We start from the raw sequence: 47500 nt of genomic DNA, 5'->3' as shown, positions 1-47500 counted from the left end.
GGAACTTGGCGACTTCGGCAGGTTTTTCAAGAACTTGCGTTCCCTTCGAACCCGTCGTCGTCGGCCCCGCCCCGAGCGGAGGCGGCTATCTAGTGGCCGGCCTCCGTGCTGTCAACCGGCTCTTTTCAGAACTTTCAGCCGATCCCCGGAAGCTCCGGTTCTTCGGGCTGAAACCCGGCTCGGGCGACGGAAGAGCGAACTCTCCAGAAGCCTGCGGCCGGGCGGCCAACCTCTCGGGGTAGAAACGGCTTCGTCAGAATTTTCAAAGGCTTGCGCCTCTTCAGATCCCTTCGTCGCCGCCCCGTTCCGAGCGGAGGCGGCTATCTATTTGGGGCCCGGCCCCGCGTCAACAGGCTGTCGCAAAGAATCTCACAGACCGCCGTCATGTCGCATGGGTCGCACCCCGCCCGCCGCCAACTGGGAAATGAAATCCCCCGTACGCGCGCGTACGGGGGAGGAGCTTGCGCGAAGCGAGGGCGCCTCAGCGACGCCGTCGAGAATGCCGCACTCCCGCGACGCGTGCGCCGCCTTGCGCGGCTGTCATGCGCCCGCCACAACTCCACGGGGGAGACGCTCATGCTGTCGCAGAAGGCCAAGTACGGACTGAGGGCGCTGGTCGAACTGGCCCGAGCGGAGGGCGCTCAGGTGAGCGCAGGCGAACTTTCGCTGCGCGCCGGCGCGCCGCGGAAGTTCCTGGAAGCGATTCTGCTTGAGCTCTCGCGGAACCAGGTCGTGCTCAGCCGCCGCGGCAAGTTCGGCGGCTATGTCCTGGCCCGACCCGCCGACGCGATCACCTTCGCCGAGGTGATCCGCATAATCGACGGTCCCCTGGCGCTGGCCCCCTGCGTCAGCCCGCGCCTCGGGTTCCGCAAGTGCGCCGACTGCCCTGATCTCGCCACCTGCACCCTGCGGGAGGCCCTGCTGAAGGCCCGCGACGCCACCGCGGACGTGCTGGAGGCCTACACCCTCGCCGACGCCGCGATATCCGGCGCGCCCGCTCCGCTCACGGCGGCGGTGTAGTGAGGAAGAGCTTCCGCGATCGGCCGAGGCCGAAGCCCCAGGCGCCAGAGGAACACTTGCGGCGCAACTGAATCGGGCGGGGAAGGATCCGTCCCCTTCCCCGCCCTTTACGCCGACGCACCGCCGGCTTTCAGCCCTCCTCGCGGAGGGGGGTCTCCTCGCCCGCTAGCTTGCCGCGATATACGCCTTGAGGCCGTCGGCCTCGGCTTCAACCTCTGAGATCTTCGACTTCACCAGGTCGCCGATCGAGACGATGCCGATGAGGCGTTCGTTCTTGCAGACCGGAAGATGGCGGATCCGCCGGTCGGTCATCCGCGACAGCAGCGAATCGATCGTCTCGCCAGGATCGGCGAACAGAACATTGACGGTCATGAAGTCCGACACCGGGCGCTTCAGCGCGCTTTCGCCATGCGCGGCCAGGGCCCGCACGATGTCGCGCTCTGAAACGATGCCCGCCACCCGCTCGGCGTCCAGCACCACCAGGGCGCCCACGCCGCGACTGTGCAGAAGCTCGGCCACCGCGCTCACCGTGTCCGCCGGGCGGATGGTGAAGACGGTATCTCCCTTCGTGCGGAGAATCTGCGAGACCAGCATTGGGCCTCCTGTTCCCGTTCTCTTCAGGGAACAGGGTTGTTCAATTTCAGCCGCGACACAATGAGGGACAGGTCACGCGTGCGTGACCGCGCGCGGGCTCAGCTCCGGCCCGCAAGCCAGCCGAACGGGCCGATCAGCAGCACACCCGCGGCAAAGCCCGCCAGGTGCGCCTCCCAGCCGACACCGGCGCTACCCGCTCCGGGGATGAGCGCCCCGCCCGTGAACGCCATGATGACGTTCACGATGATCCAGGCCGTGCCCATGCCGGTCACCGCCTTGGAGAACATGGGTCCCGGCCGCCCCTGGCCGCCGATAAGCCGCGCCGCGCCGCCCATCAGGCCCGAAGCCGCACCCGAAGCGCCCACCAGCGCCGCCTCCTGGCCCCAGTGCACCGCCGCGAACCCCAGACAGGCCAGCACGCCGCAGACGAGGTAGAAGAGGAAGAACGCCACGACGCCGCCCAGCCGAGGGCCGTAGTACCGCGCCACCGGCGCACCGAAGGCCAGGATGAAGGCCGCGTTCATCAGCGCGTGGGCCCAGTTGCCGTGCACGAAGAGCGAGCTGACCAGTCGCTCGGCGTGGCCCTGCAGAAGCAGCGCCGGCGAGAACGCGAAAGCCTCGCTCACCAGCGGCAGCGGGAAGCGGCTCTGCACCAGATAGGCCGCGACGATGCTCAGCGTCAGCACCACCACCGGCCAGGGCGCATTGACGATCGGTTCGGGCGCGGGCCGGAAGTCGGGCTCGCCCTGGTGAGGCGGTCGCGATCCGCCCGGCGCGGGCGCTTCGAAATAGGCGGTGCTCATCGGTCCCCTATTTAGGCTGTGTCGCGCCCGTACGCGAGCCGGACGCGAACCGTCCCTTTGGCGCCTTGCCGCCGCCATCCGGCTTCGCGATGTTGCCGCCTTCGTGTCGATCTCTCCAGGCAGTTTGATGATCCGTCTTCTGGGCGCTGGCCCTGCTCTCGCCGCCGCGCTCGCCCTCGCCTTCGCCCAGCCTGCCGCCGCCTGGGCTCCCGCCGCCCCGTCCGCCCAGCCCCGCCTCGCGCCCGGCCAATGGCCGCAGGCGATCTCCGACCTGCGGGCCGATCCCGCCATCCGCTTCGGCGCGCTGCCCAACGGCATGCGCTATGCGATCCGCAAGCAGTCCGTGCCCGCCGGCCAGGCCGCCTTCCGCCTTTGGTTCGGCGCGGGCTCAATGATGGAGACCGACCAGCAGCAGGGTCTCGCTCACTTCCTGGAGCACATGGCCTTCAACGGCTCGAAGGACGTCAAGGAGGGCGAGATGGTGAAGATCCTCGAGCGCCTCGGCCTGGCCTTCGGCGCCGACACCAACGCCTCCACCGGCTTCTCCGAGACCGTCTACAAGCTGGACCTGCCGCGCACCGACGCCGAGACGGTGGACACCTCGCTCAGGCTGCTGCGGGAAGCTGCGTTCGACCTCACCATCGATCCCGCCGCCGTGGACCGCGAGCGGGGCATCGTGCTTTCCGAGGAACGCGCACGCGACACGCCCGGCTACCGCGCCCTGGTCGAGCGCATGAAGTTCCAGCTCAAGGGCCAGCGGCTGCCCACGCGCCTGCCGATCGGCAAGATCGAGGTGCTGAAGACAGCCCCCGCCAGCGCCATCACCGACTACTACGACCACTGGTACCGACCGGAGCGAGCGGTCTTCGTGGCGGTAGGCGACTTCGACCTCGATGCGATGGAGGCCAAGATCCGGACGGCCTTCGGCGCTTGGCAGGCCAGGACTCCCGCCCTGCCCGAGCCCGACCAGGGCGTCGTCGCTCCCCGCGGCGCAGAGGCCCGCCTGGTCGTCGATCCGGGCGTCACCCAGTCGCTCCAGATCGCGTGGATGAGCCCGCCCGATCTGTCGCTGGACACCGCGGCGAAGCGCCGGCGCGACCTCATCGAGAACCTCGGCCTGTCGGTCCTGAACCGCCGCTATTCGGCCATCGCGCGCGACGCGAACCCGCCGTTCCTCGGCGCAGGCGCGGGCAAGGGCGAGCAGGACGACGCCGCGGAAGTCGCTACCATCGCCGTAAACGCCGAGACCGGCCGCTGGCGGGAGGCCCTCGCGGCGGCGGAGCAGGAGGCTCGGCGCCTCGTCCAATTCGGCGTTCGCCAGGACGAGCTGGACCGCGAGGTTGAGGAGATCCGGGCCACGCTGAAGGCCCAGGCCGCCGGCGCCGCCACCCGCCGCCCCGCCGACCTCGCGCAGGAGATCGTCAGCTCGCTGGCCGATCACACCGTCGTCACCTCTCCCGCCGACGACCTCGCCCTCTTCGAAGCCGACGTGAAGGGCCTCAAGGCCGCGAGCGTCGACGCCGCGCTGAAGTCCGTCTTCCAGGGCCAGGGGCCGCTGGTGTTCATGGCCTCCCCCACGCCCATCGAAGGCGGCGAGACGGCGCTGCTAGCGGCCCTGACGGCCTCGCAGAAGGTCGCAGTCACGCCGCCGGCGGCGAACGCCCAGCTCGCGTGGCCGTACGAGAGCTTCGGGACGCCCGGCAAGGTGGTCGAGCGGCGCGAGGTCGCGGACCTCGGCGTCACCTTCGTCACCTTCGCGAACGGCGTCCGCCTGACCGTGAAGCCGACCACCTTCCGCGACGACGAGGTGCTGGTCCGTGTCAACGCTGGCCGCGGCATGCTCGGCCTGCCCGGCGACCGCCAGAGCCCCTACTGGGCCTCCAGCGCCGTGATGGAAGGCGGCCTGCGCAAGATCGACGTCGAAGGCATGGAGCGGGTGCTGGCCTCTAAGGTCTACGGCGGCCGCTTCAGCGTCAGCGACGACGCCTACGTCCTCAGCGGCGAGACCCGCACCGGCGACCTGCCGACCCAGCTACAGGTGCTGGCCGCCTATCTGACCGACGCCGCCTGGCGCGAAGCCGCCCTGGCGCGGGTGAAGGCCGCCGCCCGCACGATCCACGATCAGTACGAGGCCACCGACAACGGCGTCATGGCGCGCGACCTGCCCGGTCTCGTGCATTCCGGCGACGGTCGCTGGACCTTCCCCAGCCGCGACGACATGGCCAACGCGCGCATCGACCAGATCCGCGCCGCGATCCAGCCGGGCCTGGCGAGCGGCCCGCTGGAGGTGGTCATCGTGGGCGACGTCACGCTCGATCAGGCGATCGCCAACACGGCCGCCACCTTCGGCGCCCTGCCGCCGCGGCCCGACGCGCCCCTGCCACCGGCGGCGGCCGACGGCGTCAGGTTCCCGGGCCCCACGGCCCGGACCGTGACTCTGACCCACAAGGGCCGCGCCGACCAGGCGATCGGCTACATCGCCTGGCCCACCACCGACTACTGGGCCAATCCGCAGCGGGCGCGCGACACGGCCGTCCTGAGGGAAATCATGAAGCTGCGCCTCACCGACCAGCTCCGTGAGGCTCAGGGCGCGACCTATTCGCCCGACGTGAACTCCCAGCACAGCCTGGTTTGGACCGGCTGGGGCTACATCGCCGCGACGGTCGAGGTGCCGCCCGAAAAACTGGCCGGCTTCTTTGCCGACGCCGAGAAGATCGCCGCGGACCTTCGGACCAACGAGGTGGCGCCCGACGAGCTCGCCCGCGCCAGGAAGCCCCGCATCGAGGGCATCCAGCGCGCCCGCGTCACCAACGGCTACTGGCTGGGCGAACTGTCGGGCGCCCAGGCCGATCCACGCCGGCTCGAGGTGATCCGCGACATCATCCCAGGCACCGAGAAGGTCACCGCGGCCGATGTGAAGCGCGCCGCCCAGCAGTGGCTGAAGCCCGGTGGGGCCTACAAGCTGACTATCGTCCCGGCCCCGGGCGCGGCAGCCGCGCCCTGAGCGCCGCCGTCTCAGGCCGCCTGGGCGCCGTCCTCGTAGACCGGCGCATCGTCCGCCGGCAGGAACGCCCGGCCGCGGATCGCATCCGAGATCTTCTCGGCGATCATCATGGTCGGGGCGTTGGTGTTGCCGCCCACCAGCGTCGGCATGACGGAGGCGTCGACCACGCGCAGGCCCGCAAGGCCCTGCACCCGGCAGTCGCCGTCCACCACCGCCATGGCGTCACCCGCCACGCCCATGCGGCACGTGCCGACCGGATGGTAGATCGTCTCGGCCGAACGCCGGATCCAGGCGTCGATCTCGGCGTCGGTCTGCACGCCCGCGCCCGGTGAGAACTCTTCCTTGATGTAGGGCTTGAGGGCGGCCTGCTTCGCCACTTCGCGCATCATCTTCACGCCCTCGCGGATCGCGCGGCGATCCTCCTCGGTCGAGAGATAGTTGGCGAAGATCGCGGGATCCGCCATCGGGTCAGCGCTGCGCAGCCCGACGCTGCCGCGACTCTCGGGCCGCAGTTGGCAGACGTGGAAGGTGAAGCCGTCCTTGGGGATCGCGACCTTGCCATGGTCCTGCATGATCGCGAGCACCGTGTGCACCTGCAGGTCCGGGCGGTCCAGGTCGGGACGCGAGCGTAGGAAGGCGCCCGATTCCAGCATGTTCTGCCGGCCCAGACCCTGGCGGCGGAACATATAGTCGAGGCCCACGAACAGCGTCTTGATACCCTTGCGCATCGAATAGACCGTGATCGGCTCGGGACATTCCCACGACATGCAGACGTCGAGGTGGTCCTGAAGGTTCTGGCCGACCCCCTTCAGCTCGTGGACGGTCTTGATCCCGTGTCGGGCCAGCGCCTCGCCATCGCCGATGCCCGAGAGCTGCAGGATGTGCGGCGACTGCACCGCGCCCGCCGACAGGATCACCTCGGCGTCAGCGTAGACGGTCTTGGCCCCGCCCTTCTCCTGCACGATCTCGACGCCGACAGCCCGGCCCTTCTCGATGACGATGCGGGTGGTCCGCGCGCCGGTCAGGCAGGTCAAGTTCGGCCTGTCCAGCGCCGGGTAGAGATAGGCGCGCGCCGCGCTCCAGCGCTCGCCGTTGTGGATGGTCAACTGGTAGGGGCCCCAGCCCTCCTGCTGGTAGCCGTTGAAGTCCTTGGTGCGCGGGAAGCCGGCCTCGACGCCGGCCTCGATCGCGGCCTTGTAGATCGGGTTGGGCGAACTGGCCTTGGAGACGTGCAGCGGCCCCTCGCCGCCGTGCCAGGCGTCGCCGCCGCCCTCCAGGCTCTCCGAGCGCTTGAAGTAGGGCAGCACGTCCTTGTAGCCCCAGCCGGCCAGGCCCATCTGCCGCCACTGGTCGTAGTCGCGGGCGTGGCCGCGGATATAGATCATGCCGTTGATCGACGATGAGCCGCCCCAGCCCTTTCCGCGCGGCCACCAGAGCTTGCGATTGTCGAGGTTGGGCTCCGCCTCGGTCCAGAAGCCCCAGTTGAAGGCGTTCTGCTTGCTGATCAGCCCGCCGACGCCGGCCGGCATGGTCACCATCAGCGACTTGTCCTTGCCGCCGGCCTCCAGCAACAGGACCTTCGTCTTGCCGTCCTCGGTCAGCCGGTTGGCGAGCACGCAGCCGGCCGAGCCGGCGCCGATGATGATGTAGTCGTAGCGGTCCACGGCGACCGTCCTCCCTGAACGGTGTTTAGTTGGCCGGCACCGTGGCAAAGGCCGTCCGGCGAGACAAGGCCGCCCGACGCAAAAAGTGACGCTGGCGTCACCTTACCCTAGGCGAGGTTCAGCCACAGGATCGCCAGCAGGAAGAATGTCGCGGCGATCGAGCAGAACACCAGCAGGAACCAGGTCCGCCACAGAGCCGAGAAGGTCTTCAGGCCATAGGCGCCCTGCAGTTGGTAGTACATGTGCATTGGCACGATGAACGGCGTCAGGGCGAAGGCCGTGGTCCCGACGATCCCGCCGATCCGTCCGCAAATCGCCACGGCCATGATCAGCAGCGACATGAAGGTGAGCGAATAGAGGACGAATACCCCGTGGTCGTAGAGCGTGAATCCCCGCTTCCATAGAAACAGCAGGGCGACGAACGGGATCGAGATAGGGATCAGCAGGAACGAGAATTTGTAGAAGGTCTGCTGCAGCTTGTAGAGCGCCAGCTCCGGATTCTCGATCTTGTGGTTCAGCTTCTCGTCCAGCTTGGCGTTGCCGGTGTTGGCGTGCCACCGCTCGTTCTTCACTTCCTGCTGAAGCTCAGCCTTCCAATCGTCGACCTCGGCCGCCTTGGGCGTGTTGCCGATCCGCAGCTTGGCCTCGGCCTGCTTCTTCTCAGCGGCGTGCAGGGCCAATTCCGCAGCGGCGCGCGCCTCGGGCGGCGCGTTGCTGAGGGCGGCCCGGGCATTGGCCACGTCGGTGTTGCGTCGCGCCAGCTCGGCCGTCGCCACTGCTTGCCGGCCCACGGTCGTGCCCTCCTTGGGCTCCGGGGCATAGCTCAGCAGCATGAACATGACGAAGACGGTGAACAGGAAGATTGCCAGCGGAGAGACGTAGCGGGTGCGCTTGCCCAGGCACCATTCCCGCGTCAGCCGGCCGGGGCGGAACATCAACAGGGGCAGGGTGCGCCAAGTACGGCTGTCGAAATGCATGACCCCGTGCAGCAGCTCTTCGCCCAAATGCAGCAGGGTGCGGTGAACATGACTTGCGTTGCCGCAGGCGTGGCAGAACTTCCCCACCGTCTGCGTCCCACAGTCGGCGCACAGGGGATGGTGCTCGCCCTTCTCCCCGGTCGGCTTCTCGAACGTCGAGGCGAACAGGCCGCCCGTCGCCGCTCCGCCCACCGCTTCGAGATCAACCATCACGCGCCCCTGTAACCCGCGCTGGAATGTGACGGGATTGGTGCGGTGCGGCAATATTGGGGGCCGATAACAAACGGCCGTTGCGGGCGGTCAGGTGAAGACCTCGGCAGGGGTTGGGTTCAAGGGGTCGTCGCCGTACCGATTCCGCCCGACCGTCCCGCGCAGGACACCGAGCTCGACGAAGCCCCACGAGGCGAGGCCGATCGCCATCACCATCAGCAGCAGCTTGACGTAGGGAGCGCCCTCGAAGCCGCCGAGATCGCGCGCGAACGACCAGAGCTGCTGCGGGCCGACGATCAGCACGACAAAGAAGAGTGGCGAGCGATTGCGGTCGCGGAAGCGCCGCATGGCCGTCGCGGCCCACGCGAACGATCCGACTGCCATGGGGATCACGGCGGCGATGACACCGCCGACCACCCAGTCCGTCGTCACCATGACCGCGAGAGCCAGACCCATGCCGACGAGCCAAGCCGCGACGCCAAGCGCCAAGGCCTCCCAATATTCACGCCGCGTCGCGCGTCCGCGCCAGACGAAGAGGCGCCTCAGCCGCTGCAATCAACGTCCCTTCCACTGCGGCGGACGCTTCTGCGCGAAGGCCAGCGGGCCTTCCTTGAAATCTTCCGACGTGTAGAGCGCGGCCACGGCCGGATACTTGTTCTGGCCCTTCAGCGCCGCCTCCAGACTGGGTTCGTCCAGGCCCTGGTAGACCGCCTGCTTGGAGGCGCGGATCGACATCGGCCCCAGTTCGCAGATCGCCTTGGCGAGGTCCTTGGCCGCGCGCATCAGGTCCTGTGGGGCCGTCACCTCATGCACGAAGCCCAGTTCCTTGCCCTCGGCCGCCGAGACGCGACGCGCCGTCAGGATCATGCCCATGGCCCGCTTCACGCCGATGGCGCGCGGCAGCCGGTGCAGGCCGCCGGCCAGCGCCGCCAGCCCCACCCTCGGCTCAGGCAGCGAGAACACCGCCGCCTCCGACGCCAGGATGATGTCGCAGGCGAGCGCGATCTCGAAGCCGCCGCCCATGGCCACGCCATTCACCGCCGCGATCAGCGGCTTGGTCAGGTCGAAGCGCGCGGTCAGACCCGCGAAGCCCGACGGCGGGCTCTTCAGCGCCCCGCCGCCCGCCTGATACTTGAGGTCGTTCCCGGCCGAGAACGCCCGGTCGCCCGCGCCGGTGACGATGCCCACCCACTGGTCCGGATCGGCCGCGAAGGCGTCCAGCGCCTCGTGCATCTCGAAGTGCGCTGGCGAGTGCATGGCGTTCATCACCTCGGGCCGGTTCAGCGTGAAGGTGGTGATCGGCCCGTCGCGCTCGACCTTGATGAATTCGTAAGCCATGTCGTCCTCCCGGTTTGCGCGGAGCCTCGGGGGGCGCCGTCGCGTCCGTCAAGAGACCAGCGAAAGCTCACGCTTGTAGCGTTTCCAGTTCTCCACGTAGTGCACGGCGCCCAGCGCCACGCGCTGCGCGTGCTCGGGGCTCAGTTCGCGAACGACCTTGCCGGGCGCTCCCATCACCAGCGAGTTGTCCGGGATTTCCTTGCCCTCGGTGATCAGGCAGTTGGCGCCGATCAGGCAGTTCTTCCCGATCTTCGCCCCGTTCAGGACGATCGAGCCGATCCCCACCAGCGAGCCGTCGCCGATGGTGCAGCCGTGCAGCATCACCATGTGGCCGACCGTCACGTTGGCGCCCAGCGTCAGGGGCGAGCCGTGGTCGGTGTGCAGCACGCTGCCGTCCTGCACGTTCGAGCCCTCGCCGATGATGATGGGGTCGTTGTCGCCACGAAGCGTCGCACCCCACCACACCGAGGCGTTCTTCTTCAGAATCACGTTGCCCATAACGGCGGCCGTGGGCGCGATCCAGTATTCGTCATCGTTCGGTAGCTCTGGTGTCACATTGCCCAAGTTGTAGACGCTCACTGCCTCATCCCATTTCTTGCCACGAAGGGCTGTTTAACGACTCGGAAAGGACGTTAGGATCATTCTAGTCGGGCGATTCGAGAGGGCGAAAGCCTTCGAGGAAGCCGCCGCGGAGGTTTCCGCCTCCGTGTTCTCGCGCTGGACGGGGTGGATGGCGCCGAGTCTGTCGTATCGCCGGGCAGTTGTCCCCGGCTCCGCAGAACCCGCAGGGCCGCCTGGCCCCGCACGACGCCGCCGCATCGTCATCTCCCAATCATTCGAAGGGCGCTCCCACGCGGGACGCCCTTTTTTCTTGCCCCCTGAGGAGGCCTTATGAGCAAGCGGGCTCTGAAGCGACAAGTGCGCGAAGGCGCGTTCGACGCCGGTCAATTTCAGGGAGACGATAAAATCCGCAGGCTCCCGGTGGACAGGGGCTGGTCGCCACTGCAGCACCACAACGACGACCGCGAGCAGGGCTACCTCAAGACCATCAAGGCCAAGTCCGAGGGCCAGCAGGCGCTGCTGAACGCCATCGACGCCAAGAACCTGGTCCTCGCCCTCGGCCCGGCCGGCACGGGCAAGACCTACCTCGCCATCGCCAAGGCGGTGGAGGCGCTGGAAAGCGGCCGGGTCGGCCGGATCGTGCTGTCCCGCCCGGCCGTCGAGGCCGGCGAGAGCATCGGCTTCCTGCCCGGCGACGCCGAGGACAAGCTGGCCCCTTACCTGCGCCCGCTCTACGACGCGCTGTCCGACCGCCTCTCGATGAAGCGGGTCCGGGCGTTGATGGCCGAGGGCGCCATTGAGATCGCGCCGGTCGGCTTCATGCGCGGCCGCACGCTGAACAACGCTTTTGTGGTAATCGACGAGGCTCAGAACTGCACCTACGTGCAGATCAAAATGCTGCTGACCCGCCTGGGCTGGCACTCGACCATGGTGGTCACCGGCGACCCGGACCAGTCGGACCTGCTGCCGGAATTCTCCGGCCTCGGCCCGGTGGCGAAGAAGCTGGAGGACGTCTCCAACATCGCTGTCGTCCGCCTCGGCGACCGCGACATCGTCCGTCACCCCCTCGTCGCCGAGATGCTTGGGGTTCTTTAGGCGCCAAGACCGTTCGGCCCTTCTCCCCTTGCGGGAGAAGGTGTCGGCGCAGCCGACGGATGAGGGGTCGTGCAGGCCTTTCGGCCACGGTGGCGAGGCAGCGCCAAAAGACGCAACAGACAGCGCCTGCGGTGCTCGGTGAACTGGGTAGGGAAACGCCCCCCTCATCCGCCTCGCTTCGCGCGCCGCCTTCTCCCGTGGGGCAGAAGGACGCTAGCGCCCTAAGCCGCCTCGGTCTGGAAGCTCAGCATCTGGTCGTTCAGCGCCCGCTCGAACGCCGGCCTCGCCTCGCAGCGCTCGAGATACGGCCCCAGCACCGGATGCGCCGTCACGAGATCGGTGTCGCGCAAGATGCGCAGCACGGTGGCCATCATCAGGTCGCCGGCGGTGAACTCGCCTTCGAGGTAGGCCTTGTCGCCGAGCCAGGCGGCGAGCTCGTCCAGCCGTTTGCGCGTCCAGGCCTCCGCCTGCGGCCGGCGCTCGGCGGCCCAGGCCTCTTCCGCATGGAACAGGTCCAGGCCGGCCAGTTCTTGTGCCGCGGGCTCGATGGTGTTGAGCGCGGAGAACAGCCAGCAGATGGCCCTCGCCCGCGCCTTCGGGTCGGCCGGCAGCAGCGCCTCGCTCTGCTGGCCGATGTGCAGGACGATCGCGCCGGACTCGAACAGGATCAGGTCGTCCTCGGCATAGACCGGCACCTGCCCGTAGGGCTGGCACGCCCGGTAGGCCGGCGTGTTCTGGTCGTCGCCCAGACCAATCAGCCATTCCTGATAGTCGAGCCCAGCTTCCTCCAGCGCCCAGCGCACCCGCAGGTCGCGAACCACGCCCTGGGCGAAATCGGGAACCCACTTGTACGAATAGACTGTGATCATTGGACCGGCTCCTGGACCTGGGTTTCAAGATAGGCCCGCTCGCTGTCGAACGCCTCGCTCCAGCCGCCGACGTGGCTGTCGCGGCGCGGGACGTTCTCGAAAGGGGTCTGGTGGAAGGACTGCAGCGTCCCGCCGTCGACGGGCGTGAACGTCAGGGTGACCACCGTCTCCGGGTCAGGCTCGCCATTCAGCCACCGGAAAGTCATGACGATGCGCCGGTCCGGCTCGATCTCCAGGTAGCGGCCGCCCATCCGCGCCTCGCCGTGCTGGGCCGAGACCATGGTCGCGCTCCAGTCGCCGCCCTCGCGGAAGTCGAGGTCCGCCTGGGTGCAGGTGAAGCCCACCGGGCCCAGCCAGGCCTTGAAGTGCCGGGCGCTCGCCCACATCGCGAAGACCAGGTCGGGTGGCGCGGCGAACACCCGGTCGATCAGCAGCTCGTCGTCGGCCACGGCTCTACTCGCCATCGTGGTCCTCCTTCTGAATCTCGGCCAGGTACTGGTCCATGCCGTCGAACGCGCCCTGCCAGAACCGGCGGTAGCGCCCCATCCAATCGTCGGCCGCGCGCAACGTCCGCAACTCCAACCTGCAAGGCCGGCGCTGTGCCTCACGCCCCTGGGAAATCAGGCCCGCGGCCTGCAGCACCTTCAGGTGGCGCGAGATCGCCGGCAGGCTGATCTCGAAGGGTTGGGCCAGTTCGCCGACCGTAGCCTCTCCCTCGCTTAGCCGCGCCAGGATCGCGCGGCGGGTGGGATCGGCCAGGGCGGCGAAGGTGGCGCTGAGCGGATCGAGCTGCGACATCATTAGCTATTTCGTTAAATAACACACTCGTTAAATAGAAACGTCTCGCCTGCGTCAACCCCGCCCTTGCGCGAGTCTATCTCCCACAGTAGATAGTTTGGCGACCTAACTAATATGCCCGACACGCCGCCCGACATCATTGCTCTCGCCGAAGCCCTCCGGCCCGCCCTGCTGCGTGTCTCGCGGCGGCTGCGGCTGGAGGCGCAGAAGGTTGGACTGTCGGCCCAGGACGCCCTGCTTCTGGGCCACATCACCAAGCACCCGGGAATCGGGGTCAGCGCCCTGGCCGAGGCGGAGAAGATCACCCGCCCCACCATGAGCGCCCACATCAAGCGCCTGGAAGCCGAGGGCCTGGTAGCGCGCAGCGACGACGCTGAGGACGGCCGCCGCTCGGGATTGACGATCACCGACGCCGGCACGCGCAAGCTGGACGTCATACGCCGCGAGCGGAACGACTGGCTGGCGGCACGCCTCGCCCGCCTCGCCCCCGAGGAGCGCGCGCTGATCGAGGCCGCGACCGGCCCCCTCCTCCGACTGGTGGATGCATGAGCCCGACGGACGAGCCGCTGCAGGGCGCCGCGCCGGAGGCCGCCGCGCCGAAGGACGCCGGCGAAGCGGTCCGCGGCTGGCTGATCCCGGCCATCATCGGCTCGGCCATGCTGATGCAGACGCTGAACGCCACGGTGATCACCAACGCCTTGCCGGCGATGGCCCGCACATTCGGCGTCGAGCCGCTGCGACTCAACATCGCCATCACCGTCTACCTGCTCTCGTCCGCGATCTTCCTGCCGCTGTCGGGCTGGCTAGCCGACCGCTTCGGGGCGCGGCGGGTCTTCATGATCTCGATCGTGCTCTACGCCGCCGGCTCCGCGGCTTGCGGCTTCACCGGCGCGCTGTGGCAGTTGATCCTGTTCCGCTTCATCCAGGGCGCGGCAGGCGCAACGCTGATGCCGGTCGGCCGGCTCGTGTTGCTGCGCACCACGCCGAAGAGCGAGTTGGTGGGCGCGCTCTCGGTGGTGACCATGCCGGCGCTACTGGGCCCTGTTGTCGGTCCCGTCATCGGCGGCGCGATCGTCACCTTCGCGGACTGGCGCTGGATCTTCTTCATGAACCTGCCGATCGCTGCGGTCGGCCTCTTCCTGGTGAATCGCCACGTGCCCGAGGTGCGCGAGCAGGATCCGCCGCCCGTCGATGTTCCCGGCATCGTCCTCACCGGCCTCGGTCTCGCCGCGCTCATCTTCGGCTTCGAGAACCTCGGTCGCGACGCGCTGAGTTCACTCGCGGTGGCCGGCCTCTTCGTCGTTGGCGCCCTCAGCTTGGCGATCTACGGCTGGCACGCCGGGCACACCCCGCACGCCGTGGTCCACCTCGAGATCTTCCGTAAGAAGACCTTCGCCGCGTCGGTCATCGGCGGCGGCTTCATGCGTGTCGCCATGGGGGCGAATCCCTTCCTGCTCGCCATGCTGCTCCAGGTCGCGTTCGGCATGAGCGCGTTCGCCGCCGGGACCATGACCTTCATCTCGGCCGTCGGCGCCCTGGTGATGAAGACCACCGCCCCACCCATCCTGCGCCGCTTCGGCTTCCGTTCCGTGCTGCTGGTGAACGCCGTGATCGTCGGCCTGAGTTTCATCGCCTACGCCTTCTTCCGGCCCGACTGGCCACACTGGGCCATCATGCTGGTGCTGGGCGTCGGGGGCTTCTTCCGCTCGCTTCAGTTCACCTCGCTGAACGGCCTCGCCTACGCGGACATAGAATCGGACGAGATGAGCCGCGCCGCCACCACCTCCTCGATGGTGCAGCAGCTGGTGCAATCCATCGGCATCGGGCTGTCGGCCAGCCTCCTGCACATCCTCATGGTCTGGCGCGGCGCCGACCGACTGACGGCCGAGGTGGTGTCGCCCGCCTTCGTAATCATCGGCCTGGTGACCATGATCTCGATGATCTGGTTCGCCCGTCTGCCGGCGGACGCGGGGGATGAGATGAACGGTCGGAAACCCGCCTAGGAATGGCCTTCCCGGCCGCCTAAGTTGCGCGCTTCGTTTCTTGCCGCCCGAGTCCCTGAAGATGAAATTTCTTGCCGCCGCCGCCGCCCTCGCCGTGGCGACCGCCGCCCCTGCCCTCGCCGTCGCGGCGCCGGCGAAGCCCGCGGCGTCCAAGCGGATCGTCCTGCCGGCCGATGTGCGGCCAGACCGCTACGACATCACCATCCGTCCCGACGCGGCCAACCTGAAGTTCTCGGGCGTGGCCAAGATCGACGTCACCGTCCTCAAGCCCACCGACCGGATCGTGCTCAACGCCGCCGACCTGGCGTTCGGCAAGGTCGGCCTCGCGGGCCGCGACGCCGCGCCGAAGATCGTGCTGGACGACCAGCAGCAGACCGCCGCCTTCGTCTTCGACAAGCCCTTGACCCCGGGCAAGTACACGCTGTCCATCGATTACACGGGCAAGATCTACCAGCAGGCCTCGGGCCTGTTCGCCCTGGACTACGAGGACGCCGACGGCACGAAGCATCGGGCGCTTTTCACCCAGTTCGAGAACTCGGACGCCCGCCGCTTCGCCCCCATGTGGGACGAGCCGGGCGTGAAGTCGGTCTTCTCCCTGAGCGTCGAGGCGCCCGCCGGCCAGATGGCCGTCTCGAACATGCCGGGAACCGAACAGGACGCCGGCGGCCGCCACCTCGTCCGCTTCGCCGACAGCCCGAAGATGAGCTCCTACCTGCTGTTCCTGGCGCTCGGGGATTTCGAGCGTATCCACAAGCAGGTCGGCAAGACCGACGTGGGAGTTATCGTGCGCAAGGGCGACGCGGCTCGGGGCGAGTTCGCCCTCGATGCCGCCGTCAAGCTGCTGCCCTACTACGAGGACTGGTTCGGCACGCCCTACCCCCTGCCCAAGCTCGACCTCGTCGCCGGCCCCGGCAACAGCCAGTTCTTCGCGGCCATGGAGAACTGGGGCGCCATCTTCTACTTCGACTACGCGCTGCTGATCGATCCGAAGCTCTCCACCGAGGCCGACAAGCAGAACGTCTTCATCGTCGTGGCCCACGAGATGGCCCACCAGTGGTTCGGCGACCTGGTCACCATGGCCTGGTGGGACGACCTCTGGCTGAACGAGGGCTTCGCCTCGTGGATGGAGAACAAGGCCACCGATCACTTCCACCCCGAGTGGAAGGTCTGGCTCTCCACCCAGGCCGGCCAGCAGAGCGCCATGCGCCTGGACAGCCGCGCGGGCACCCATCCGGTGATCGCCGACATCCCCGACGTGTTCGCCGCCGCCAACGCCTTCGACGCCATCACCTACCAGAAGGGCCAGGCGGTCATCCGCATGCTGGAGACCTACGTCGGCGAGGACGCCTTCCGGGCGGGCGTGCAGGCGTACATCAAGGACCACGCCTACCGGAACGCGGTCAGCGGGGACCTCTGGAACGCGCTCGGCAAGGTCGCCCCGTCGAAGAAGGTCGTCGATGTCGCGCATGACTTTCTGCTGCAGCCCGGCGTGCCGCTCATCCGCGCGAAGGAAGTCGGCTCCGGGGTCGTGCTGACCCAGGAGCGCTTCGGCGTCGACGCCAGCCAGCGCAAGCCGCAGACTTGGCGCACACCGGTGGCCGTCCAGGCCGCCAACGGCCAGTGGCAGGAGCTTGTCAGCGCCACCGCGCCGAAGACCGTGCCGGCCCAGGCCCCCGTCGTGATCAACGCCGGCCAGACCGGCTACCTCCGCAGCGCCTATTCGCCCGACCTCTGGGCGAAGCTGACGCCGGACTTCCCGAAGCTGTCCGCCGCGGACCAGCTTGGCCTGCTCTACGACAGCCGCGCCCTGGGCGAAGCGGGCCTGGCGCCCATGAGCGACTTCCTGGCCTTGGCGAAGAACACGCCGGCCGACGCCGACCCGGTCGTCGTCGACGCCCTCTCCGGCCAGCTTGGCGCCCTCGACTGGCTGTACGACGGTCGCAGCGGTCAGGCCGCCTACCGGACGTTCGCCCGCGCCCGCCTGGCGCCGGTCGCCGCTCGCCTGGGCTGGGACTCAAAGGCGGGGGAAAGCGACAACGCCGCCGTCACGCGCCGCACCGTCCTCAGCCAACTGGGCGAGCTGGGCGACGCCGCGACCGTAGCGGAGGCCCGCCGCCGCTTCGACGCTTGGCTCAACGATCCGTCCACGCTCACCGGCGCCCAGCGGCGCACCGTCCTCTCCATCGTCGCCGCCAACGCCGACCCGGCGACCTGGGAAGCGATCCACGAAAAGGCCAAGGCGTCGAAGGACGCCACCGACCGCGCCCGCCTCTACGCCTACCTGGGCTCGAGCGCCGATCCGGCGCTCGCCGATCGCACCCTGGCCCTGGCCCTGAGCGGCGAACCGCAACCGACCGAAGTGCCCGGCCTCATCGCGGCGGTCTCCGGGATGTTCCCCGACAAGGCCTACGACTTCGCCATCGCGAACCGGGCCAAGCTGGAAGAATTCCTCGAACCCACCAGCCGCATCACCTACTTCGCCGGACTCGGCGACGGCTCGCGCGATCCGGCGATGCTGGACAAGCTTGCGAGGCTGAAGGCCACGGTGCCGGCGTCCACCCGCGGCGAAGTCGAGAAGGCCGAAGCGGCCGTCCGTTATCGTTTGGGCGTCATCAAGGACCGCGTGCCGGAGATGGACCGCTGGCTATCGGCGAACGGCGGGTAAGCCGTCCGCTTACTCGCAGGGCGCCGTCTCGCCTGTGTCGGGGTCGATACGGAAGCACTGGCGCTCGCCGGTTTCCAGGTCCTCGACATAGAGGCTCACGTCGTCTTCGAACCCGGCCACGGGATGGTGTTCGCCGAGGAAGTGCAAGGCGGCGTCCTCGAAACTGACGCCTTCGACGACATGCGCGCGAGAGGCCATCTCGGCGACGCCGTGGACACAGAAGCGGCGCGGAAGGGGCTCGGTCATGCGCCCTCAACGCGCGACCCGGCCCTTTGGATTCAACCCGCGGCGTAAACCTGTGGACGGAGCGGCTTGATCCGCACCGAAAGCCCGGGCGTCACGCCCGGCGGCAGCGTCGGCCCGTGGCCGACCAGCTCCATAGGCGCGCCTTCCACCAGGCAGTCGATCCGCACGTCCGGTCCGCGCTGCGCCACGCCCTTCACCTCGGCCGCCAGCCCGGCGCCGTCGGCCGGCGCGAAGGCCACCTCGTCCGGACGGAAGAACACCTCGACGGCGCCCTGCGGCGCGCCGGTCGGCGCGGCCGATTCCCAGTCGGCCACCCGCAACCGCGCGCCCTCGACCACGCCGCGGAGCCGGCAGGCCTGGCCCAGGAAGTCGAAGACGAACGGATTGGCCGGATGCTCGTACACCTCGTTCGGCGCCCCCAACTGGACCAGCTCGCCGTCCTTCAGGATCGCCACGCGGTCGGCCAGGTCCAACGCCTCCTCCTGGTCGTGGGTCACGAAGACGGTGGTCACACCAGCGCGGTCGTGCAGCTCGCGCAGCCAGCGGCGCAGCTCACGGCGCACCTGGGCGTCCAACGCGCCGAACGGCTCGTCCAGCAGCAGCATCTTGGGCTCGATGGCCAGCGCCCGGGCCAGGGCCACGCGCTGCCGCTGGCCGCCCGAGAGCTGCGAGGGAAAGCGCTTGTCGAGCCCTTCGAGCTGCACGAGTTGCAGCAGGTGGTTCACCCGGTCGGCGATCTCGGACTTGCTGGGCTTTTCCGACCGCTTCCGTACCGTGAGGCCGAAGGCGATATTCTGGGCCACGGTCATGTGGCGGAACAGGGCGTAGTGCTGGAACACCATGCCCACCTTCCGCCGGCGCACGGGCAGCGCCAGAAAGTCCTCGTCGCCGAAGCGCACCTCGCCCGCGTCGGGCTTCTCCAGCCCGGCCAGCACGCGCAGCAGCGTGGTCTTGCCCGAGCCCGACGGGCCGAGCAGCGCCAGGAACTCCTTGTCCTTGGCCTGGAGCGAGACGTTCTTCAGCGCCGGGAAGCGGCCGAAGGCCTTCGAGACCCCTTTGATCTCGAGCGCGGTCGCGGAGCTAGTGTCGTCGGCCTGCCGAAAGTTCACCGGAATGACGCCATTCGAGGACGGTCTTGAGGACCAGGGTGACGAGCCCGAGGCCGGCCAGGATCGAGGCTGCCGCGAATGCGCCGACGAATTCGTAGTCATTGTAGAGCACCTCGACGTGGAGCGGCAAAGTGGTGGTCACACCCCTCACGCTGCCGGAGACGACGGAGACCGCGCCAAACTCACCCATGGCGCGGGCGTTGCACAGGAGGACGCCGTACAGCAGCGCCCACTTGATGTTGGGTAGCGTCACCCGCCGGAAAGTGGTCCAGCCGCCGGCGCCGAGCGTCAGCGCCGCGGCCTCCTCGTCGGCGCCCTGGTCCTGCATGAGCGGGATCAGCTCGCGCGCAACGAACGGCAGGGTCACAAGCACCGTGGCCAAGACCAGGCCGCTCGTGGCGAAGATGATCTTGATGTCGTGGTCGCGCAGCCACTCGCCGAACCAGCCTTGGGCGCCGAACAGCAGGACCCAGACCAGGCCCGAGACCACGGGCGACATCGAGAACGGCAGGTCGATGAAGGTGACCAGCAGGCTCTTGCCCTTGAACTCGAACCTGGCGATCGCCCAGGCGGCCGCCACGCCGAAGACGGCGTTCAGCGGCACCGAGATCGCGGCCACGGTCAGGGTGAGGCGGATGGCGTGCAGTGCGTCTGGGTGGGTCAGCGGTTCGATGTAGGCGCCGAGGCCCTTGGCGAGGGCTTGGTGGAACACCACGCCCAGCGGCAGGACGATCAGCACGCCCAGCACCGCCAGCGTGGCGGCCAGCATCAGGGGCGCAAGGCCCGGCAGGCGGAGGGTCGGGTTCATGCGCGGCCCCGGCGAGCCAGGAAGATCTGCAGGAAGTTTACGCCCAGCAGCGCGCCGAACGAGATGACCAGCATCGCCAGCCCCACGGTCGCGGCCCCGGCGTAGTCGTACTGTTCCAGCTTGATCACGATCAGCAGCGGGGCGATCTCCGACTTCAGCGGCATGTTGCCGGCGATGAAGATCACGCTGCCGTACTCGCCGACCGCGCGGGCGAAAGCCAGGCTGAAGCCGGAGATCAGCGCCGGCAGCACGGCCGGCAGCACCACCATCCGGAAGCGCTGGAACGTCGTGGCGCCCAGCGTCTGGGCGGCTTCCTCGACCTCGCGGTCCAGGTCCTGCAGCACGGGCTGCACCGTCCGCACCACGAAAGGCAACCCGATGAACAGCAGCGCAATGTAGATCCCGATCGGGTTGTAGGCCGTCTTGAGGCCGAACTGCGCGAACTGCTCGCCCAGCACGCCCGTCGGGCCGTAGATGGCGGTCAGCGCGATGCCCGCCACCGCCGTCGGCAGGGCGAAGGGCAGGTCCACGAAGGCGTCGACGATCCGCCGGCCGGGAAATTCGTAGCGGGTTAGGGTCCAGGCCACCATCAGGCCCAGCGGCACATTGGTGAGCGCCGCCAGCAGCGACGTCCCGAAGCTGAGCCGCAGAGCCGCCAGCACCCGGTCCTCGGTCAGCGTCGCCCACACCCCGTGCAGGCCCGCCTCCCACGGCCGCAGCACGAGCGCGGCCAGCGGCAGGACAACGATCAAGCCGAGGTAGGTGAGCGTCCAGCCCATCGCGAGCGGGAAGCCCGGCAGGATGCTGGGCTCCTTCCAACGCGTGCGAGGCTTGCCCGCGACGGGCGCCAGGGCGGCGACGGTCATGCGGGGGCTATCGCTTGTAGATGCGGTCGAAGACGCCGCCGTCGGCAAAGTGCGTCGCCTGGGCCTTCTGCCAGCCGCCGAACTGCTGGTCGACCGTCACCAACGGGATTTTCTTGAACTTGGCCCCGTACTTGGCGAGCGCCTTGGCATCGCGCGGCCGGAAGTGGTTCTTGCCGATGAGGTCCTGGGCCCTCGGGCTGTAGAGGAAGCGCAGGTACTGCTGCGCCGCAGCGCGCGTCCCGTGCCGGTCGACGTTCTTGTCGACCAGCGCCACCGTCGGCTCGGCCAGGATCGACAGGCTGGGGTAGACGATGTCGAACTTCGGGCCGAACTCCTCGATCGAGAGGTAGGCCTCGTTCTCCCAGGCCAGGAGCACGTCGCCCAGACCCCGCTCGGCAAACGTCGTGGTCGAGCCGCGGGCGCCGGTGTCCAGCACGGGCACGTTCTTGAACAGCGCCGACAGATAGGCCTCGGCCTTGGCTGGCGAACCGCCGGGCTGCTTGAGCGCCCAGGCGTAGGCCGCCAAATAGTTCCAGCGCGCGCCGCCCGACGTCTTCGGATTGGGCGTGATCACCTGGACGCCCGGCCTGATCAGGTCGCCCCAGTCCTTGATCCCCTTGGGATTGCCCTTCCGGACCAGGAACACGATGGTCGAATTGTAGGGGCAGGAGTTGTTCGGCAGGCGGCTCTGCCAATTGGCCGGCAGCAGCTTCCCGCGCGCGGCGATCTCGTCGATGTCGTAGGCCAGCGCCAGGGTGACAACGTCGGCCTCGAGGCCATCGATCACCGCCCGAGCCTGCTTGCCCGATCCGCCGTGGCTCTGCTGGATTGTGGGCGCGCCTTTGCCGCCGTTGGCCTTCCACCATTCGACGAAGGCCGCGTTGACGTCCTTGTAGAGTTCGCGCGTCGGATCGTAGCTGACGTTCAGCAGCTTGGGGCCGGACGCCTGCGCCAGCGCGGCGTCCGGCAAGGCGGCTGCGGCCATCGCGGCGCCCACGGCGAGAAGCCGGCGGCGGTCGAGAGTCGGATCGAACGTCATGGCGAAGGTTCCTAAAAGGTCGCAGGCCTAGAACGCGTACTGAGGGCCGGAGGCGCCGCGCAGGCGCGCGCCTCGCTAAGCCGGTCACGCTAGATAGGCCCCACCATTCCCATCAGTGAAGTGGGATTAAGATAGAAGCGGCCACAGAATTTCTGTGACCGTCCCCGGCGTTTGTCACGTGCTTCGAGCGTTCGGCGGCTCAGAACGCCGCCTTGAGGGTGACGCCCCAGGTGCGCGGGTCGCCCGGCTGGCCGGCGATCAGGCCGGTATTGCTGGGGCCCACGGCCAGCAGCTCGAAGTAGTTCTCGTCGAAGGCGTTGCGCACCCAGCCGTAGACATTGAGACCGTCGGGCGTGCGGAAGCCAGCCCGGAAGTTCGACAGCGAATAGCCGTCCACCCAGGTGTAGATCGACGGCGAGGCGTTCGACGAGAAGTTGGAGCGATAGCTGCCGTCATAGCCGAGATAGATCTCGCCCTCCTTGCCGAGGAAGGTCGTCGGCAGGTTAGCCTCGGCGCCGAACGAGAAGCTCCACTTCGACACGCCCGGCAGGCGCTGGCCCGAGATGTCGCAGTTGGCCGGGCTCAGGCCGCCGGGCGTGCCGGGCGCGCTGGGCGTCTGACCCGCCGCCACCGTCGTGCCGCCGGCCAGTTCGGGCGGGCACGGCGCGTCGACGAACTTGCGGTAGGTGGCGTCGGTATAGGCGCCGTTGGCGTAGGCGGTGAACCGCTCGCTGGGCCTCACGGCGAAGTCGAACTCGAAGCCCTGGCTGCGAACCTTGCCGGCGTTGGCGAGATAGCCCCGCAGGACACCGAGCTGCCCGTTGGTCACGGTGGCCTGGTAGTCCTTGATGTCGGTCCGGAAGGCTGAGACGTTCAGTGTCGCGCGGCGGTCCCAGAACTGGGTCTTCACCCCCGCCTCGAAGTGATCCACGTCCTCGGGCTTGATCCGCCCCGCCGCCAGGATCGGATTGCCGGCGGCGTCGGTCGGCAGGCCGTTCTGGTTGATGCCGCCCGTCTTGAAGCTCTTGGCGTAGGTCGCGTAGCCGAACACGTCGGGCGTGAAGCGGTAGCTGGCGGTCAGGTCGTAGCTGAAGTTCCAGTCGCTGAACTCAGGCGTGCTGAGCTGAGGCGTGAAGATCGCGAGCTGCGCCGCGCGCCGGGCGCCGGTCTGGCCAAGCAGGACGGGGACGCCCTGCCCGTCGAAGACCAGGCGCTGATAGAAGCCTTCCTTCTTGTCGTAGTTCAGCCGCACGCCGGGCTGGATCGTGAAGGCGTCGGTGACCTTCCAGCTCGCCTGACCGAACAGGGCGAAGCTGGTGTTCTTGAGGTACTGGGTGTTGCGCGCCACCAGGCCGTCCAGCACCGTAGGATCGTTCGACAGGGCGTTACTGGGCGCGATGTTCCACCGGCTGGAGGCCGGCCCCTGTTGCTCGGTCCCCTGGGTGTCGATCCGCTGCTTGAAGGCGAAGGCGCCGACCACGAAGTCGTACCGCTCGGCGGCGTAGTTGTAGCGCAGCTCCTGGGAATACTGGTCCTGCTGCGAGGGGTTCTGCGACTTCGACACGATCGACAGGCCCAGGAAGTCGCGGTCGTTCTCCGGCTTCCAGTCCCAGAAGCGCCATGCGGTGACGGAGGTCAGCGTCCCCGGCCCCAGGTTCCAGACCACCCGCGCCGAGACGCCGCCGATCTTGTTGCCCGCGTTCAGGTTGGCGTCGACGTCGGTGATGCGGTCGAACGGATTGGTGCTCGCGACCGTGTAGCCCTGGGCCGCGGCCAGGGCGGCGTACTGGCGGTTCAGCGGCCGCTGGGTGGCGCCGGTCCGCACATAGATCTGCGCGCAGCACTCCGCGTCCTGCTTGCTGTAGTCGCCGGCGAAGGTGATCGCCAGGTCGTCATTCGGCTTGAAGAGGACCTGTCCCCGGACCCCGAGGTTGTCCTGCCCGTTCACCCACTGGCGGCTGGTGACGTTGTAGATCGTGCCCCGCCGCGTGGTCGTCGAGATCGCCAGGCGCGCCGCGACGGTGTCGGACAGCGGGCCCGAGATCGCCGCTTTGGCCTGTTTGAAGCTCAGGTTTCCGGCGGAGACCTCGGCCTTGGCTTCGAAGTCGAACGTCGGCTGGTTGGTGGTGATGTTCACCGCGCCCGCGGTGGTGTTCTTGCCGTACAGCGTGCCCTGGGGGCCCCGCAGCACCTCGATCCGCGAGACGTCCAGGAAGTCGAACGTCGCGGTGGCTACCCGGGCGTTGTAGACGTCGTCGATATAGAAGCCGACGCCCTGTTCGAAGCCGTCGCTGGTCAGGCCGAACGGCACGCCGAGACCTCGGATGTTCACCGAGGTGTTGCGCGGGTTGGTCGAATAATACTGCAGCGTCGGCGTGAGCTGCTGCAGGCGCCCGACGTTGAACGCACCCGTCGAATCCACCTTGTCGGCGCTTACCACCGAGATCGCCAGCGGGACGGACTGCACCGTCTCCTCGCGCCGGCGGGCCGTGACCGTCACCTCCCCGACCGTCGCACCGGCCTCCGTGTCCGGCGCCTCCGCCACGGCGTCGACGGCCGGCGGCGAAGCGGCCGGCTGGGCCAGAGCGGCCGACGCCGTCCCGCAGAGCAGCAGTCCAAGGAAGGCGGCGGGCGCGGCTTTGCGGTGCGCAGGCGAAATCATCTCGGGTCCCCTCATTTTCGTTGAGGGGACCTTAGACCTATAATTCCTATCGGCTAGATCGGATTAACCTGAGCCGGCGCGCAGATTTCCTAAAGCCTACTCAGCGGCCATCAGCACGCGGCCCGAGGTGAGCGACGTCTTGGTCGCCAGCTCGGCCTTCGCCTGCTCGTACTCGTCGGACAGCTTGTCGACATACTCCGCCACGGTCGGCACGCCCTTCACCGCCCCGATGCCCTGGCCGCAGCCCCAGATATCGCGCCAGGCCTTTGACTTCTGGTTGCCGCCCGAGCCGAAGTTCATCTTCGACGGGTCGGACTGGGGCAGGTTGTCGGGGTCCATGCCCGCCGCGACGATCGACGGCTTGAGATAGTTGCCGTGCACGCCGGTGAAGAGGTTCGAATAGACGATGTCGTCGCCGCTCGAGGCGACAATCATGTCCTTGTAGGCCTGGTCGGCGTTGGCCTCCTGCGTGGCGATGAAGGCCGAGCCCATGTAGGCCAGGTCCGCGCCCATCGCCTGCGCGCCCAGGATCGCCCGGCCGTTGGCGATCGAACCCGACAGCGCGATCGGGCCGTCGAACCACTCGCGCAGCTCCTGCACCAGGGCGAAGGGCGAGAGCTGGCCGGCGTGGCCGCCGGCGCCCGCCGCCACGGCGATCAGGCCGTCAGCGCCCTTCTCCACCGCCTTGCGGCCGAAGCGGTCGTTGATGATGTCGTGCAGCACCACGCCGCCGTAGCTGTGGACCGCGGCGTTCACGTCCTCGCGCGCGCCCAGCGAGGTGATGACGATCGGCGCCTTCCACCTCGTGGAGGCCTCCAGGTCGTGCTCCAGGCGGTCGTTGGTCTTGTGGACGATGTGGTTCACCGCGAACGGCGCCGACGGGCGCTCCGGGTGGTCGCGGTCCCATTCGGCCAGTTCTTCCGTGATCCGGTGCAGCCACTCGTCCAGCAGCGAGGCCGGTCGCGCGTTCAGCGCCGGGAACGAGCCCACGATGCCGGCCTTGCACTGCGCGATCACCAGGTCCGGGACCGAGATGATGAACAGCGGGCTGGCGATCACCGGCAGGCGGAGGCGGTCGCGGAGAACGGGCGGCAGGGCCATGGGGTTCGGATCCTCGATGGGTTTATTTGATTTACAATGTACGTCTATGAGACATGCCGGGCAACACCCCTGCCTGCGCGCGGATGTTGCCACCCTGACCCCAGGTCACCAAAGCCCGTAGGTCGGCCCGGCCCTTCCGGTGCGTGAACTTGACGCTGGCGCGTGCGGGGGCGCAATTCCCGCCATGGCCGACACAAGCGTTCTCGACCCCGGAATTCCGCCCGCAGACGAGGCCGCCTGGCGCGCCCTGGTCGCCAAGACGCTGGGCGACAAGCCCTTCGAAAGCCTGACGAAGTCCACCGTCGAGGGCCTGCCGATCGCGCCGCTCTATGCCGCGTCCGAGGCGCCGGCCTGTTTTCCGACCCGCCCGTTCGACTCCGAGCGCCCTTGGGACCTGCGCGTGCTGTCGGCGCAGGCGGACCCGGCGAAGGCCAACGCCGAACTCCTGGCCGATCTCGAGAACGGCGCCGCCTCGGTGATCGTCAAGGGCCACGCCAGCGCCGACGCCCTGGCGCGCGTCCTGAAGGACGTCATCCTCGAACTGGCGCCCGTGGGCCTCGACGCCAGCTTCCTGGGCCCCAGGGCGGCGGACGCCCTGCACGCCGTCGCCAAGTCCTCGCCCGGCGCCAAGCTCAACTTCCACATGGACCCGCTCGGCGCCTTCGCCGAAGCAGGCGCCAGCCCGGGACCTGTCGAGAGCCATATCGTCAGCGCCGCCACCGTCGGCGTACGTCACGCCCAGACCTATCCGCAGGCCCAGCTCTTCCTGGCCTCGGGCCGCGTGGCGCACGAGGCCGGCGCCGGCGAGGCGATGGAGGTCGCGTTCGCCGCCGCGTCGGCCATCGCCTACGCCAAGGCCCTGGTGCGCGCCGGCTTGCCGGTCGCCGAGGCCTTCGCGCGCATCACCCTCGGCCTCGCGGCCGACGGCGACTACTTCCTGACGCTGGCGAAGCTGCGAGCGGCCCGCGCCGTCTTCGCCCGCATCGCCACGGCGTCCGGCGCCGCGGCGCAGGGCCGGATCGAGGCCCGCTCCTCGCGCCGGATGCTCACCGCCATGGATCCCTGGACGAACATGATCCGGCTCACCGCCGCCGGGTTCGGCGCGGCCGCGGGCGGAGCCGACGCCCTGGTGCTGGGGAACTTCACCGACGCGCTGGGCCAGCCCACCGCCTTCGGCCGCCGCCAGAGCCGCAACACCCAGCTCGTCCTGATGGAGGAGGCCGCCGTCGGCCGCGTCGCCGACCCCGCCGCCGGCTCGGGCTACATCGAGGCCCTCACCGACCAGATCGCCCGCGAGGCCTGGAGCCGCCTGCAAGCCATCGAGGCTGCCGGGGGGATCATCTCCGCCCTGGAGAAAGGCCTCGTCGCCAACGACGTCGTCGCCGCCGTCGCGGCCCGCGGCGAGCCGAAGATTCTCGGCGTCACGGCCTTCCCGCCGGCCGATCAGGCGGCGGTGGACGTCGACAAGGCCTCGCCCGCGACGCTCGACACCGAGGCCGCGCGCCTGCCGGGACCGGACGGCAAATGTCCGGCGCTGAAGCCCATGCGGCTGTCCGAAAAGCACGAGGTGACGGCGTGAGCTTCCCCGACTTCTCCACCCTGCCCTTCGACGGCGACGTGGGAACGTTCGCCAAGCCCACCGGCGCGGCCTGGACCACGCCCGAAGGGATCGATGTGCGCCCTGCCTACGAGGCCGGCGATGTCGAAGGCCTCGCTGTCCTCGGCGGCTATCCGGGCCTGGCCCCGTTCGTCCGCGGCCCCTACCCGACCATGTACGCCACGAACCCGTGGACGATCCGCCAGTACGCGGGCTTCTCCACGGCCGAGGACTCCAACGCCTTCTACCGCCGCAACCTAGCGGCTGGGCAGATGGGCTTGTCTATCGCCTTCGACCTCGCCACCCACCGCGGCTACGACTCTGATCACCCGCGCGTGACTGGCGACGTGGGCATGGCTGGCGTCGCGATCGACTCGATCCTCGACATGCGGACGCTCTTCGACGGCATCCCGCTCGACAAGATGACCGTTTCGATGACCATGAACGGCGCCGTGCTGCCGATCCTGGCGCTCTACATCGTGGCGGCGGAAGAACAGGGCGTGCCGCACGAGAAGCTGGCCGGCACGATCCAGAACGACATCCTGAAGGAGTTCCTGACCCGGAATACCTACATCTATCCGCCCGGCCCCTCGATGCGGATCATCGCGGACATCTTCGCCTACACGTCGAAGGAAATGCCGCGCTTCAACTCGATCTCGATCAGCGGCTACCACATGCAGGAAGCCGGGGCGACGCTGGACCTCGAGCTGGCCTACACCCTGGCCGACGGCATCGAGTACGTCCGGGCCGGCGTCGCCGCGGGCATGACGGTCGACCAGTTCGCGCCGCGCCTGTCCTTCTTCTGGTGCGCGGGCATGAACATGTTCATGGAGGTCGCCAAGCAGCGCGCGAGCCGCCTGCTCTGGGCCAAGCTGATGAAGGCCAACTTCGACCCGAAGGACGCCCGCTCGCTCGCGCTGCGCGCCCACACCCAGACCAGCGGTTGGTCCCTGGCCGCCCAAGACGTCTTCAACAACGTGCCGCGCACAGCCATCGAGGCCATGGGCGCCACCGGCGGCCAGACCCAGAGCCTGCACACCAACTCGCTGGACGAAGCCCTGGCTCTGCCGACGGACTTCTCGGCCCGCATCGCGCGCAACACCCAGCTCTTCCTGCAGATGGAGAGCGGCCAGCCCCGCGTGGTCGACCCGTGGGGCGGCAGCTTCTACGTCGAACGCCTGACCGCCGACCTGGCCAAGCGCGCGCTGGAGCACATCGCCGAGGTGGAAGCCCTGGGCGGCATGGCCAAGGCCATCGAGGAAGGCCTGCCTAAGCGCCGGATCGAGGAGGCCTCGGCCCGCATCCAGGCGCGCATCGACAGCGCCAAGCAGAGCGTCGTCGGCGTGAACCGCTACCGTCCCGACGTGCCGGACGATATCCCGGTGCTCAAGGTGGACAACACCGCCGTCCGCAACGCCCAGATCGCCAAGCTCAACCGCCTGAAGGCCGAGCGCGACCCCGAGGCCGTGGCCGCCGCCCTCGACGCGCTTACCGCAGGCGCGGCCGGGAACGCGAACCTGTTGGAGCTGTCGGTGAACGCCGCCCGCGCCAAGGCCACCGTGGGCGAGATCAGCTACGCCCTCGAAAAGGTGTTCGGCCGCCACAAGGCCCACGCCGATGCGGTGAAAGGGGTCTACCTCCGCGAGGCGGGCTCGACGCCGGCCTCGGACCGCGCCCGCGCCATGGCCGAGGCCTTCGTCCAGGCCGACGGCCGCAAGCCCCGGATCATGGTCGCCAAGATGGGCCAAGACGGTCACGACCGCGGCCAGAAGGTGATCGCCTCGGGCTTCGCCGACCTCGGCTTCGACGTGGAGATCGGCGACCTGTTTCAGACCCCGGCCGAGGCTGCCGCCGAGGCTGTGGAGACCGGCGTCCACGCCGTCGGCGCCAGCTCGCTCGCGGCGGGCCACCTGACCCTCGTCCCCGAGCTCAAGGCCGAGCTCGCAAAGCTGGGCCGGCCCGACATCCTGGTGTTCGTGGGCGGGGTCATCCCGCCTGAGGACTTCAAGGCCCTTGAGGACATGGGTGTCGCGGCGATCTTCGCGCCCGGCACTGTTGTCCCCGAGGCGGCCATCACGGTCTTGGACCGCCTGAACGAACAGCTCGGCTATGCCCAGGAGCAAGCGGCGCAGTAGCCCTTCGGTCCTTCCCGAAATCAAAGGGCCCGCCCGGATCGCTCCGGGCGGGCCCTCTTCATTTCGCGATCGTGCGGAGCGTCAGCGACCGGTCGTCGGCGGAACCGGCGCGTTGCTGGCCTCGGCGGCGCGGCCGCGGCGGCCGGGCAGCAGAGCCTGGGCGGCCGCCAGTTCGGCCTTGTCGATCGAGCCGTCCTTGTTGGTGTCGATGCGGTCGAAGAAGTTGGCGATCATCTGGCCCATCTGGCCCTTCGCCTCGGCCTTCTGCAGCTTGCCGTCCAGGTTGTCGTCCATCATGCCCATCAGGCGCGTGGGCGCGAACCGCGCGTCGGAGTCGACCTGCTTGGCCGCCGTCTCGTCCAGCCAGCGGAACGAGAGCTGCGTGAACAGCATCTCCTCGTGGCTCTGCTCGCCCCAGGTCACCTTGATGGTCGGGTCGGGGTTCGCCGGGTTGCGCTTGGAGTTGTCGTAGACGTAGTGGGCGATCACTCGCGAGCCGGCCGGGATCTTGATCGGCTTCTCGAAGGTGTAGGCGCGCTGCCAGTTGAAATCGTAGCGCGGCAGGCTGAGCAGCAACGTCTTCTTGCCGTCCGGCGTCTCAAGCCACAGGTCCGACGAATAGGCGCGGTAGTGGGCGTGCGGGAACGCCGAGTAGAGCAGCGCGTCGTTCGGGAACTCGACGTACGCCACTTCCTTGGCCCGCCCCGTGTTCGGGGCGATGGTGATGGTCGGGTCGATCACGACCACGCTACGCATCATCAATTCCGGCGGCTTGTCGTAGAAGTAGACGCCGATCTTCGAGTTATCGACCGCCTCCTTGCCGTACGGCGTGTAGTGCATCTGGAAGCCGATGGCGCCGCCGGCCGGCAGGTAGCTGCCGACGTTCGGAGCGTAGATGTTTGATTCCGAGCCCACGGCGTAGCCGCCCACCGAGCCCTTCCAGCGGGTCTCCGACGATTGGCCGTTGGCCGGCATCTCGCTCATCCAGCCGGTGAGCACGTGGTGCACCGACTGGCGGTCGCCCGGCTTCACGGTGGTGGCGCGGATCCAGCGGCCTTGCGTCTGGGTGTTCGCGATGGCCGGCCGCTGATAGTCGACGATGCCGGAGGCCGGGACTTTGAAGGCCGGAATGTCGATGATCATGTCCGGCTTACCCAGCGGCCACTCGGCCGCCACGTGCTTGACGGCGCCCAGCGGGTCGGTCCCCTCACCGCGCGGCGCGCCGGCTTCGATCCAGTGGACCAGCGTCTTGATCTCGGCCGGCGACAGGTTCTTGTCGTCCGAGAACCTGCCCACGTGCGGATCGGCGTTGTACGGCGGCATCCGGTCGGTGCGGATCACCTCTCGGATCATGGGCGAGAAGCCTTTGACCATCTCGTAGTTGCTCATGGCGAACGGGCCGATGCCGCCTTCCTGGTGGCAGGCCACGCACTTGGCCTCCAGGATCGGCGCCACGTCCTTCACGTAGGTCAGCTTGGCGCCCTGGCCGCGCGCCGGGAACGCGATGGCCGCCCCCGTAGCCGCAGTCGCCGAGGCCGGGACCGGCTGGCCGGCCGCCAGGGCGTCCAGCGCCGCGCCGACGCCCGCGACCGGGCCGCGATAGGCGACGGTCCAGGTCTTCGGATTGATCACGAACGCCTCGGCCGAGCGCGTCACGCCCAGGCTCTCGCCGATCAGTTGGTTGGAGTCCATCAGCACGGGGATCGTGAAACCCGCCTTTTCGGATTCGGCCAGGATCGCCTCGCGGCTGTCCTTCAGGCTCGAGTTCAGCAGCATGAACTCGACGCCCTTGGCGCCATGGGTCGCGGCCAGCGCCTTCAGCGCGGGGGCCTCCCCGCGGATCGCCGCGTCGCCGTTCGCCTGGGTCACGATCACCACCGCCGGCGCGTCACCGAGGCGGTACAGCTCGTGCGCCTCCAGGTTCGCGTCCACCAGCATGAAGTTGTCGACGGACTGCGTTGTCGTGGCCGACGCCGAGATCGCCGAGCCCTTGGCCATGGCGCTGGGCGCCGACTGATCGGTGGCGCAGCTCGACAGCAGCGCGGTGGAAGCCAGCAGGGCCAGGACCCCGTAGCGCGCAGTGGTCATCGATCGTCCCCCAAAGAGTGTTCTTGTCTAGGCGCGAAGTTGAACGCGCCGTCATTTTCCCTGCGGAACATTACACCAATATTTCGAAAACCGGCGGAGCCTATGGCGGCCGTTTCCCGCCAGCCGAACGGCGATCTTCGGGCTATCGGCAAGCCTCCCCGCCCTGGAGCTTCGCCTTGAAGAAACTCGCCACCGTCCTGGCGCTCACCGCCCTCGCGACCGCCGCCCGGGCGGCCGACGCCAACGTCGCCGACGATCGCGCCGCCGTCGCCGCGCTCGACGTCCGGTACCAGGCCGCCGTGAAGGCCAACGACGCGGAGACCATGGCGAAGATCCTGCACCCCGAGATGACGCTGGTGGTCGGCTCCGGGACCGTCATCTCCCGCGACGACCTGCTTCGCGAGGCCCGCGGCGGCGCCATCGCCTACGAAATCCAGGACGAGACGCCCGGGAGCCAGACCGTGCGCATATTCAGCGAGGACACCGCCGTCGTGACCGCAAGGCTGCGCCTGAAATACGTCACGGGCGGCAAGGCCTTCGACCGGACGCTGTGGTTCAGCGATACCTACGTCCGCACGCCGGACGGATGGCGCTACGCCTTCGGCCAAGCCTCGCTGCCCCTGCCGGCGACGCCCTGAGGGGGCGCGGTGCGTCGAGCGGAAACGCCCTCCCCGGGTGCTAGCTGAGGAGGGCGTCCGGCATCGGCCATGCGGCGTCAGCCTCCCGTCTGCGCCTTCCCACCAGGCGCGGCGACGATCATCTGGATCAAGGTCTCGGTGACCCTAGGCTCCAAACCTTCGGTATGACCCTTGTTCTCTCTCACCACATCGGCCACGACCCGTCCATCCTTGCACCCCTGATAGGCGAACAACTCGCCTTTTCCGGGAGCCGCCTTCATGCCCCACACCTTGTAGCCCGCCCGGGAGAAGTCCCAGACGTAGCCGGGCTTGTCGTCGACGATGTCTTTCTGGCGCACCCGCCGCGTGCAGCCGTACTTCTCGGCCCAGGGAGACGTCTCGGGTAGGGCGTCGATCTCCCACTGCCCCACCTCGAAGATATGGGAGAAGTCGCAGGCGGGCGGCGTGTCGGCCGCCATGGGGTTCGCCCCGGCCGGTCGCGGATCCGGCGGCGAGCCGTCGGGCTTGGGCGGGCCGAACTGCTTCACGAACGGCGCCTGGCCGATCCGCCCGCCCGACAGGCTGAGCCAGCCGTCCACCTTGCCCCTGAAATAGTCGCTGCAGACGATCCGGCGCGAGGTGAAGCCGCCCTGGCTATGCCCGGCGAGCCACATCGAGCGGATGTTGGCCTTGCCAAAGCTGTCGAAGACGAAGTCGGTGATGTTCTGCAGGTGCGCGTCGTCCGCCGCGCCATCCCAACGGCGGACCGGAGTCGCGGTGGCTGCGGTAGGGGTCGCCACCACCAGCCGGTACTTCTGCACGTAGTCGGCGGCCGGGAAGTAGTGCCGCTGCCAGTTCCCGATCGAGCCCGCACCATGCAGGTTGAGGATAAAGGTGACCTTCTCGTCCGGCTTCAGGTCGCACGGATAGTCCAGCCAGAACTTGCGGCCGGTCTTCGCGTCGACGACGTTGCCGAGCTCGGCGAGGGCGGGCACACAGGACTCGCCGCTGCAGCGCGCCGGCTGCGGGGTCGTGCACGCGACGCCGCCGACGTCCCGAGCGAGCGCTGGGCTCGCCGCAAGGCTCGCGAGGGCGCCCAGCACCATCAGTTTCATCTTCATCGAGGTTCTCCCTTCCCATCCCGCGGTCTGCCGCCGCGCGGTCACGGCGTAGCATTGGCGCGGCAAGTTTGCCTCGACATTTCAAAAGTTCGGTATGGCGCTACCCACTAGACTGACCTTACGGACGGCGCAGAATCTTCCCTCAAACGGCCCGGCCGACCCATCGCGAGGAAAGATCATGCCCGAAGCTCTCATCATCGACGCCTGCCGCACGCCGCGGGGCATCGGCAAGGTCGGCAAGGGCGCCCTCGCCGACCACCACCCGCAGCGCCTGGCGGCCACCGTGCTCGCCGCCATCGCGCAGCGGAACAACCTGAAGACCGAGGAAGTCGACGACGTGATCTGGGGCACCTCGTCCCAGCGCGGCAAGCAGGGCAACGACCTCGGCCGCATGGCCGCCCTCGACGCCGGCTTCGACGTCCGCGCCTCGGGCATGACCCTGGACCGCTTCTGCGGCTCGGGCATCACCGCGGTGAACCTGGCCGCCGCCCAGATCATGTCGGGCATGGAAGACCTCGTCATCGCCGGCGGCACCGAAATGATGTCCTACACGGCCTCCAGCGCGCCGCAGAATCAGGCGTTCTTCGATGGCCCGGCCCTCATGGACGCCGGCAACACCCACCTGCGCAAACTGCATCCGCAGTCCCACCAGGGCGTTTGCGCGGACGCCATCGCCACGATGGAAGGCATCACCCGCGAAGCCCTGGACGAACTGGCCTATGTCAGCCAGCAGCGCGCCGCCAAGGCGATCGCCGAGGGCCGGTTCGACCGCGCCCTGGTGCCGGTCTACAACGACGACGGCTCCATCGCCCTGGATCGCGAAGAGTTCCCGCGTCCCGAGACCACCCTGGAAGGCCTCGCCTCGCTGAAGCCATCCTTCGCCGCCATGGCCAATGTGCCGATGGACGCGGAGGGCACCACCCTCGCGGGCCTGATCAACCGCGTCTACAGCGACCTGAAGATCCAGCACTTCCACCACGCCGGGAACTCGTCCGGCGTCGTGGACGGCGCCGCGGCTGTCCTGCTGGCCTCGCCGGAATACGCCGACAAGAACGGCCTCAAGGCCCGCGCCCGCGTGGTCGCCATGGCCAACGTCGGCGACAGCCCCACCCTGATGCTCAACGCCCCGGTGCCGGCCGCGAAGAAGGTGCTGAAGAAGGCCGGCCTGACGCCGGACGATATCGACCTGTGGGAGATCAACGAGGCTTTCGCGGTCGTGGCCGAGAAATTCATCCGCGACCTCAACCTCGACCGCGAGAAGGTCAACGTGAACGGCGGCGCCATGGCCCTCGGCCACCCGATCGGCGCCACCGGCTCGATCCTCATCGGCACCATCATCGATGAGCTGGAGCGCCGTGACCTGAAGCGCGGCCTGGTCACCATGTGCGCCGCGGGCGGCATGGCGCCGGCGATCATCGTCGAGCGCATCTGATGCAGCTCACGCGCCAGCGGCGGTTCGTGACGCCGGGGCCGGACGAGACGGTGGAGGCGCTTGCTCTGCGGGCCCTCCCCGACCAGCCGGTCGAGACGGCGGTGGACGCGATCAAGAGCTGGAACCTGCACATCTTCGCCATGCGCAAACCGGCAGGGTTGCTGCTGGGGTCGGACGTGGTGTTCGTCGAGCCGCCGCTGTCGTGACCCCCAGAGCGGACGAGCCGGTCATCGTGTCGGCCGATCTGGTAGCCGGACACGACGGCTCGACCGAACTCCTCGTGCGCCTTCGTCATCCGAACGGCGCCGAGGGCCCCGTGGTCCTCGACGAGGAGACGGGCCTGCGCCTGATGAAGAACTGCGGCGCCGCAGGGCTGGGCGAGCTTGTGGGCCAGTCCTGGCGGCGCATCGTGGAGGGAAGCTGATGTTCGACGTGATCGTACGGAACGGCCTTGTGGTCGACGGCTCGGGAGCCCAGGCGTTCAAGGGCGACGTGGCGGTCAAGGACGGCCGGATCGCCGCCGTCGGCGCCGTGCAGGGCGAAGCGCGCCAGGAGATCGACGCCGGCGGGCGCGTGGTCGCTCCCGGCTTCATCGACCCTCACACCCACTTCGACGTGCAGCTCCTCTGGGACGGCGCCGCCCGCCCCGCCCTGGAGCACGGCGTCACCTGCATCGTGCCCGGCAACTGCTCCCTGTCGCTGGCGCCCCTGCGCGCAGGTGACCGCCGCCAGGTGGTCGGCATGTTCCAGCAGATCGAGGAGATGCCGCCCGAGGCCTTCACCACCGCTTTCGATTGGAGCTGGGAAGATTTCGCGGGCTATCGCGCGGCCATCGAGAAGGCGCTGTCGATCAATGTCGCGCCCCTTGTGGGCCACAGCGTCATCCGCCTCTGGGTCATGGGCCCCGCGTCGCAGCAGCGCGCCGCCACGGCGGACGAGATCGCGGCCATGCAGGACCTGCTGCGCGAGTGCCTCGCCGCCGGCGCCGTGGGCCTGTCCACCAGCTTCGTCGACACCGACGAGAACGGCCGCCCCGTTCCCAGCCGCTTCGCCCAGTTCGAGGAGCTGGACGCCCTCTGCGCGGTCCTGGGCGAGTTCGACCGCATGCTCCAATGCGTGCCGGAATTCTTCGCCACCGACATCACCATCGCGCGCATCGATCAGCTCGCCGAGCTGAGCCTGAAGCACGGGATCACCACCACCTTCTCGCCGGTGTTCGACAACGCCGCCACGCCCGACAACGTCCCGCGGATCATGGCCCGGGTGGAGGAGCAGTTCGCCCGCGGGGCCAAGGTCTGGCCGCAGATGCAGACGCGGCCCCTGGACCTCAGCTTCTCGTTCCTGCGCCCTAGCCTGTATTTTGCCCGCCTGCCCCGCTGGAGCCGTATCCTGCGCCAGGACCTCGACGTGAAGCTCCACGCCCTGCGCGACCCCGAGACCGTCGCCAAGATGGTTGCGGACGCCGGTCCCGACGGCGGCGACAAGATGCTGGGCCGCCTGATCTGCCGCGGGGGCGACGCCGCGCCGGCCGCCATGGTGGGCCGCACCCTGCGCGACATCGCCGCCGAGCGCGGCCAGAGCTGCGCCCAGGCGCTGATCGATCTCAGCCTCGAGAACGGCCTGGACGTCGCGTTCCTCGACGCCTCGCTGGGCCACGAGAACTCCGAGCGGATCGGCCCCATGCTCGCCCACCCGCTCGTCCACATCGGCGCCAGCGACGGCGGCGCGCACCTGGCCTCGTTCTCAACCTACGGCGACACCGGCTATCTGTTCAGCGAGTTCGTCCGCAAGACCGGCGCCATGAGCCTTGAACAGGCCGTCGCGAAGATCACCGGCGAGACGGCGGACATCTGGGGCCTGAAGGATCGTGGCCGGCTGAAGCCCGGCCTGGCCGCCGACATCGTGGTCTTCGACCCCGACACCATCGACCGCGAGGCCGAACTGCCGGCGTTCGACATGCCTGGCGACGGCATGCGTTATGTCCGCGCCGCGCGCGGGGTCGAGACCGTGCTGGTGAACGGCCAGATCGCCTACGCCGATGGCGCGTACACCGCTGCACGGGCCGGAGTTGTCTGCGTCTGACGCGGCAATTCAAGTATTACTGAAAGATTAACGCCATATCGATTTGCGGTATATTGTGCCGCGCCGTTCTTTCGCCCAATTTATCTTTCACCCTCAGGAACTGACAACCGCAACCCGTTGTTGAACAACCGGCGGCGCAAAAGGCGACGTCCCGCACGGAAACAAGCTCTACCTTAGTATTGGGAACATCCCACATGTTCGCCAACGTCGCCTCCTCGGATCCCGGCCTCGCCCGCGAGCTGTCCGCCGCCCGCGCGCGCCTCGCCAGCCAGGAGCGCCAGATCCAGGAGCTGAACCACCGCATCGCCAACAGCCTGCAACTGGCGGCCGATATGCTGGTGTTCGAACAGCTACGCTCGCGCGACCCCCTTGCCTCCGCCGCGCTGGAGGCCAGCCGCGCCCGCCTCGTCGCGGTCGGCGAACTCCACCGCTATCTCTACGATCACGCGGACCGCCCGACGGTGGAACTCAGCGGCTTCCTCGCCGGCCTGTGCCAGGCGATCGCGGCGACCACCGGGCTGAACTGCTCGATCCAGGCCGACCTCACCAGCGTCCCGGGCGACATGGCCCAGCAACTCGCCATCGCCATCAACGAGTTCGCCATCAACGCCGCCAAGCACGCCTACGACGGCAAGCCCGGCGGTCGCCTGGTGGTCACCAGCCGCCGGGACGGCGCCGAGCTGGTGCTGACCGTGGCCGATCAGGGCAAGGGTCTCGAGAGCGGCCTGGGCCGCTCGGGCGGCCTCGGCATGTCTATCGTCTCGGCCATCGTGCGCGACCTGAAGGGCGTGCTCACGGTCCAGGGAGACGGCGGCGCGGCCTTCACCATCCGCGCGCCCATCCCGGGCGCTGCGCCGGTCATCGACCGTTCGTTTCAGGCTTGGGTCGACTGCGACTGACGTCTAGATGGCGCGTCCCACCCGCATGTAAGCGTCGCGCACGACCTGGCTGGGCGCCTTCTGGGCTATCTGCGCCATCAGGCGAAGAACGCTGCCGGCGACCGCAAGCCTCAAGGGCCGGACGTTCAGGCCCAACCGCTTCCGGATATCCGGCGGCAGCAGGTCGATCGCCGCCTCGACGACGAGCGGCTGGATCGCGCGTCCGGCAAGCCCAAGCGGCGAGGTGGTGGCCACGATGCCCAGGAACTCTCCGATGATCGGGTGGGCGACCAGCTTGGGCCGCATCCGATCGAACCAGGCTTCAACGCCCGCCACGTTGTCCGGCGGCTCGGGCGCGCCGAAGAGCCGGCCCAGGCGCCCGCCCTCGGCGAAGTATCGGTCCTTCTCGTCCGCGCTCAGCGGCGCCACGTACCGGTCGTAGGCGTAGAGGAAGCCCCAGCTCGCGGTCACATGGACCCACGTCATCAGCTCGGGTTCGAGCGCCGTATAGGCATGGCCGTCGGGCGTCATGCCGCCCACCCGCTCGTGCATCCGCGTGACCATGGCGACCCGCGCCTCGGCGGACTTCGTCGGGCCGTACGTCGTGATCAGCGTCGCCTCGCCCGTGCGCTGCATGCGCGCCAAGGGGTCGGTCCGGAAGGTCGAGTGGTCCCAGACGCCCGAGCGGACGCGCGGCTCCGCCAGTTCCAGGATCACCGCGGCTACGCCGCCGATCGCCAGCGCCACCGGATTGGCGTGCACCCGCCAGGCCAGCGAGTCCGGGCCGAACAGGCCGGGGTCGCCTTCGGGCCGCCGATAGTCGATCCGTCCGCCGCCGATCACGTTCAGCCGTGGCCGCGGCGCGATTGTCTCGACGGCGCTCAGGAGTCCAGCCCAGGCTTGAGGCTCGGATACCTGTTTTCCAGGTGGGCGGCGGCCGCCTTCAGTTCGGTGATCGCCTCCTCCACATGCTGTCGCTGCTGCTTCAGTTGCTCGATGCGGCGGTGGTGGATGCGCAGGGCCTCGGCGTCCTGGGCCGCAGTCCCCTCCTCGTCGTAGGTGTCCAGTATGTCCCGGATCTCGGCGATCGACAGGCCGACCCGCCGGCCCCGCATGATGAGCTGTAGCCGGGCCCGGTCCTTGTACGAATAAACGCGGCTGGTGTCGCGCCGCGTGGGCGAGAGCAGGCCCTGCTCCTCGTAGAAGCGCAGCGCCCGCGGGGTCGCCCCGAACTCGCGGCAGAGCTGGGTGATCGAATAGGTCCGGTACGGCGGCCGGCGCAGGTTCAGGAACGTCGACATCGGTCTTTCCTCCTCAAAGCCCGAGCACGAGCCGGGCGATGATGTCCCTCTGGATTTCGTTGGAGCCGCCGTAGATCGAGGCGGCCCGGTTGTTCAGGTAACGCGGCATGGCCACTAGGCCCTCGTCCGGGCCGATCGGCTCGGCGTTCGACCCCGCCTCGCGCGCCTCCGGCTGGTCGACGCCGGCGTAGGCGCCCAGGGCGGCGACGGAGATCTCATCGATCCGCTGCATCGCTTCGGTGCCGTTGATCTTCAGCATCGACGACGCCGGCCCCGGATTCTTGCCGCCCGCCAGCGCCGACAGGATCATCCGCTCCGACATGTCGATCGCGGTCACTGCGATCTCGGTCTCGGCCAGCCGGCGGCGGTGCGCCGCATCGTCGGCATGCGACGCGACGGCGATCCGCTGCGCGCGCTCCAATCCGACCTGCAGGCCGGGCGCGGAGCCGCCGCCCCGTTCGAACTCCAGCAGGTACTTGGCCACCGTCCAGCCCTGGTTCTCCTCGCCGATGCGGTTCGCCTTGGGCACGCGCACCCCGTCGAAGAACACCTGGTTCACCTCGTGCTCGCCGGCCAGGGTGATGATTGGCTTCACGCCGATGCCGGGCGTGTCCATCTCCAGCAGCAGGAAGGTGATCCCCTGCTGCGGCTTGCCCTCGGTCGAGGTGCGCACCAGGCAGAACATGCGGTTGGCGTGGTGCGCATGGGTCGTCCAGATCTTCGACCCATCGAGAACGTAGTGATCGCCGTCACTTACCGCCCGAAGCTGCAGCGACGCGAGGTCCGATCCCGAACCCGGCTCGGAGTAGCCCTGGCACCAGTAGTCCTCGCCCGAGAGGATGCGCGGCAGGTAGTACGCCTTCTGCTCGGGCGTGCCGAACCCCATGATCACCGGCCCGACCATCTTCAGGCCCATGGGCGACAGGTTCGGTGTTCCCGCCCGCGCGCACTCGGCCGCGAAGATCGCCCGCTGCACCTCGCTCCAGCCGGGCCCGCCGTACTGCTTGGGCCAGGCAGGCGCCGCCCAGCCGCGCGCGTGCAGGATCTTCTGCCACGGCAGACTGTGGCGCGGCTCGCAGAAGACGCTGGTCAGCCGCTCGCCCGCGCGGCGCAGCTCGGGCGTGAGGTTGGCGTCGAGGAACGCCCGCACCTCGTCGCGGAACGCCAGATCCTCGGGGCTCAGCTCAAGATCCACGCAACGACGCTCCCCTAGAACTTGGACCGCAACGTGACGCCCCACGTGCGCGGCGCGCCCAGGAACGCCGCGTAGGTGCCTGACTGCAGCGGCTGATCGACCACCACCTGGTAGTAGTCCTCATTGGTCAGGTTCTGGGCGAACAGCTCGACGGTCCAGCGGTCGTCGGCGGCGCCCAGGCCGATCCGCCCGTTCCAGAGGGTCAACTCCTTCTGGATCTTAAGGGGATCGAGGTTCGACCCGGTGTTGTACGGCGAGGTGTAGCGGCCCGAGAGGCTGGCACGCAGCTTCAGGCCGTCGGCGATCTCGTTCTCATAGGCCGCAGACCACGACGCCGACCACAGCGGCGCGTAGGACAGGCGCGAGCCCGGCAGGCGTGGTCCCACACCGGCCGTCGGCGCGAAGTTGCCGAACTGGGTCACGGCATAGGTCACGCCGCCCGTCGCCGTCAGGCCCGGGACCGGCGTGCGCCAGACGAGGTCCATGTCGACGCCCTTGGACGTGACCTTGGGGATCGAGGCCACCACGAAGCTGATGCCGGTGAAGGTGTTGAGCTGGAAGTGCTCGAACGTCTGGTCGAAGGCGGCCGCGTTCAGGATGAGGCGGTTCTCGAAGAGCTGGCTCTTGAAGCCGGCCTCGTAGCTTTCGACGGTCTCGGCCGCGAAGCTGGTGTCCGGGTTGATCACGCCCGGGCCGAGGCGCGCGCGGTCCAGGTTGAAGCCGCCGCTCTTGTGGCTGTTGGCGTACGAGACGTAGGCCATGAGCTGCGGCGTGAAGCGATAGCTGGCCTTGGCGGTGCCGCCCAGACGATCCTCGCTGCGCCGCTGGCGGGTGTCGACGTCGTTGAACGCCGGGTCCGCGCCGGGCGCGCAGATCGCCGAGCGGGCCGCGGCCGGAATCGGCCGGGCGATGGCCGCCGCGCAGGCGTTGCCGGGCGCCGTGTTACGGTACTGGGCGAAGACCTTCTTGGTGTCGTCGCTGTAGCGGAGGCCGAAGGTCAGCTCGAGCGCGTCGGTCACGTGCCAGGTGTTGTTCGTGAACACCGCCCAGCCCTTGCTGGAGTGGTCGAAGCGGTCGTACGAGCCCTGGCCCGGGATGAAGTTCTGGCCCGCCGGGATACCCGTCAGCGCCGAGACGGTTGTCGGGTTGGTCCCGCCCGAAAGCAGCAGGCTGAAGTAGGTCTCGTACGACGTCCCGAACGGCGTGAACGCGCTGTTGTCGAGCTGCTCGTCCGAGTAGTAGCCGCCCACCATCCAGTCGAGCGGGCCCGCCCGGCCGGCGACCCGGACCTCCTGCGAGAAGGTCTCGAACTTGTTGAACGTCCGCCCGTCGCTAGGACGGTACCAGATGTCGGCCGACGAGAAGTCGATGTCCGCGCCCTGGACGTTCTGCCAGTCACGCCAGGCCGTGATCGAGGTCAGGGTGACGTCCGGATTGATCTCCCAGTCCGCCTGCAGCGAGACGCCCTTGTCCCGGATGTCCTGCGCGGATTCCCGGTTGGCATAGGTCAGTCGGCGGAAGGGATCGGCGGGGCGCACCGTGCCTTCGTCGGCGGCCACCGCGTCGATCAGCGCGCCCGTGGGGCCGACCAGCGTCGTCATCGTCAGGCAGCAGTGTTCGTCGCGCCGCGTGTAGTCGGCCATCGCGCGGATCGTCAGCGTATCCGACGGCAGCCACAGCAGCTGCCCACGGATGGTGGCGACGTCCTGGTCCTCGTTCCGCGATTGGGTGCTCGGCCCGGCGCCGTTCCGCACATGCAGGAACCCGTCGCGCTTGCGGATGGCGGCGAAGACCCGGCCGGCGAGCGTCTCGCCGATCGGGCCGGTCACGCTGAACGCCGCGCCACGGGCGTCGTAGTTGCCATAGGTCAGCTCGGCGTTGGCGCCGAAGTCGAACTCGGGGGCCTTGGTGATCACGTTGATCACGCCGGCGGAGGTGTTCTTGCCGAAGACGGTGCCCTGCGGCCCCTTCAGCACCTCGATGCGCTCCAGTTCGCCCAGGTCACCGAACGCGACGCCGCTGCGGGCGCGATAGACGCCGTCGACGACGGTGCCGACCGAGGATTCCAGGCCCGGGTTGTCGCCGATGGTGCCGACCCCGCGAATGCGGATGGAGGTTTGGGCGCTGCCGGTGGAAGAGGTCACGCTGAGGCCAGGGGTAAGGACCTGCAGATCCTTCACATCCCGCACGCCGGCGTCCTGCAGTTGCTGGCCCGACACGACGTTCACGACGATGGGTACGTCCTGGAGCTTCTGCTCGCGCTTCTGGGCCGTCACGATCACCGCATCGACCTCGGGAACTTCGGCTTCGGCAGCCAGCGCCTGTCCCGAAACGCAAACGGCCGCCAGCACCAGGGCCGACGGCGCCCATCTCCGCAACTTCATCATTCCTCCCCTCGCCTCATCGGGCGTTGTTATTGGATCCGACCTTGCGGGCGCTGGCCACACCGAACAAGCTAGCGGAAGTGATAGGGGGCGCTCGCTTGCTTACCGACGCCGAGGCCTTGGCCCGCGAGATCGTGCGCATCGGCGCGCAGATCGGACTGCCATACGTGGCGGCCGCGGCTGACATTTCGTCGACCACCCCGCCGACGGGCCCCGACGGCCGCCCCTTCGCCGAGACGCTCTTCCATTGGGTGGATCCCGACCTTCGCTATTGGGAAGATCATGGCTTCGCGCTGCGCGCCGCCTTCATCCACGCCTCGCGGGCCTGTTCGGAGCCGTTCTACTTCGCCGGCGGCCGCTTCGCCTCCTGGCGGCCGAACCGCGCGCTCGACGCGATCACGGCGGAAGGCCCGATCGATACCTATGGGGTGGGCGCCGCCATCGTGGCGCCCGCCTACCTCCCGGGAGGCGTCATCGGCGCGGTGGTCTGGGCAACCGACGACGAAGCGTTCGACGTGGCGGACGCCTTCGCCCGGCACGCCGCCGAGCTCCACGTGCTCGCCCTCAAGTTTGTCGCGACGTACGAAGAGACCGTCGCCGGCTCGGACCAGCCCCCCGCGCGCCTGACGCGGCGCGAGATCCAGTGCCTCAAGTGGGCGGCGGCGGGAAAGACCGATGCGGAGATCGCCGAGTTGGTGGCCATTTCGCTGCCCACCGTGCGGTTTCATGTGACCAACGCCGCGCGCAAGCTGCGCGTCACCGGCCGCTCGCAAGCGATCCAGCGGGCGGCGACCCTCGGATATATCGGCTCCACGGGAGCCGGTGCGGCGTCAGGTCCGGTGCGGAGCAAGGCGCCGAGCGAGTAAGGTCAGGGCGGTGGGAGATTCGTAAGAGGACGGGCGCATGCGACCCCGGACCCGGCGCGCGGGCATAGCGGCCGCGACGCTGCTTTGCGTTGCTATACCCGCCGTCGCGCCTGCGGCGCCGGCGGCGTCCACGCCGCGCGCCCTGACGTCGAAGGAAACGAGCGCCTGGCAGGACCTTGTGGTGCGGGGGGAAGCCGCGCGCTCGGCGGGCAAGTGGGCCGAGCTGGAGAGGATCACCCGCCAGCGCCTGGTCATCGAACGGCGCGCCTACGGCGAGGACGCCGCGGTCACGGCGGTCTCCTGGTCCTGGATCGGTCAAGCGCTTGCGCGCCAGGGCAAGGAGGCCGAGGCCGAGCCTTACTATCGCCGAGCCCTGGAGATCGATCGCCGGGCGCTCGGGCCGCGCGACCCACAGACGCTTCTGGCCCTGTCGAACCTGGCGGGCGTGCTGGAACGGCGCGGTCGGTTTCCGGAGGCCGAGCCGCTACGCCGTGAGCTGCTGGCCGCAAGTCGCGGACGATTCGGCGAAAGGTCGGCGGAAGCGGTCGCCGCGCTCGTCGCCGTCGCCGACGTGGTTCGCGCCCAGTCCCGTCCCGCCGAGGCCGAGCCGCTCTACAGACAGGCGGTCGAGCTCGACGGACACCTGCTGGCGGAGAAGGATCCGCAGTTCGCCGCAGACCTCGGCGCGCTGGCCGCGACTCTCGACGATCTCGGCCGGCAGGTGGAGGCCGAACCGCTGCACCGCCGCTCACTGGCGATCCGTCGCGAGGTGTTCGGCGAGCGGGACGCGGCGACAGCCCAGGCCTATGCCCGGATGGGTGCAAACCTGGACGCGCAAGGCCGGCACGCGGAGGCCGAGCCGCTGCTGCGCCTCGCCCTGGCCACCGACCGCCAGGTGCGCGGCCTGCGCCATGCCGCCACCGCCTCGGACGCGGCCGCGCTTGGAGCCAACTTCGACGCCCAGAAGCGGCATGCTGAAGCCGCGCCGTTGCTGCGGGAGGCGCTGGAGACACGCCGCAAGGTTCTGGGGGAACGGCATGCCGACACCGGCGCGAGCTATGGCGCGCTCGGCGACAACCTCGCGGCTCTCGGCAAGGCGGCCGAGGCCGAGCGGCTGCACCGGAAGGCGCTGGAGATCGTCCGCGCGGCAAAGGGAGACGCCGATCCCGCCACGGCCCGGGCCTACGCGGCCCTCGCCGGCGACCTGAACGCCCGCGGCCGCTATCGCGACGCCGAGCCCATGCTCAGCCGCGCCCTGGACGTGCGTCGCGCGGCGCTGGGCGAGAAGCATCCGCTGACCGCCGCGACCTACGACGCCCTGGCCGAGACTCAGCACCGCATGGCGTCCAACGCCGGCGCCGAGGAGCTGGCGTCCCGCGCGGTGGCGATCGTCCGCGCGCGTCGCTCGGCCGACCTCAAGACCACGGGCTCGGATCCCGACGCGGCCATCCGCCGGGCTCGGGCCGACGCGGAGCTAGGCCAGTCCGAGCCGGTGTTCCGCCGCTATCTCCGTCTCGCGTGGCTGGCCTCGCGCGAACAACCGGCTGAACTGGCCCGCCTGCAGGACCAGGCGTTCACAGCCGCGCAGGACCTTGAAGTCTCTCCAGCCGCGCGCGCCCTGGCCCAGACTGCCGCGCGCGCCTCGTTCACCCGCAAGACCGCGGCGAAGGATGCGCGGGTGCGGCAGGCGCTGGCCGGAGAGGTGCGCCAGATCGAGGGGCAGCTCGCCCGCGCTCTGCCCCAGGACGACCCCGCCAAGGCCGCCCGCGTCGGCGCCGCCCTCGACGCGGTGGGCCGTGAGCTCGCCGATCTGGACGCGCGACTGCAGAAGGACAACCCGAACTACGCCGAGGCCATCTCGCCCCCCGCGCTCTCCATCGCCCGCGCCCAACGGCGGTTGCGCCCGGGTGAGGGCATCCTGTTCATCGTCCCGACGGGCGACGACGTCCACGTCTTCGCGCTCTCGCACACCAAGGTGTCGTGGAACCGGCTCGAAGGTCGCCAAGCCGAGCTGGAGGCCCGCATCCGGGCACTGCGCTGCCAGGTCGATGACGGGGCCTGTGGGAAGGCGCGGCCCGCGGGGGACGCCAGCGTGGCGCCCTTCGACCTGCAGACGGCGTACAGCCTCTACCGCGACCTGATCGCGCCGGTGGAGGGCGCCCTGCCCGGCGTCGATCGCCTGTTCGTCACCACCTCGGGCGCCTTCGGCGGCCTGCCCCTCGGACTGCTGCCCACGACGCCTTCCGGGGCCGCGCAATCGCGGCCGCAGGCGTTGGCGTCCGCCCATTGGCTTGCCGACCGCTACGCGCTGACCACCTTGCCGTCGATCGCCAGCCTTCGCACGGCTTCAGCGGCGGCGCGGGCGCCGGCTGCGCGATGGTCGTTCATCGGCTACGGCGATCCCGAGGGTCAGGCGCCGGCCTCCCGCGCCATGTCCGACGGCGGCGTCTTCGCGCCCATTCCCGGCACAGCCAACGAGCTTCGCGCCATGGCGCGCACCTTGGGCGCGCCGCCCGCCAGCGTGCGCTTGGGCGCGCGCGCCACGGAGAGCTCCATCCGCAACTCGCCCGATCTCGCCAGGGCGGGGGTGATCGCGATCGCGACCCATGGCCTCCTCTCGCACGAGATCAAGGGCCTGAACGAACCTGGCCTGCTGCTCAGCACGCCGGCGCGGCCCACGCCCCAGGACGACGGCGTCCTGACGGCGAGCGAGGCCGCCACCCTGGACCTGTCCGCCGACTGGGTGATCCTCTCAGCCTGCAACACCGCCGGCGGCGACGGTGCGCCCGGCGCCGACAGCCTCTCCGGCCTGGCCCGCGCCTTCCTCTACGCCGGCGCCCGCGCGCTGCTGGTCAGCCACTGGCGGGTGTTCGACGACGCCACCGCAGCGCTGACGGTGCAGACGCTGGCGATCCAGAAGGCCAATCCGGCGCTGTCCAAGGCCCAGGCGCTGCAGCGCGCCATGCGGGCCGTGCGCACGGGACGCAAGCCGGACGGCTCGGCGTTGCCCGGCTGGCGGCCCGAATGGGCCCATCCGGCCTTCTGGGCCCCGTTCGTCGTCATCGCCGCGGACGGTTAGCGGACCGCGCGCCGTCGTCAGGGCGTGAGGAAGACGACCACGCCGATCAGGCCCAGCAGGCTGACGCCGGTGAGGATCAGGCTGGTGCGCAGCCGGAAGCGCAGGCTGAAGAACAGCACGTAGCCGACCACCGACAGCAGCAGGATGACGATCGCCGAGGCGTCGATGACGGCTTTCCAGGCCGCGCTGGCGTTTTTGCCCCGGTGCAGCTCGTTGATCGTATCGACTAGGCGCGCGCGCTTGGTCTCCACTTCGGTCCGGCCGCTGGCTAGATCGACCACGACGTCCGACGATCCCTTGGGCCCCTCGAAGCGCAGTTGCGCCTCGTCGTCGATCACCTCGCCACTCTGCCAGGCGCCGATCAGCGGAACCTTGCGCCCCACGGTCTCGCCCAGCGCCCGAGCCGGATCGGCCGCAGCCTTCGCTCGCGCCAGTTCGGCCTCGGCCAGGGTAACCGTCACCGTCCGCGCCGGCGGCTCCTTGTCGGTGGTCGTCCATTCGGGATGGTTCAGCAGCAGGCCCGTCACGGCGAAGAAGATCAGCGCCAGGAAGGCGAACGCCGACAGGTAGCCGTGCCAGGCGCGCGACTGCCGATAGATCTCGACCTTCCAGTTGATCGGCTTGCGGGCGGCGCCCGGCTTGGCGTCGGCCTTCACCTACTTCGACTTTCCGTAGCGCACCTGGGTCGCGCCCAGTTCGTCCTTGCCGGGGGCCGAACCCGTGGCCGGCGCGGCGCCCAAAGTCACCTCGATGGCCTGGTAGGCATGGCCGCCGTGCTCGCGCGCGGCCTCCACGTTGATCAGGTACTTGCCCTGCGCGACGCGCTTGCCGTCCGCGTCCGTCCCGTCCCACGTCACGCTGTAGCGGCCCGGGGCCCGGGTCGGCTTGCCCATCGCCTCGACGACGCCCGGCTGCTTTCGGCCCACGCGCCGCCACCAGACGTAATTGTCCTCCTGCCAGTCCTGGCGAGTCCCCTGGATCAGCAGGGTCTTGATCGGGTTCTTCTCCAGGTCGGTGACCCACACGATCACGAAGGGCCGCTTGTAGTTGGCCGCTTCGATCTTCGGCAGGTTATAGGTCACCTCGACGGTAAAGCCGGCGGGCAGCGGGGCGGCCGTTTGGCAGGCATTCCAGCCCGAAGTGGCCCAAGCTTCGCCATTCTCGAACATCAGCGCCTCGACGCCCGGCGTCGCCTCCGCCAGGGCCAGGCCCGCCTCGCGCGGCATCACCGCCAGCGCCGTGGAGAGGGCGTCGGCCGTGGCGGCGTCGGCGGCGAGCACCGCCGCCTGGCGC

41 protein-coding genes are annotated in these 47500 nt (G+C 69.0%); 16 read left to right on the top strand and 25 right to left on the bottom strand.

Translation table 11 applies throughout. The annotated features are described in order from the left end of the window. The first annotated feature begins 576 nt into the window (after positions 1-576). A complete protein-coding gene (locus Q0L11_RS05630) occupies positions 577-1020 on the top strand; it encodes an Rrf2 family transcriptional regulator (RefSeq protein ID WP_296595960.1) in 444 nt (147 codons plus the stop codon). Between the two features lie 165 nt (positions 1021-1185). Here the strand turns inward: Q0L11_RS05630 and Q0L11_RS05625 are convergent, their stop codons facing one another. Continuing rightward, positions 1186-1614: a CBS domain-containing protein gene (locus Q0L11_RS05625; RefSeq protein WP_296595959.1), complete on the bottom strand. Its 429-nt coding sequence runs from the start codon at positions 1612-1614 to the stop codon at positions 1186-1188. A 98-nt stretch (positions 1615-1712) separates the two neighbouring features. Beyond that, on the bottom strand, positions 1713-2417 hold the full coding sequence (locus Q0L11_RS05620; protein WP_296595958.1) for a rhomboid family intramembrane serine protease: 705 nt from the start codon (positions 2415-2417) through the stop codon (positions 1713-1715). Between the two features lie 127 nt (positions 2418-2544). Between Q0L11_RS05620 and Q0L11_RS05615 the strand changes: the two genes are divergently transcribed. Next, complete coding sequence (locus tag Q0L11_RS05615; protein WP_296595956.1) at positions 2545-5421, top strand: pitrilysin family protein; 2877 nt, start codon at positions 2545-2547, stop codon at positions 5419-5421. Between the two features lie 11 nt (positions 5422-5432). Here the strand turns inward: Q0L11_RS05615 and Q0L11_RS05610 are convergent, their stop codons facing one another. The 5 genes from Q0L11_RS05610 to Q0L11_RS05590 all read right to left on the bottom strand — a co-directional run bounded on the left by Q0L11_RS05610 (position 5433) and on the right by Q0L11_RS05590 (position 10189). Beyond that, entirely contained in the window at positions 5433-7085 is a 1653-nt protein-coding gene (locus Q0L11_RS05610; RefSeq protein WP_296595954.1) for a choline dehydrogenase, read from the bottom strand. A gap of 107 nt (positions 7086-7192) precedes the next feature. Next, positions 7193-8272 carry a DUF3667 domain-containing protein gene (locus Q0L11_RS05605; RefSeq protein ID WP_296595953.1) on the bottom strand — a complete coding sequence of 360 codons (1080 nt, stop codon included), beginning with the start codon at positions 8270-8272 and terminating at the stop codon, positions 7193-7195. Positions 8273-8362: 90 nt separating this feature from the next. Then, positions 8363-8827: a DUF805 domain-containing protein gene (locus Q0L11_RS05600; protein WP_296595952.1), complete on the bottom strand. Its 465-nt coding sequence runs from the start codon at positions 8825-8827 to the stop codon at positions 8363-8365. Further along, complete coding sequence (locus Q0L11_RS05595) at positions 8828-9610, bottom strand: enoyl-CoA hydratase-related protein (RefSeq protein WP_296595951.1); 783 nt, start codon at positions 9608-9610, stop codon at positions 8828-8830. 48 nt (positions 9611-9658) lie between these two features. Next, positions 9659-10189: a gamma carbonic anhydrase family protein gene (locus Q0L11_RS05590; protein ID WP_296595950.1), complete on the bottom strand. Its 531-nt coding sequence runs from the start codon at positions 10187-10189 to the stop codon at positions 9659-9661. Between the two features lie 312 nt (positions 10190-10501). Here Q0L11_RS05590 and Q0L11_RS05585 point away from each other — a divergent pair, with 312 nt between their 5' ends. Next, positions 10502-11266 carry a PhoH family protein gene (locus Q0L11_RS05585; protein ID WP_296595949.1) on the top strand — a complete coding sequence of 255 codons (765 nt, stop codon included), beginning with the start codon at positions 10502-10504 and terminating at the stop codon, positions 11264-11266. A gap of 221 nt (positions 11267-11487) precedes the next feature. Here Q0L11_RS05585 and Q0L11_RS05580 read toward each other — a convergent pair whose 3' ends face one another. The 3 genes from Q0L11_RS05580 to Q0L11_RS05570 are packed head-to-tail and all read right to left on the bottom strand — an operon-like array spanning position 11488 to position 12933. Then, a complete protein-coding gene (locus tag Q0L11_RS05580; protein WP_296595948.1) occupies positions 11488-12135 on the bottom strand; it encodes a glutathione S-transferase family protein in 648 nt (215 codons plus the stop codon). Then, complete coding sequence (locus Q0L11_RS05575; protein WP_296595947.1) at positions 12132-12599, bottom strand: SRPBCC domain-containing protein; 468 nt, start codon at positions 12597-12599, stop codon at positions 12132-12134. Before Q0L11_RS05575 ends, Q0L11_RS05580 begins: the two co-directional genes overlap by 4 nt. Continuing rightward, the gene (locus Q0L11_RS05570; protein ID WP_296595946.1) at positions 12589-12933 is read right to left on the bottom strand and encodes a helix-turn-helix transcriptional regulator; all 345 of its coding nucleotides are present in this window, start codon (positions 12931-12933) and stop codon (positions 12589-12591) included. The genes Q0L11_RS05575 and Q0L11_RS05570 overlap by 11 nt, the downstream gene beginning before the upstream one ends. A gap of 114 nt (positions 12934-13047) precedes the next feature. On the opposite strand from Q0L11_RS05570, the gene Q0L11_RS05565 reads away from it, so the two are divergent. The 3 genes from Q0L11_RS05565 to Q0L11_RS05555 all read left to right on the top strand — a co-directional run bounded on the left by Q0L11_RS05565 (position 13048) and on the right by Q0L11_RS05555 (position 17601). After that, positions 13048-13482 carry a MarR family transcriptional regulator gene (locus Q0L11_RS05565; protein WP_296595944.1) on the top strand — a complete coding sequence of 145 codons (435 nt, stop codon included), beginning with the start codon at positions 13048-13050 and terminating at the stop codon, positions 13480-13482. Beyond that, entirely contained in the window at positions 13479-14936 is a 1458-nt protein-coding gene (locus Q0L11_RS05560) for an MFS transporter (RefSeq protein WP_296595942.1), read from the top strand. The genes Q0L11_RS05565 and Q0L11_RS05560 overlap by 4 nt, the downstream gene beginning before the upstream one ends. A gap of 61 nt (positions 14937-14997) precedes the next feature. Then, positions 14998-17601, top strand: coding sequence for a M1 family metallopeptidase (locus tag Q0L11_RS05555; RefSeq protein ID WP_296595940.1), 2604 nt, complete (start codon positions 14998-15000; stop codon positions 17599-17601). A 9-nt stretch (positions 17602-17610) separates the two neighbouring features. Here the strand turns inward: Q0L11_RS05555 and Q0L11_RS05550 are convergent, their stop codons facing one another. From Q0L11_RS05550 to Q0L11_RS05520, 7 genes are all read right to left on the bottom strand, one after another. Continuing rightward, positions 17611-17847 (bottom strand): DUF5961 family protein, encoded by a 237-nt coding sequence (locus tag Q0L11_RS05550; protein WP_296595939.1) that lies wholly within the window; start codon positions 17845-17847, stop codon positions 17611-17613. 32 nt (positions 17848-17879) lie between these two features. Then, positions 17880-18956, bottom strand: coding sequence for a sulfate/molybdate ABC transporter ATP-binding protein (locus tag Q0L11_RS05545; protein WP_296595938.1), 1077 nt, complete (start codon positions 18954-18956; stop codon positions 17880-17882). Continuing rightward, positions 18928-19725 carry a sulfate ABC transporter permease subunit CysW gene (gene cysW, locus Q0L11_RS05540; protein WP_296595961.1) on the bottom strand — a complete coding sequence of 266 codons (798 nt, stop codon included), beginning with the start codon at positions 19723-19725 and terminating at the stop codon, positions 18928-18930. The genes Q0L11_RS05545 and cysW overlap by 29 nt, the downstream gene beginning before the upstream one ends. Before the next feature lie 35 nt (positions 19726-19760). Then, positions 19761-20630: a sulfate ABC transporter permease subunit CysT gene (gene cysT, locus Q0L11_RS05535; protein WP_296595936.1), complete on the bottom strand. Its 870-nt coding sequence runs from the start codon at positions 20628-20630 to the stop codon at positions 19761-19763. A 7-nt stretch (positions 20631-20637) separates the two neighbouring features. Continuing rightward, a complete protein-coding gene (locus Q0L11_RS05530) occupies positions 20638-21669 on the bottom strand; it encodes a sulfate ABC transporter substrate-binding protein (RefSeq protein ID WP_296595935.1) in 1032 nt (343 codons plus the stop codon). A gap of 199 nt (positions 21670-21868) precedes the next feature. Beyond that, entirely contained in the window at positions 21869-24331 is a 2463-nt protein-coding gene (locus Q0L11_RS05525) for a TonB-dependent receptor (protein ID WP_367183358.1), read from the bottom strand. A 96-nt stretch (positions 24332-24427) separates the two neighbouring features. Continuing rightward, positions 24428-25432: a nitronate monooxygenase family protein gene (locus Q0L11_RS05520; protein WP_296595934.1), complete on the bottom strand. Its 1005-nt coding sequence runs from the start codon at positions 25430-25432 to the stop codon at positions 24428-24430. Between the two features lie 184 nt (positions 25433-25616). Here Q0L11_RS05520 and Q0L11_RS05515 point away from each other — a divergent pair, with 184 nt between their 5' ends. Then, the gene (locus Q0L11_RS05515) at positions 25617-27011 is read left to right on the top strand and encodes a methylmalonyl-CoA mutase family protein (RefSeq protein ID WP_296595933.1); all 1395 of its coding nucleotides are present in this window, start codon (positions 25617-25619) and stop codon (positions 27009-27011) included. Beyond that, complete coding sequence (scpA, locus tag Q0L11_RS05510) at positions 27008-29164, top strand: methylmalonyl-CoA mutase (protein ID WP_296595932.1); 2157 nt, start codon at positions 27008-27010, stop codon at positions 29162-29164. Before Q0L11_RS05515 ends, scpA begins: the two co-directional genes overlap by 4 nt. Before the next feature lie 81 nt (positions 29165-29245). Here the strand turns inward: scpA and Q0L11_RS05505 are convergent, their stop codons facing one another. Then, positions 29246-31252: a redoxin domain-containing protein gene (locus Q0L11_RS05505; protein WP_296595931.1), complete on the bottom strand. Its 2007-nt coding sequence runs from the start codon at positions 31250-31252 to the stop codon at positions 29246-29248. Between the two features lie 176 nt (positions 31253-31428). On the opposite strand from Q0L11_RS05505, the gene Q0L11_RS05500 reads away from it, so the two are divergent. Further along, the gene (locus tag Q0L11_RS05500; protein ID WP_296595929.1) at positions 31429-31890 is read left to right on the top strand and encodes a nuclear transport factor 2 family protein; all 462 of its coding nucleotides are present in this window, start codon (positions 31429-31431) and stop codon (positions 31888-31890) included. A 77-nt stretch (positions 31891-31967) separates the two neighbouring features. Here the strand turns inward: Q0L11_RS05500 and Q0L11_RS05495 are convergent, their stop codons facing one another. Continuing rightward, positions 31968-32990: a hypothetical protein gene (locus Q0L11_RS05495; protein ID WP_296595927.1), complete on the bottom strand. Its 1023-nt coding sequence runs from the start codon at positions 32988-32990 to the stop codon at positions 31968-31970. A 178-nt stretch (positions 32991-33168) separates the two neighbouring features. Here Q0L11_RS05495 and Q0L11_RS05490 point away from each other — a divergent pair, with 178 nt between their 5' ends. The 5 genes from Q0L11_RS05490 to Q0L11_RS05470 all read left to right on the top strand — a co-directional run bounded on the left by Q0L11_RS05490 (position 33169) and on the right by Q0L11_RS05470 (position 37403). Continuing rightward, a complete protein-coding gene (locus tag Q0L11_RS05490) occupies positions 33169-34422 on the top strand; it encodes an acetyl-CoA C-acetyltransferase (RefSeq protein WP_296595926.1) in 1254 nt (417 codons plus the stop codon). Beyond that, on the top strand, positions 34422-34628 hold the full coding sequence (locus tag Q0L11_RS05485) for a hypothetical protein (protein ID WP_296595924.1): 207 nt from the start codon (positions 34422-34424) through the stop codon (positions 34626-34628). Before Q0L11_RS05490 ends, Q0L11_RS05485 begins: the two co-directional genes overlap by 1 nt. After that, positions 34625-34846 carry a hypothetical protein gene (locus tag Q0L11_RS05480; RefSeq protein ID WP_296595922.1) on the top strand — a complete coding sequence of 74 codons (222 nt, stop codon included), beginning with the start codon at positions 34625-34627 and terminating at the stop codon, positions 34844-34846. Before Q0L11_RS05485 ends, Q0L11_RS05480 begins: the two co-directional genes overlap by 4 nt. Next, entirely contained in the window at positions 34846-36504 is a 1659-nt protein-coding gene (locus Q0L11_RS05475) for an amidohydrolase family protein (protein ID WP_296595920.1), read from the top strand. The genes Q0L11_RS05480 and Q0L11_RS05475 overlap by 1 nt, the downstream gene beginning before the upstream one ends. Positions 36505-36698: 194 nt before the next feature. After that, positions 36699-37403, top strand: coding sequence for a sensor histidine kinase (locus Q0L11_RS05470; RefSeq protein WP_296595919.1), 705 nt, complete (start codon positions 36699-36701; stop codon positions 37401-37403). A 3-nt stretch (positions 37404-37406) separates the two neighbouring features. Here the strand turns inward: Q0L11_RS05470 and Q0L11_RS05465 are convergent, their stop codons facing one another. Genes Q0L11_RS05465 through Q0L11_RS05450 form a run of 4 tightly spaced genes read right to left on the bottom strand, consistent with a single transcriptional unit; the run spans position 37407 to position 42262 of the window. Further along, on the bottom strand, positions 37407-38225 hold the full coding sequence (locus Q0L11_RS05465) for an oxygenase MpaB family protein (protein ID WP_296595917.1): 819 nt from the start codon (positions 38223-38225) through the stop codon (positions 37407-37409). Between the two features lie 38 nt (positions 38226-38263). Beyond that, positions 38264-38683: a MerR family DNA-binding transcriptional regulator gene (locus Q0L11_RS05460; protein ID WP_296595916.1), complete on the bottom strand. Its 420-nt coding sequence runs from the start codon at positions 38681-38683 to the stop codon at positions 38264-38266. A gap of 13 nt (positions 38684-38696) precedes the next feature. After that, complete coding sequence (locus tag Q0L11_RS05455) at positions 38697-39878, bottom strand: acyl-CoA dehydrogenase family protein (RefSeq protein ID WP_296595914.1); 1182 nt, start codon at positions 39876-39878, stop codon at positions 38697-38699. Positions 39879-39892: 14 nt separating this feature from the next. Then, positions 39893-42262: a TonB-dependent receptor gene (locus tag Q0L11_RS05450; RefSeq protein WP_296595913.1), complete on the bottom strand. Its 2370-nt coding sequence runs from the start codon at positions 42260-42262 to the stop codon at positions 39893-39895. 44 nt (positions 42263-42306) lie between these two features. On the opposite strand from Q0L11_RS05450, the gene Q0L11_RS05445 reads away from it, so the two are divergent. Both Q0L11_RS05445 and Q0L11_RS05440 read left to right on the top strand, forming a co-directional pair. Further along, on the top strand, positions 42307-43128 hold the full coding sequence (locus Q0L11_RS05445; protein ID WP_296595912.1) for a LuxR family transcriptional regulator: 822 nt from the start codon (positions 42307-42309) through the stop codon (positions 43126-43128). Positions 43129-43165: 37 nt separating this feature from the next. Further along, on the top strand, positions 43166-46207 hold the full coding sequence (locus tag Q0L11_RS05440) for a CHAT domain-containing tetratricopeptide repeat protein (protein WP_296595911.1): 3042 nt from the start codon (positions 43166-43168) through the stop codon (positions 46205-46207). Positions 46208-46224: 17 nt separating this feature from the next. Here the strand turns inward: Q0L11_RS05440 and Q0L11_RS05435 are convergent, their stop codons facing one another. Then, the gene (locus Q0L11_RS05435; RefSeq protein WP_296595910.1) at positions 46225-46863 is read right to left on the bottom strand and encodes a PepSY-associated TM helix domain-containing protein; all 639 of its coding nucleotides are present in this window, start codon (positions 46861-46863) and stop codon (positions 46225-46227) included. Continuing rightward, on the bottom strand, positions 46864-47500 hold a 637-nt coding region (locus Q0L11_RS05430), incomplete at its 5' end, for a DUF2271 domain-containing protein (RefSeq protein ID WP_296595908.1). It abuts the gene before it with no gap.

Origin of the sequence: Phenylobacterium sp., from assembly GCF_024508875.1 — a bacterium.
GTDB lineage: Bacteria > Pseudomonadota > Alphaproteobacteria > Caulobacterales > Caulobacteraceae > Phenylobacterium.
The sequence above is the reverse complement of the archived record's forward strand: the minus strand, read 5'-3'. Positions and strand labels throughout refer to the sequence as shown.

Coding starts and splice junctions, on each gene's coding strand:
- Q0L11_RS05570 (WP_296595946.1), bottom strand. CDS start 12,933: ATGTCGCAGCTCGATCCGCTCAGCGCCACCTTCGCCGCCCTGGCCGAT.
- Q0L11_RS05625 (WP_296595959.1), bottom strand. CDS start 1,614: ATGCTGGTCTCGCAGATTCTCCGCACGAAGGGAGATACCGTCTTCACC.
- Q0L11_RS05620 (WP_296595958.1), bottom strand. CDS start 2,417: ATGAGCACCGCCTATTTCGAAGCGCCCGCGCCGGGCGGATCGCGACCG.
- Q0L11_RS05495 (WP_296595927.1), bottom strand. CDS start 32,990: ATGAAGATGAAACTGATGGTGCTGGGCGCCCTCGCGAGCCTTGCGGCG.
- Q0L11_RS05580 (WP_296595948.1), bottom strand. CDS start 12,135: ATGATCACAGTCTATTCGTACAAGTGGGTTCCCGATTTCGCCCAGGGC.
- Q0L11_RS05490 (WP_296595926.1), top strand. CDS start 33,169: ATGCCCGAAGCTCTCATCATCGACGCCTGCCGCACGCCGCGGGGCATC.
- Q0L11_RS05550 (WP_296595939.1), bottom strand. CDS start 17,847: ATGACCGAGCCCCTTCCGCGCCGCTTCTGTGTCCACGGCGTCGCCGAG.
- Q0L11_RS05565 (WP_296595944.1), top strand. CDS start 13,048: ATGCCCGACACGCCGCCCGACATCATTGCTCTCGCCGAAGCCCTCCGG.
- Q0L11_RS05470 (WP_296595919.1), top strand. CDS start 36,699: ATGTTCGCCAACGTCGCCTCCTCGGATCCCGGCCTCGCCCGCGAGCTG.
- Q0L11_RS05450 (WP_296595913.1), bottom strand. CDS start 42,262: ATGAAGTTGCGGAGATGGGCGCCGTCGGCCCTGGTGCTGGCGGCCGTT.
- Q0L11_RS05475 (WP_296595920.1), top strand. CDS start 34,846: ATGTTCGACGTGATCGTACGGAACGGCCTTGTGGTCGACGGCTCGGGA.
- Q0L11_RS05560 (WP_296595942.1), top strand. CDS start 13,479: ATGAGCCCGACGGACGAGCCGCTGCAGGGCGCCGCGCCGGAGGCCGCC.
- Q0L11_RS05555 (WP_296595940.1), top strand. CDS start 14,998: ATGAAATTTCTTGCCGCCGCCGCCGCCCTCGCCGTGGCGACCGCCGCC.
- Q0L11_RS05505 (WP_296595931.1), bottom strand. CDS start 31,252: ATGACCACTGCGCGCTACGGGGTCCTGGCCCTGCTGGCTTCCACCGCG.
- Q0L11_RS05605 (WP_296595953.1), bottom strand. CDS start 8,272: ATGGTTGATCTCGAAGCGGTGGGCGGAGCGGCGACGGGCGGCCTGTTC.
- cysW (WP_296595961.1), bottom strand. CDS start 19,725: ATGCTGGCCGCCACGCTGGCGGTGCTGGGCGTGCTGATCGTCCTGCCG.
- Q0L11_RS05630 (WP_296595960.1), top strand. CDS start 577: ATGCTGTCGCAGAAGGCCAAGTACGGACTGAGGGCGCTGGTCGAACTG.
- Q0L11_RS05485 (WP_296595924.1), top strand. CDS start 34,422: ATGCAGCTCACGCGCCAGCGGCGGTTCGTGACGCCGGGGCCGGACGAG.
- Q0L11_RS05520 (WP_296595934.1), bottom strand. CDS start 25,432: ATGGCCCTGCCGCCCGTTCTCCGCGACCGCCTCCGCCTGCCGGTGATC.
- Q0L11_RS05585 (WP_296595949.1), top strand. CDS start 10,502: ATGAGCAAGCGGGCTCTGAAGCGACAAGTGCGCGAAGGCGCGTTCGAC.
- Q0L11_RS05530 (WP_296595935.1), bottom strand. CDS start 21,669: ATGACGTTCGATCCGACTCTCGACCGCCGCCGGCTTCTCGCCGTGGGC.
- Q0L11_RS05515 (WP_296595933.1), top strand. CDS start 25,617: ATGGCCGACACAAGCGTTCTCGACCCCGGAATTCCGCCCGCAGACGAG.
- Q0L11_RS05575 (WP_296595947.1), bottom strand. CDS start 12,599: ATGGCGAGTAGAGCCGTGGCCGACGACGAGCTGCTGATCGACCGGGTG.
- cysT (WP_296595936.1), bottom strand. CDS start 20,630: ATGACCGTCGCCGCCCTGGCGCCCGTCGCGGGCAAGCCTCGCACGCGT.
- Q0L11_RS05440 (WP_296595911.1), top strand. CDS start 43,166: ATGCGACCCCGGACCCGGCGCGCGGGCATAGCGGCCGCGACGCTGCTT.
- Q0L11_RS05615 (WP_296595956.1), top strand. CDS start 2,545: ATGATCCGTCTTCTGGGCGCTGGCCCTGCTCTCGCCGCCGCGCTCGCC.
- Q0L11_RS05595 (WP_296595951.1), bottom strand. CDS start 9,610: ATGGCTTACGAATTCATCAAGGTCGAGCGCGACGGGCCGATCACCACC.
- Q0L11_RS05525 (WP_367183358.1), bottom strand. CDS start 24,331: ATGATTTCGCCTGCGCACCGCAAAGCCGCGCCCGCCGCCTTCCTTGGA.
- Q0L11_RS05460 (WP_296595916.1), bottom strand. CDS start 38,683: ATGTCGACGTTCCTGAACCTGCGCCGGCCGCCGTACCGGACCTATTCG.